The sequence below is a fragment of the Catellatospora chokoriensis genome (genome assembly GCF_011297315.1).
Taxonomy (GTDB): Bacteria; Actinomycetota; Actinomycetes; order Mycobacteriales; family Micromonosporaceae; genus Catellatospora; species Catellatospora citrea.
The window spans coordinates 115344-170652 of sequence record NZ_JAAOTI010000021.1 but is presented as its reverse complement, the minus strand read 5'-3'; the positions used below and the strand labels follow the sequence as shown (position 1 = coordinate 170652).

53 protein-coding genes and 1 tRNA gene (1 of these 54 running past the window's edge) are annotated in these 55309 nt (G+C 71.5%); 19 read left to right on the top strand and 35 right to left on the bottom strand.

The window, feature by feature from the left end:
• Window positions 1-394: 394 nt before the first annotated feature.
• The 10 genes from HAV39_RS28395 to HAV39_RS28350 all read right to left on the bottom strand — a co-directional run bounded on the left by HAV39_RS28395 (window position 395) and on the right by HAV39_RS28350 (window position 10268).
• A complete protein-coding gene (locus HAV39_RS28395; protein WP_308440842.1) occupies window positions 395-1207 on the bottom strand; it encodes an amino acid ABC transporter ATP-binding protein in 813 nt (270 codons plus the stop codon).
• A gap of 93 nt (window positions 1208-1300) precedes the next feature.
• Entirely contained in the window at window positions 1301-2278 is a 978-nt protein-coding gene (locus tag HAV39_RS28390) for an amino acid ABC transporter permease (RefSeq protein WP_191842238.1), read from the bottom strand.
• Between the two features lie 3 nt (window positions 2279-2281).
• Window positions 2282-3166 carry an ABC transporter substrate-binding protein gene (locus HAV39_RS28385; RefSeq protein ID WP_191842237.1) on the bottom strand — a complete coding sequence of 295 codons (885 nt, stop codon included), beginning with the start codon at window positions 3164-3166 and terminating at the stop codon, window positions 2282-2284.
• 166 nt (window positions 3167-3332) lie between these two features.
• The gene (locus HAV39_RS28380) at window positions 3333-4043 is read right to left on the bottom strand and encodes an ABC transporter ATP-binding protein (RefSeq protein WP_191842236.1); all 711 of its coding nucleotides are present in this window, start codon (window positions 4041-4043) and stop codon (window positions 3333-3335) included.
• Window positions 4033-4812 (bottom strand): ABC transporter ATP-binding protein, encoded by a 780-nt coding sequence (locus HAV39_RS28375; protein ID WP_203736067.1) that lies wholly within the window; start codon window positions 4810-4812, stop codon window positions 4033-4035. The genes HAV39_RS28380 and HAV39_RS28375 overlap by 11 nt, the downstream gene beginning before the upstream one ends.
• The gene (locus tag HAV39_RS28370; protein ID WP_191842234.1) at window positions 4805-6007 is read right to left on the bottom strand and encodes a branched-chain amino acid ABC transporter permease; all 1203 of its coding nucleotides are present in this window, start codon (window positions 6005-6007) and stop codon (window positions 4805-4807) included. The genes HAV39_RS28375 and HAV39_RS28370 overlap by 8 nt, the downstream gene beginning before the upstream one ends.
• Entirely contained in the window at window positions 6004-6954 is a 951-nt protein-coding gene (locus HAV39_RS28365; protein ID WP_191842233.1) for a branched-chain amino acid ABC transporter permease, read from the bottom strand. The genes HAV39_RS28370 and HAV39_RS28365 overlap by 4 nt, the downstream gene beginning before the upstream one ends.
• A 102-nt stretch (window positions 6955-7056) precedes the next feature.
• The gene (locus HAV39_RS28360; RefSeq protein ID WP_191842232.1) at window positions 7057-8220 is read right to left on the bottom strand and encodes a branched-chain amino acid ABC transporter substrate-binding protein; all 1164 of its coding nucleotides are present in this window, start codon (window positions 8218-8220) and stop codon (window positions 7057-7059) included.
• A 200-nt stretch (window positions 8221-8420) separates the two neighbouring features.
• Window positions 8421-9590 carry a hypothetical protein gene (locus HAV39_RS28355; protein WP_191842231.1) on the bottom strand — a complete coding sequence of 390 codons (1170 nt, stop codon included), beginning with the start codon at window positions 9588-9590 and terminating at the stop codon, window positions 8421-8423.
• A 66-nt stretch (window positions 9591-9656) separates the two neighbouring features.
• Window positions 9657-10268 carry an ANTAR domain-containing response regulator gene (locus HAV39_RS28350; RefSeq protein WP_120316038.1) on the bottom strand — a complete coding sequence of 204 codons (612 nt, stop codon included), beginning with the start codon at window positions 10266-10268 and terminating at the stop codon, window positions 9657-9659.
• 74 nt (window positions 10269-10342) lie between these two features.
• On the opposite strand from HAV39_RS28350, the gene HAV39_RS28345 reads away from it, so the two are divergent.
• The 3 genes from HAV39_RS28345 to HAV39_RS42900 all read left to right on the top strand — a co-directional run bounded on the left by HAV39_RS28345 (window position 10343) and on the right by HAV39_RS42900 (window position 11203).
• A tRNA-Leu gene (locus HAV39_RS28345) sits at window positions 10343-10429 on the top strand.
• Window positions 10430-10460: 31 nt separating this feature from the next.
• Window positions 10461-10835, top strand: coding sequence for a helix-turn-helix domain containing protein (locus HAV39_RS42905; protein WP_239120126.1), 375 nt, complete (start codon window positions 10461-10463; stop codon window positions 10833-10835).
• Window positions 10832-11203: a hypothetical protein gene (locus tag HAV39_RS42900; RefSeq protein ID WP_239120128.1), complete on the top strand. Its 372-nt coding sequence runs from the start codon at window positions 10832-10834 to the stop codon at window positions 11201-11203. The genes HAV39_RS42905 and HAV39_RS42900 overlap by 4 nt, the downstream gene beginning before the upstream one ends.
• Window positions 11204-11329: 126 nt before the next feature.
• Here the strand turns inward: HAV39_RS42900 and HAV39_RS28335 are convergent, their stop codons facing one another.
• The 6 genes from HAV39_RS28335 to HAV39_RS28310 all read right to left on the bottom strand — a co-directional run bounded on the left by HAV39_RS28335 (window position 11330) and on the right by HAV39_RS28310 (window position 16832).
• Complete coding sequence (locus HAV39_RS28335; protein WP_191842230.1) at window positions 11330-12232, bottom strand: sulfite exporter TauE/SafE family protein; 903 nt, start codon at window positions 12230-12232, stop codon at window positions 11330-11332.
• Between the two features lie 119 nt (window positions 12233-12351).
• Window positions 12352-12789: an RrF2 family transcriptional regulator gene (locus tag HAV39_RS28330; RefSeq protein ID WP_191842229.1), complete on the bottom strand. Its 438-nt coding sequence runs from the start codon at window positions 12787-12789 to the stop codon at window positions 12352-12354.
• A gap of 179 nt (window positions 12790-12968) precedes the next feature.
• Complete coding sequence (locus HAV39_RS28325; RefSeq protein WP_191842228.1) at window positions 12969-13847, bottom strand: acyl-CoA thioesterase; 879 nt, start codon at window positions 13845-13847, stop codon at window positions 12969-12971.
• Between the two features lie 48 nt (window positions 13848-13895).
• Window positions 13896-15362 (bottom strand): pyruvate kinase, encoded by a 1467-nt coding sequence (gene pyk, locus HAV39_RS28320; RefSeq protein ID WP_191842227.1) that lies wholly within the window; start codon window positions 15360-15362, stop codon window positions 13896-13898.
• 130 nt (window positions 15363-15492) lie between these two features.
• Complete coding sequence (locus tag HAV39_RS28315) at window positions 15493-16383, bottom strand: LLM class flavin-dependent oxidoreductase (protein ID WP_191842226.1); 891 nt, start codon at window positions 16381-16383, stop codon at window positions 15493-15495.
• A gap of 26 nt (window positions 16384-16409) precedes the next feature.
• The gene (locus HAV39_RS28310) at window positions 16410-16832 is read right to left on the bottom strand and encodes a helix-turn-helix domain-containing protein (protein ID WP_191842225.1); all 423 of its coding nucleotides are present in this window, start codon (window positions 16830-16832) and stop codon (window positions 16410-16412) included.
• Window positions 16833-17300: 468 nt separating this feature from the next.
• On the opposite strand from HAV39_RS28310, the gene HAV39_RS28305 reads away from it, so the two are divergent.
• The 6 genes from HAV39_RS28305 to HAV39_RS28280 all read left to right on the top strand — a co-directional run bounded on the left by HAV39_RS28305 (window position 17301) and on the right by HAV39_RS28280 (window position 20117).
• Entirely contained in the window at window positions 17301-17930 is a 630-nt protein-coding gene (locus tag HAV39_RS28305; RefSeq protein WP_120316045.1) for a sigma-70 family RNA polymerase sigma factor, read from the top strand.
• Entirely contained in the window at window positions 17927-18388 is a 462-nt protein-coding gene (locus tag HAV39_RS28300; RefSeq protein ID WP_191842224.1) for a hypothetical protein, read from the top strand. The genes HAV39_RS28305 and HAV39_RS28300 overlap by 4 nt, the downstream gene beginning before the upstream one ends.
• Window positions 18388-18693 (top strand): hypothetical protein, encoded by a 306-nt coding sequence (locus HAV39_RS28295; RefSeq protein WP_191842223.1) that lies wholly within the window; start codon window positions 18388-18390, stop codon window positions 18691-18693. The genes HAV39_RS28300 and HAV39_RS28295 overlap by 1 nt, the downstream gene beginning before the upstream one ends.
• Window positions 18686-19024 carry a helix-turn-helix domain-containing protein gene (locus HAV39_RS43365; protein WP_275413893.1) on the top strand — a complete coding sequence of 113 codons (339 nt, stop codon included), beginning with the start codon at window positions 18686-18688 and terminating at the stop codon, window positions 19022-19024. The genes HAV39_RS28295 and HAV39_RS43365 overlap by 8 nt, the downstream gene beginning before the upstream one ends.
• A 12-nt stretch (window positions 19025-19036) precedes the next feature.
• Window positions 19037-19180 (top strand): hypothetical protein, encoded by a 144-nt coding sequence (locus HAV39_RS28285; protein ID WP_170212968.1) that lies wholly within the window; start codon window positions 19037-19039, stop codon window positions 19178-19180.
• Window positions 19181-19574: 394 nt separating this feature from the next.
• Window positions 19575-20117 (top strand): hypothetical protein, encoded by a 543-nt coding sequence (locus HAV39_RS28280; protein WP_191842222.1) that lies wholly within the window; start codon window positions 19575-19577, stop codon window positions 20115-20117.
• A gap of 74 nt (window positions 20118-20191) precedes the next feature.
• Here the strand turns inward: HAV39_RS28280 and HAV39_RS28275 are convergent, their stop codons facing one another.
• Together HAV39_RS28275 and gltB are read right to left on the bottom strand one after the other, a co-directional pair.
• Window positions 20192-21685, bottom strand: a complete 1494-nt coding sequence (locus tag HAV39_RS28275) for a glutamate synthase subunit beta (protein WP_191842221.1) — start codon at window positions 21683-21685, stop codon at window positions 20192-20194.
• On the bottom strand, window positions 21678-26267 hold the full coding sequence (gene gltB / locus HAV39_RS28270; protein ID WP_191842256.1) for a glutamate synthase large subunit: 4590 nt from the start codon (window positions 26265-26267) through the stop codon (window positions 21678-21680). The genes HAV39_RS28275 and gltB overlap by 8 nt, the downstream gene beginning before the upstream one ends.
• Window positions 26268-26983: 716 nt before the next feature.
• Here gltB and HAV39_RS28265 point away from each other — a divergent pair.
• Entirely contained in the window at window positions 26984-27838 is an 855-nt protein-coding gene (locus HAV39_RS28265) for a mechanosensitive ion channel family protein (protein ID WP_239120130.1), read from the top strand.
• A gap of 33 nt (window positions 27839-27871) precedes the next feature.
• Here the strand turns inward: HAV39_RS28265 and HAV39_RS28260 are convergent, their stop codons facing one another.
• The 9 genes from HAV39_RS28260 to hisI form a co-directional block, all read right to left on the bottom strand.
• Complete coding sequence (locus tag HAV39_RS28260) at window positions 27872-29074, bottom strand: FAD-dependent oxidoreductase (protein WP_191842220.1); 1203 nt, start codon at window positions 29072-29074, stop codon at window positions 27872-27874.
• A gap of 4 nt (window positions 29075-29078) precedes the next feature.
• Complete coding sequence (gene lgt / locus HAV39_RS28255) at window positions 29079-30140, bottom strand: prolipoprotein diacylglyceryl transferase (protein ID WP_239120133.1); 1062 nt, start codon at window positions 30138-30140, stop codon at window positions 29079-29081.
• A 267-nt stretch (window positions 30141-30407) separates the two neighbouring features.
• Window positions 30408-31187 carry a tryptophan synthase subunit alpha gene (trpA, locus tag HAV39_RS28250; RefSeq protein WP_191842219.1) on the bottom strand — a complete coding sequence of 260 codons (780 nt, stop codon included), beginning with the start codon at window positions 31185-31187 and terminating at the stop codon, window positions 30408-30410.
• A gap of 79 nt (window positions 31188-31266) precedes the next feature.
• On the bottom strand, window positions 31267-32484 hold the full coding sequence (gene trpB / locus HAV39_RS28245; protein ID WP_191842218.1) for a tryptophan synthase subunit beta: 1218 nt from the start codon (window positions 32482-32484) through the stop codon (window positions 31267-31269).
• A gap of 59 nt (window positions 32485-32543) precedes the next feature.
• Complete coding sequence (trpC, locus tag HAV39_RS28240) at window positions 32544-33401, bottom strand: indole-3-glycerol phosphate synthase TrpC (protein ID WP_120316055.1); 858 nt, start codon at window positions 33399-33401, stop codon at window positions 32544-32546.
• A gap of 269 nt (window positions 33402-33670) precedes the next feature.
• Window positions 33671-34468 carry a spermidine synthase gene (locus tag HAV39_RS28235; protein WP_191842217.1) on the bottom strand — a complete coding sequence of 266 codons (798 nt, stop codon included), beginning with the start codon at window positions 34466-34468 and terminating at the stop codon, window positions 33671-33673.
• Window positions 34452-34694 (bottom strand): hypothetical protein, encoded by a 243-nt coding sequence (locus tag HAV39_RS28230; protein WP_191842216.1) that lies wholly within the window; start codon window positions 34692-34694, stop codon window positions 34452-34454. The genes HAV39_RS28235 and HAV39_RS28230 overlap by 17 nt, the downstream gene beginning before the upstream one ends.
• 20 nt (window positions 34695-34714) lie before the next feature.
• Window positions 34715-36268 (bottom strand): anthranilate synthase component I, encoded by a 1554-nt coding sequence (locus HAV39_RS28225; protein WP_191842215.1) that lies wholly within the window; start codon window positions 36266-36268, stop codon window positions 34715-34717.
• Window positions 36265-36636: a phosphoribosyl-AMP cyclohydrolase gene (hisI, locus tag HAV39_RS28220; protein WP_308440844.1), complete on the bottom strand. Its 372-nt coding sequence runs from the start codon at window positions 36634-36636 to the stop codon at window positions 36265-36267. The genes HAV39_RS28225 and hisI overlap by 4 nt, the downstream gene beginning before the upstream one ends.
• A gap of 276 nt (window positions 36637-36912) precedes the next feature.
• Here hisI and HAV39_RS28215 point away from each other — a divergent pair, with 276 nt between their 5' ends.
• The 4 genes from HAV39_RS28215 (at window position 36913) to HAV39_RS28200 (ending at window position 40777) form a co-directional block, all read left to right on the top strand.
• Entirely contained in the window at window positions 36913-38397 is a 1485-nt protein-coding gene (locus HAV39_RS28215; RefSeq protein WP_191842213.1) for a hypothetical protein, read from the top strand.
• A gap of 123 nt (window positions 38398-38520) precedes the next feature.
• Window positions 38521-39276, top strand: a complete 756-nt coding sequence (locus tag HAV39_RS28210; RefSeq protein WP_191842212.1) for an ABC transporter ATP-binding protein — start codon at window positions 38521-38523, stop codon at window positions 39274-39276.
• Window positions 39273-40001 carry an ABC transporter permease gene (locus tag HAV39_RS28205; RefSeq protein WP_191842211.1) on the top strand — a complete coding sequence of 243 codons (729 nt, stop codon included), beginning with the start codon at window positions 39273-39275 and terminating at the stop codon, window positions 39999-40001. Before HAV39_RS28210 ends, HAV39_RS28205 begins: the two co-directional genes overlap by 4 nt.
• Window positions 40002-40111: 110 nt before the next feature.
• A complete protein-coding gene (locus HAV39_RS28200; protein ID WP_191842210.1) occupies window positions 40112-40777 on the top strand; it encodes a TetR/AcrR family transcriptional regulator in 666 nt (221 codons plus the stop codon).
• Here HAV39_RS28200 and HAV39_RS28195 read toward each other — a convergent pair.
• Window positions 40741-41202, bottom strand: coding sequence for a hypothetical protein (locus HAV39_RS28195; RefSeq protein WP_191842209.1), 462 nt, complete (start codon window positions 41200-41202; stop codon window positions 40741-40743). The two genes, HAV39_RS28200 and HAV39_RS28195, sit on opposite strands and share 37 nt — an antisense overlap.
• Before the next feature lie 79 nt (window positions 41203-41281).
• Between HAV39_RS28195 and rpsD the strand changes: the two genes are divergently transcribed.
• Window positions 41282-41890, top strand: a complete 609-nt coding sequence (rpsD, locus tag HAV39_RS28190) for a 30S ribosomal protein S4 (RefSeq protein WP_191842208.1) — start codon at window positions 41282-41284, stop codon at window positions 41888-41890.
• A gap of 107 nt (window positions 41891-41997) precedes the next feature.
• Here rpsD and HAV39_RS28185 read toward each other — a convergent pair whose 3' ends face one another.
• Window positions 41998-43800: an ABC transporter ATP-binding protein gene (locus HAV39_RS28185; protein WP_191842207.1), complete on the bottom strand. Its 1803-nt coding sequence runs from the start codon at window positions 43798-43800 to the stop codon at window positions 41998-42000.
• 58 nt (window positions 43801-43858) lie between these two features.
• On the bottom strand, window positions 43859-45646 hold the full coding sequence (locus HAV39_RS28180) for an ABC transporter ATP-binding protein (protein ID WP_191842253.1): 1788 nt from the start codon (window positions 45644-45646) through the stop codon (window positions 43859-43861).
• Between the two features lie 213 nt (window positions 45647-45859).
• Between HAV39_RS28180 and HAV39_RS28175 the strand changes: the two genes are divergently transcribed.
• Window positions 45860-46492, top strand: a complete 633-nt coding sequence (locus tag HAV39_RS28175) for a TIGR03085 family metal-binding protein (protein ID WP_191842206.1) — start codon at window positions 45860-45862, stop codon at window positions 46490-46492.
• A gap of 138 nt (window positions 46493-46630) precedes the next feature.
• Window positions 46631-48454: an AMP-dependent synthetase/ligase gene (locus HAV39_RS28170; protein ID WP_191842205.1), complete on the top strand. Its 1824-nt coding sequence runs from the start codon at window positions 46631-46633 to the stop codon at window positions 48452-48454.
• A 76-nt stretch (window positions 48455-48530) separates the two neighbouring features.
• Here the strand turns inward: HAV39_RS28170 and HAV39_RS28165 are convergent, their stop codons facing one another.
• Both HAV39_RS28165 and yczR read right to left on the bottom strand, forming a co-directional pair.
• Complete coding sequence (locus HAV39_RS28165) at window positions 48531-49133, bottom strand: DUF1349 domain-containing protein (RefSeq protein ID WP_191842204.1); 603 nt, start codon at window positions 49131-49133, stop codon at window positions 48531-48533.
• 19 nt (window positions 49134-49152) lie between these two features.
• On the bottom strand, window positions 49153-50604 hold the full coding sequence (gene yczR, locus HAV39_RS28160; protein ID WP_120316069.1) for a MocR-like transcription factor YczR: 1452 nt from the start codon (window positions 50602-50604) through the stop codon (window positions 49153-49155).
• Window positions 50605-50777: 173 nt separating this feature from the next.
• Between yczR and yczE the strand changes: the two genes are divergently transcribed.
• Together yczE and HAV39_RS28150 are read left to right on the top strand one after the other, a co-directional pair.
• Complete coding sequence (yczE, locus tag HAV39_RS28155) at window positions 50778-51455, top strand: membrane protein YczE (protein ID WP_191842252.1); 678 nt, start codon at window positions 50778-50780, stop codon at window positions 51453-51455.
• A 179-nt stretch (window positions 51456-51634) separates the two neighbouring features.
• Complete coding sequence (locus tag HAV39_RS28150; protein WP_191842203.1) at window positions 51635-52771, top strand: ScyD/ScyE family protein; 1137 nt, start codon at window positions 51635-51637, stop codon at window positions 52769-52771.
• Window positions 52772-52873: 102 nt separating this feature from the next.
• On the opposite strand, the gene HAV39_RS28145 is transcribed toward HAV39_RS28150, so the two are convergent.
• From HAV39_RS28145 to HAV39_RS28135, 3 genes are all read right to left on the bottom strand, one after another.
• Window positions 52874-53338, bottom strand: a complete 465-nt coding sequence (locus tag HAV39_RS28145; RefSeq protein WP_239120135.1) for a nuclear transport factor 2 family protein — start codon at window positions 53336-53338, stop codon at window positions 52874-52876.
• A 61-nt stretch (window positions 53339-53399) separates the two neighbouring features.
• Window positions 53400-54167 (bottom strand): cyclase family protein, encoded by a 768-nt coding sequence (locus HAV39_RS28140; RefSeq protein ID WP_191842202.1) that lies wholly within the window; start codon window positions 54165-54167, stop codon window positions 53400-53402.
• Window positions 54168-54225: 58 nt separating this feature from the next.
• On the bottom strand, window positions 54226-55309 hold the 3' portion of the coding sequence (locus HAV39_RS28135) for an FAD-dependent oxidoreductase (protein ID WP_191842201.1). The gene runs 179 nt beyond the window's last position; only the last 1084 of its 1263 coding nucleotides appear in the window; the start codon falls outside the window, past its right edge; its stop codon occupies window positions 54226-54228.

Below are 55309 nucleotides of genomic sequence, written 5' to 3'. Positions count from 1 at the left end.
CCGCCGGCTGCACCGGCGCCGCGCCCTGCCCCGCCCCGCCCCGCCCCGCCCCGCCGATCATGAACCTATGGACGTGTTCGACGGCGTGTCGCCACCTTGGCACCGTGATCACGGCCCGGGCAGCGTGATCAGCGCACGGGTGGGACGGCCGGTTCGGTGATGCGGACGCCGACGGTGCCGTTCGCGCCGCGGTGGATCCGGCGCCCGTGAGGGTGGTGCGGCCGAGGACGCCGTACTTGCGCACCAGCGGGTGACGCACCTACTCGGTCTCCGCCGCCGCGAGAACCGCCCACCGTGGTGCGCCACCGAGGCCACGCCGATCACGGTGCCGGGGTACGGACACGCCGCCGAACACGTCCATAAGTTCATGATCAACCCGGGGGCGGGTGGCCGGTCAGAGGACTTTGCTGAGGAAGTCGCGGGTGCGGGGGTGTCGGGGGTTGGTGAGGACTTCGCGGGGGGCGCCGGATTCGACGACCACGCCCTCGTCCATGAAGATGAGCTGGTCGCCGACCTCGCGGGCGAAGCCGATCTCGTGGGTGACCACGACCATGGTCATGCCGGAGCGGGCCAGGTCCTTCATGGCGTCCAGGACGTCGCCGACCAGTTCGGGGTCCAGGGCGCTGGTGGGCTCGTCGAACAGCATCAGCTTGGGGTCCATCGCCAGGGCGCGGGCGATGGCCACCCGCTGCTGCTGGCCGCCGGACAGCTGCGACGGGTAGTTGCGCGCCTTGTCGGCCAGGCCGACCCGGTCCAGCAGCTCGATCCCGCGCCGCCGCGCCTCCGCCTTGCTCTGCCCCTTGACCATCGTCGGGGCCTCCATCACGTTCTCCAGCGCGCACATGTGCGGGAACAGGTTGAACCGCTGGAACACCATGCCGATCTCGCGCCGCTGCGCGGCGACCGCCTTGTCGTGCAGCTCGTAGAGCTTGTCGCCCTTCTGCTGGTAGCCGACGAGCTTGCCGTCCACCCAGATGCGACCGGCGTCGATCTTCTCCAGGTGGTTGATGCAGCGCAGGAACGTCGACTTGCCCGAGCCGGACGGGCCCAGCACCACGCACACGTTGCCGCGCGGCACCGTGACGTCGATGCCGCGCAGCACCTTGACGTGCCCGAACGCCTTGTGCACGTTCTCGGCCCGGACCATGGGCTCGGCGCCCGCGGACGGCGCATCGTCCGGCGCACGGTGACGCGCGGGTGTGCTCATGCCTCCTCCTCGCCGCGCTCGCTCATGGCGTCACCACGCTGCGCGAGGCGCCGCCACGGGCGTGAATCCCCCTGATGAACTCGCTGCGCTCGCTCATGGCAGCTCCGGGTTCGCACCGTGCTCGGCGGCCAGGCCTTCGAGCTTCATCTTCGCCTGGGCGGCGCGGCCGTAGCCACGGGAGAAGCGCTTCTCCAGGAAATACTGGCCCACCAGCAGGATGCTGACCAGGAACAGGTACCACAGGATCGCCGCGACCAGCATCGGGAACACCTGGAAGGTGCGGTTGCCGATGGCCGACAGCTGGAAGAACAGCTCCGCGGTGACCGGCACCGCGATGAGCAGCGAGGTGTCCTTGAGCATCGCGATGGTCTCGTTGCCGGTGGGCGGGATGATCACCCGCATGGCCTGCGGCAGCACCACGCGCCGCAGGGCCTGGCCGCGGCTCATGCCCAGCGCGGTGGCGGCCTCGTCCTGGCCCGGGTCGACCGACAGCATGCCGGCCCGCACGATCTCGGCCATGTACGCGGCCTCCGACAGCGCCAGACCCAGCACCCCCACCCAGAAGCCGACCAGCAGCTCGCGGGTCTCGATGCCGAACACCCGCCAGTGCGCGTTCTCCAGCCCGAACAGCTTGCCGAGGTACGTGTCGAACGGGACCCCGATCTCCAGGCGCGGCCACAGGATGCCCAGGTTGCCCATGACGATCAGCAGCACGTACCGGGGCACGGCCCGGAAGAACCAGGTGTACACCCACGAGGTGCCGCGCAGGATCGGGTTGTTCGACAGCCGCGCGACCGCGACCACGATGCCCAGCAGCACCCCGATGATCATCGCCAGGACAGTGATGGTGACGGTGCCGACCAGGCCTCGGATCACCGGCGGCCGGAACATGTTCTCGAACATGAACGGCCAGTTGAAGGCCTTGTTCGTGACCAGCAGGTGCACGAACATCGCCGCCAGCACCGCGATCACGGCGATCGCGACCCACCGCCCCGGGTGCCGGACCGGGATGGCCTTGATCGGTTCGGCCTCCCGCGGCACCGGGCTCGCCGACGTGTCCGGGACGGTCATGGCCTACGGGTTGATCTGCGCGCTGGGCACGGCGCCCGCCTGCACGCCCCAGTTGGCGAGGATCTGCTCGTACGACCCGTTCTTGATCAGCTCGTCGACCGCGGCCTGCAGCGCCTTGGCCATCTCGACCTGGTCCTTGGCGACCACGTAGCCGTAGGGAGCCGAGTCGTAGATGTTGCCGAGCAGCTCCAGCTGGCCGTTGGACTGCTTGACCGCGTACGCCGCGACCGGCGAGTCGGCGAGCATGGCGTCGTCCTTGCCGGACACCACGGAGCTGGCGACCTGGTCCTGGCCCGCGTAGGGCTGGATGGTCACGGCGGGCTTGCCCGCGGCGACGCACGCCTCGGAGCGCTTGGTGATGTCCTCGAACTGCACCGTGTCCTTCTGCACCGCGATGCGCTTGCCGCACGGGTCGTCGGGGTTGATGCCGGCCGGGTTGCCCGTCTTGGTCGCCCACTGGGTGCCGGCGCTGAAGTAGGTCACCATCTGCGCCTGCTTCTTGCGCTCGTCGTTGACGGTGAACGAGGAGACGCCGACCTCGTACTTGCCGGACCCCACGCCCGGGATGATGTCGCCGAAGGTGGCCGGCTGGAACTCGGCGGTCAGCCCGAGGGTCTGCGCGACGGCCTTGAACAGGTCGACGTCGAAGCCGACCACGGTGGAGCCGTCGGGGGCGAGGAACTCGTTCGGGGCGTACGTCGCGTCGACGCCCACCAGGATCTTGCCGTCCGACTTGATGGCGTCGGGCACCATCGCCGCCAGTGTCGGGTTGGCCGACACGCTGGGTCCGGCGCTCGGGGACCCGGACGGCTCGCCACCGCCGCAACCGCCCGCGGCCAGCGCGAGCGCGAACGCCCCGACCGGAATCAGTCTCTTGAGCACATCCATCCCCTTTGCGTACCGTGTGATGCTTCACGGTAACGCAAAGTGAGCCACATCCTGGTCTGAACCCGGCCATATCGCCCTGCCGACAGCACCCGGCGCAAAGGCGGGCGGCCCGCCGCGCACGTCCCGGGGGACGCGTGCGACGGGCCGCCCGTCAGCCGATCGGCGATCAGGCCACGCCGAGGTAGGCCGCCTTCACCGCCGGGTCGTGCAGCAGGTCGGCGCCCGTGCCCTCCTTGACGATGTTGCCGGTCTCCAGCACGTACGCCCGGTGCGCCCGGGACAGGGCCTGCTGGGCGTTCTGCTCCACCAGCAGCACCGTGGTGCCCTGCTGGTTGATCTCCGTGATGATCGTGAAGATCTGCTGGATGATCATCGGAGCGAGACCCATCGACGGCTCGTCGAGCAGCAGCAGCTTCGGCCGCGCCATCAGCGCCCGGCCCACCGCGAGCATCTGCTGCTCACCGCCGGACAGCGTGCCGCCGGCCTGCTTGCGCCGCTCGAGCAGGCGCGGGAACAGGCCGAAGACCCGCTCCATGTCCTGCGCGATCGCGGCGCTGTCGCGCCGGATGTACGCGCCCATCTCCAGGTTCTCCTGCACCGTCATGCCCGGGAACACGCCCCGGCCCTCCGGCGCCTGGCAGATGCCGCGGGCCACCCGCAGGTCCGCCCGGACCTTGCTGATGTCCTCACCGTTGAAGCGGATCGCCCCGGAGGACACCGCCCGCAGGCCCGAGATGGCCCGCATGATCGTCGACTTGCCGGCGCCGTTGGCGCCGATCAGCGCGACGACCTCACCCTCGTTGACGTGCAGGCTGATGCCGTGCAGTGCCTGGATCCGCCCGTAGTGCAGCGTGATGTCATCGATCTCAAGCAGCATCGGGAACTCCCAGGTACGCCGCGACCACCTTCGGGTTGTCCCGCACTTCCTCGGGAGTCCCCTCAGCGATCTTCCTGCCGAACTCGAGCACGACGATCCGGTCCGTCACACCCATGACCAGTCGCATGTCGTGCTCGATGAGCAGCACGGTCACGCCCGAGTCGCGGATCTTCTTGATCAGCTCGAGCAGCGCCACCTTCTCGGCCGGGTTGAAGCCGGCAGCCGGCTCGTCCAGGCACAGCAGCGCGGGGTTGGTGGCCAGCGCGCGGGCGATCTCCAGCCGCCGCTGGTCACCGTAGGACAGGTTGCGGGCCAGGTCGTCGCTGCGACCCGTGATGCCCACGAAGGACAGCAGCTCCAGCGCCCGCGCCTTGCTCTGGCGCTCCTCGCGCCAGTGCTTGGGCAGCCGCAGCAGCGCCGTCGGCACGCTGGTGGTGTTGTGCGCGTCCGCGCCGACCAGGACGTTCTCCAGCGCCGTCATCTCCGGGAAGAGACGGATGTTCTGGAACGTCCGGGCCATGCCCATCTTCGTGATCTGGTTGCGCTTCTTGCCGCTGACCTGCTCGCCCCTGAACCGGATCTGGCCCTCGGTCGGCAGGTACACGCCCGTCATCGCGTTGAAGCAGGTGGTCTTGCCGGCGCCGTTCGGGCCGATCAGACCGAGGATCTCGCCCTCGTAGAGGGTGAAGTCGACCTGGTTCAGCGCGACCACGCCGCCGAAGCGCAGCGTGACGTTGTCGACCTCCAGCAGAGCTTTACGCTCACTCAACGGGGGCCACCTCCTTCTGCCGGTCCTTGAGCTCCGCCGCACGGCGACGGTTGGGCCACAGGCCCTGAGGGCGGTAGATCATCACGACGATGAGCAGCGCACCGAAGATCACGAACCGCAGCGACGTCGGGCTGACGTCGATGTGGATGCCGCCCACCGTGACCTGCGTCGGCCAGCCGAACACGTCACCGACCGAGCGCAGCCACTCCGGCAGGTAGATCACGATGAAGCCGCCCAGGATCGCGCCGCCGATGCTGCCCGCGCCGCCCAGCAGCACCGCCGCCAGCACCAGGATCGAGTTCTCCAGGCTGAACGTCGCCGAGTTGACGAAGTTCGCCTGGCCCGCCCACAGCGACCCGGACAGGCCGCCGATCGCCGCGCCGATCGCGAACGCCCACAGCTTGAACTTGAACGTGGGCACGCCCATCAGCTCGGCCGCGTCCTCGTCCTCGCGGATCGCCACCCACGCCCGGCCCACCCGGCTGTTGGCCAGGTTCCGGATCAGGAAGATGACCACGATGATCACCGTCAGCACGAGCCAGTAGTACGGCTTGAACTCCAGCTCGAAGATCGGCTCACCGTCGGCGTAGGTGCCCGGCGGGTGCCCGACGCTCGGGATGCCCCGGTCGCCGTTGAGGATCCAGTCCTGGTTCTTCGCCACGATCCGGATGATCTCGGCGAAGCCCAGCGTCACGATCGCCAGGTAGTCACCCCGGAGCCGCAGCGTCGGCCAGCCCAGCAGCACACCCGACAGCATTGCCAGGGCGATCGCGATCGGCACCGTCACCAGCCACGGCCACGGGCTCTCCAGCCAGTTGTACTCGGTGATCAGCTTGCTCTCCGGCGACGTCAGCAGCGCCACGGTGTACGCGCCGACCGCGAAGAAGCCGAAGAAGCCGAGGTCGAGCAGACCGGCGTAACCGAGCACCACGTTCAGGCCCAGCGCCAGCAGGATGTAGTACCCGCACTGGAACAGCACACCGGCCATGTCCGAACCGGTCGTGTAGAACGGCAGGTAGCCGCTGCCCATCGGGATCGGGAAGCCCAGGTTCTCGTAGAACGCCTTCGTCGGCAGCAGGTACAGCAGCACCACGAAGACCACCATGGCGGCGATCCGGGCCGGCTTGGGCAGGTCCTGGAAGCGGTCCCGCAGGTTCAGCTTCCAGCGCTGCTTCTTGACAGTCTCGGTCGTCATGCGCGGGCCCTCCCCAGCGATTCTCCCAGCAGACCGGTGGGGCGGAACATCAGCAGGACGAGCAGCACCACGAAGGCGATGACGTTGGTCCAGTTCGAGCCGAACAGCGCCGCGCCGTAGGACTCGACGAGACCCAGCAGCAGGCCGCCGAGCAGCGCGCCGCGCAGGTTGCCGATACCGCCGAGCACCGCGGCCGAGAACGCCTTGAGGCCGATCAGGAAGCCCACGTTGAACCGCGTGTTGCCCTGCTTCATGCTGTAGAAGACCGCGGCGACGCCGGCCAGCAGGCCACCGAGCAGGAACACGAGCGCGATCACCCGGCCCTTGTTCACACCCATCAGGGCGGCGGTGTCGGCGTCCTGCGCGACGGCGCGGATACCCCGGCCGAACCGGGTCTTGGACACGAACCAGTCGAGGCCGAACATGACGGCCAGCGCGACCACGAAGGTCATCAGCTGCAGCGGGTAGACGGTCCAGCCGCCGGCCGAGAACAGCGGCTCACCCGGCAGCAGACCGGGAATGCCCTGCTGGCGGCGCTCGGTGAAGGCGCCCATCAGCTCGGCCAGCACGAACGACGCGCCGATGGCGCTGATCAGGAAGACGAGGGGTGGAGCGTTGCGTTTGCGCAGCGGCCGATAGGCCACCGCCTCGACCACCATCGCCACACCACCGGAGAACAGTGAGGCGACCACCAGCGAGACGAGGACCAGCAACAGTGCCGTGCCCAGGTCCGGGCGGGTCGAGTTGCTGTCGTAGCCCATCAGTCCCCAGGTCCACAGCGCGGCGAAGGTGCCGAACATGAAGACCTCGGAGTGGGCGAAGTTGATCAAACGCAAGACGCCGTAGACCAGGGTGTACCCGAGCGCCACCAGCGCGTAGATCGACCCTTGGGCCAATCCGGTGGTGGTCAGATCAGGGAAACCCTGGATCAGGTCATCGAAATTCACGGGGGCTCCCGAAAGGGTTTCTGAAAAGCCGGGTGCGGCCGGAAGGGGGAACCTCCGGCCGCACCGGGTATCAACTGCGAATCACGTGCCGATCGGGAAAGATCAGCTCTTCGGGAGCTGGGTCGGGTTCGCCCAGGCGCCGTCCTTGGCGACGAACGCCCAGATCGAGACCTGCGCCGGGTCGAGCTCGCCGTTGGACTCCCACTTGTAGGTCACACCGGTGGCGGAGCCGACCCCGTTGTAGGTGCCCAGGAACGCCTGCATGTCGGCGCGGGTGGTCTTGCCGGCCTTGAAGCCCTCCAGGAACACCTTGGTCAGGTCGTACGCCACGTCGGCGTACACGCCCGGGTCGGTGCCGAACTTGGCCTTGAAGTCGGCCACGAAGTTGCCCTTGGCCGCGGTGGCCGGGCCACACGGGCAGGTCACGACCGCGCCCTCGACGTCAGCCTTGCCGGTCACGCTCAGCATGTTGGCGTCGTAGAGGCCGTCGCCACCGATGAAGGTGCCCTTGAAGCCGCCGGCACGCAGCTGCTTCAGGAACGGGGCCGCCTCCGGGGTGTAACCGCCGTAGAACACCGCCGTCGCGCCGCTGTTCTTGACAGCCGTCACGACCGGGCCGAACTCGACCTGCTTCTCGGTGACCTTGTTCTTGCCGACGACAGCGGCGCCGAGGATCTTCTCGACCTCGTCACGCAGGCCGGTGCCGTACGCGGACTGGTCGTCGACGAGGTAGACCTTCTCCGCCTTGGCGACGTCCTTCAGGTAGCGGCCGATGGCCGGGCCCTGCGACAGGTCGTTGCCGACGCCACGGTGGAAGATCTTCCAGCCCTTGCTGTTCAGGCTCGGGCGGGTGGCGGACTGCGTGATGATCGGCAGGCCGGCCTTCTCGAAGATCGGGTTGGCGACCTCGGACTCACCCGAGAACGCCGGGCCGACCACACCGATGATCTTCTCGTCGGCGACGGCGGCGGTCGCCAGCGGGGCGGCCTTGTCGCCGGAGCCCTGCGAGTCGAAGGGCACCAGGGTGACGTTGGCGCCGGGGTTGGCCGCGTTGTACTCGGCGATCGCCAGCTCGGCGCCGTTCTTGCCCGGCGTCACGAGACCGGCGGCGTCACCGGTGAGGGCGCCGAAGAAACCGATCTTCAGACCCGAAACGGTGCTGCCACCATTGGTCGCCGGCTCTTCCTTCTTGCATGCAGCGGCGCCACCGGCGACGAGCGCCAGAATGGCGACGCCTCCGAGCACCCGCGCGAGTCGTTGCCTCAAGGCTAGAACCCTCCTCCATCCGAGATCCGGACCCGCCGCCGCCACTGTGCGCGCAGCAAGACCGGAACAGATCGTGAACCACGATCTGGCCTGGGACGTTATCCCACTCACACCCGGATCGGTAAGACCTCGCCTAAGGGTTGACCCAACCGTTACGTGAGCAGCGCCATTCGGGCGTACCCCCCGGTGACCTGCGAGTATCATCCATGCTTCGCCGACAGGTCCGTGATCCACAGGTGCGCCCCGGACCCATCGTCGGCGATCACCAGAACCCGCCCGCCCGCCCCGGCGACCCCCGCGGCGGACACCCCGGCCGCGCGCAGCGGAGCAGGCGTTGCCACCGACACCCAGCCCTGATCGGGTGACATGAGCCACAACCGGTACATCTCGCCATCCGAGACGGCAGCCAGCAGGCCCGCGTCCGCGACCGCCACACCGGCCACCCACGCCACCGGCCCCGGCCGGGTCGACCCGAACGCACCCGCGTCCGCCCACCCGCCGTCCGCCAGCCGCCACGCCCCGAACCGGTCCCCGCGCAACCCCACCGCATGAGGCGTCCCGGCCACCACGGCCACCCGGTCGAACTGCTCGTACGCCGGCGACGCCGGGGCGGGCAGGCGGGTCCAGCGCTCGCCGTCCGGCGAGGTCCACGCCATCGCGTCGCGGTCGATGCGATCCGCGGGGCTCAGCGCCCCGACCATCAGCCAGCCGCCGGACACCGGCAGCACGTCGTACGCCATCGTCTCGCCACGGGCGTCGCCCGCCAGCTCCGGCAGACCCTCGCGGATGCCGAACCCGGTCGCATCCGGCGACAGCCACACCGCCGCCCCCGCCAGCCGGTTACCCGCGATCGCCCAGCCCAGCGGGCCGCCGGCCAGCCGGGCCGTGTTCACCGCGTCCGGACCCCCGTACAGCTGGAACCCGGCGATCACCTCGTGCAGCGGGCCGTCCGGCCCGCCGTACCACTGGGTCACCCGCGGGTTGCCGTGCGCGCCGCCGCTACGCGCCCCCAGCATCGCGATCCGGTCGCCGCGGCAGCCCAGCGCGTAGATCACGGCCCGCTCGCCGTAGTAACTCGTGCCCAGGAACTCCAGCGACCGCCAGGTCTGCCCGTCCGCGCTGGTCCAGACCGCGGGCCGGGTGACTCCGGCCGGATCGGCGAGCGCCCCCGACACGTACCACCGGCCGTCGCAGACCGTCGCGTCCCGCAGCACCAGCCGGCCCGCCGGACCGGCCGGCGCCGGCAGCGTCAGCTCGCGCCACGACGGGCGCAGCTCGGGTGCGGGCATCGGGGACGGCGCGGCGGCGGTGCACCCGCCCGCCAGAGCGACCAGGAGCAGCAGCGCGACCGTGCGACGACCGGACAGCATGGCCCGATCGTAGGCGCGCCGCCGCGACCGCGCTGACCCCAGCCGCGGCGCACGCCCCTGAGCTGCTTACTCGGCCGACTCCGCGGCCGCCGCCTCGACGATGATCCGCTCGGCGACCTCGCGCATCGTCAGGCGGTGATCCATCGCGGTGCGCTGGATCCACTTGAACGCCTGCGGCTCGTTCATGCCGTACTGCGTCATCAGCGCGCCCTTGGCCCGCTCCACGGCCTTGCGGGTCTCCAGCCGGTCGTTCAACCCGGCGACCTCGGCCTCCAGAGCCGCCACCTCGGCGAACCGGGACAGCGCGATCTCGATGGCCGGCACCAGGTCACTCTGCTGGAACGGCTTGACCAGGTATGCCATCGCGCCCGCGGCACGGGCCCGCTCGACCAGGTCGCGCTGGCTGAACGCGGTCAGGATGATCACCGGGGCGATGCGCGCGCCGGCGATCCGCTCCGCGGCGGCCAGGCCATCCATGATCGGCATCTTGATGTCCAGGATGCACAGGTCGGGGTGCAACTCCTCGGCCAGCTTCACCGCGGTCTCGCCGTCACCGGCCTCGCCGACCACGTCGTAGCCCTCCTCGCCGAGCATCTCGGCCAGGTCCAGCCTGATCAGCGCCTCGTCCTCCGCGATCAGCACGCGCTTGCGCACGACACCAGCCTGCTTCTCGGTCACCGGAACCACAACCCCCACACCACGAATGCCGTTTGCCTACCCGGCAGCCTAGTCGGGTACCATGACCCAAGCTCGCCGGGATGGCGCAACAGGCTGACGCGATCGTCTCAAACACGATTGCCCGAAAGGGCATGCGGGTTCGAATCCCGTTCCCGGCACCAATGTCGTACAGTTGTTCGATAATCGACCATTGTGCACCCCCTCGCCATTCGCCGTCAGGCTCGGCTCGAGCACCGTGACGGGTCGTCGATCAGCTCGATCGCCGCCCGCCTCGGCCTCCCCTATCAGACGGTGCGCACGTGGTGCCGCGACGATGGAGCTCCAGACAGCCAGTTCACCGAGGACCGGTGCTTTCGATGCCGCGACTCCGCGCCGGCAGACCATGAGCAGTACTCCTACCTGCTTGGCCTCTATCTCGGCAACGGCCACCTCGTCACCTCCGCGAAGGTTCCGGTGCTGCGGATCTACTGCACGGCGACCTACACCGCCCTCCTGGACCAGGCAGAATGGCGATGCTCGCCACACTGGCGAATCGCGTCCAACGCATCCGGCAGAAGGGATGCGTGAGCCTGCAGAGCTACTCGAAACACTGGCCGTGCCTCTTCCCGCAGGCTGGCGCGGGCAAGAAGCACAAGCGGAAGATCGAACTCGAACCCTGGCAGCGCGCCGTCGTCGGCGGCGCCCCCGGGATGTTCCTTCGCGGACTGTTCCACTCGGACGGATGCCGCGTGCTCAACCGGATCACCAAGGCCGGCCGGACCTACGAGTATCCCCGCTACCTGTTCGCCAACGAGTCCGCGGACATCCTCGCCCTGTGCGGCTGGGCGCTGGACCTGCTCGGCGTGGCCTGGCGGCTGAACCGCCGCAACTCGCTGTCGGTGGCCCGCCGCGACGCCGTCGCCCTGCTCGACGAGCACGTCGGCCCGAAGTCCTGACCGCTGCCGGTCCGCCCTGCAGGCCCGCCCTGTCTCCCGTGGTCACCGGCACGCCGCGTACATCATCCTAGGAATCCAGCCCGCGACCGACCGCCGGAATGGTCGGCGCGGGCCGGCTGGCGCTGCTCAGGCCGCCGGCACGAGCTCCGGCTCGGCGGTGACGGCGGGCTGCGCTGCGCGGGCGCGCCGCCAGGCGCTCACCGAGAAGCCGATGGCGACGGCCCAGAGCACCGCCGCGAGCGGGTAGGCGTACGGCCCGAGCTCGGGTTCGACCTTGAACACCCGCAGCAGGCTGCGCGTGTTGACGAGCACGATGAGCCCGCCCACGAACGCGCCGAGCAGCTGGGCGGGCACGTGGCGGACCAGCCAGGCGGCGATCGGCGCGGCGATGACGCCGCCGGCGAGCAGCGCGGCGACGGTCGGCAGCACGAAGCCTTCGGAGCCGAGGCCGAGCAGGAAGCCGACGCTGGCGGCGCCGGCGACGACGAACTCGGAGGTGCCGACGGAGCCGATGACTTTGCGGGGCTCCATGCTGCCGGAGGCGAGCAGCGTCGGCGTGGCGACGGGGCCCCACCCTCCCCCGCCGGTGGCGTCGATGAAGCCGGCGAACAGCCCGAGGGGGGCAAGGAAGCGGCGGGGCAGGTTGCGGGGCCGGGTGGGCCGCAGCGGGCGGGCGAAGCGGAACAGCAGGTATGCGCCGAGCGCGAGCAGGATGCCGGCCGTCCACGGGATGGCGGATTCGGTGGAGATGCTGCTCAGGACGGTGGCTCCGGCGAAGGCTCCGACGGCGCCGGGCAGGGCGATGTTGCGTACGACGCGCCAGTCGACGTTGCCGAAGCGCCAGTGGGAGATGCCCGAGGCGAGGGTGGTGCCGACTTCGGCGAGGTGTACGGAGGCGGAGGCGGCGGCCGGGGAGATGCCGGCGATGAGGAGCAGGGTGCTGGAGGTGACGCCGTATGCCATGCCCAGGGAGCCGTCGACGAGCTGGGCGGCGAGCCCCACCAACGCCATGACCAGCAGTTTCCGCACGGCGGTCGCCCCCTACCTGATCCCGAGCTTCTTGGTATTTCCGATCAGTTTAATAGGAAAGGTAGGGAAGGCAAGACGCGTCGTCGAAAAAACTGGTGGGGCGGGGCTGTCCGGAATCGTCAGGAGGCGGCCAGCGGCAGCCGGACGGCGACGGGCTCCGGCAGCACACCGGCGATGACGTGCGCGATGGTGACCTGGGTCAGGATCGCCCGCTCCGACTCCTCCACCGCCGTCCACACCTGCTGCAGCGCCTGCGCCGCACCCAGCGGGACGTCGGCCTGCGCGGCCCGGGGCGAGCCGAGCGGCCCGTCGATGACCTCGACGACCTCGACCAGGGAGATCTGTTCCGCGGGCCGGGCCAGCCAGTAGCCGCCCTCCGGCCCGCGCTGGGCGAACACGATGCCGCCGCGGCGCAGCTGCAGCAGGATGCTCTCGCAGAACTTCGGCGGGATCTCCTGCGCGCGGGCAATCCGCTCCGAGGTGACCGGGCCGTCGCCCCCGGAGGCGAGCTCGATCACGGCGCGCAGGGCGTAATCGACACGGGCGGACAGTCGCATGCCCCGATTATCGCCCGAACTGATCACTCCCCCACCCGAACCGACCCCACCCCGTGACCCACCCCACCCGTGATCACGACGATCTTGCGCGAGCCATTGACCTTTTGCCCGTTTTGGGCGTGTCGTACCCGCAGTTCACGCAAGATCGCCGCCGGAAGGTGGGGAGGGGAGGGCGGGGGTCAGGCGCCGACGGGGCGGAGGAGGCCTTCTTGGGAGGCGGTGGCTATGTGGCGGCCGTCGCGGGTGAACATGCGGCCGGTGGCGAGGCCGCGGGAGCCCGAGGCGGAGGGGCTGGAGCAGTCGTAGAGGAACCACTCGTCGGCGCGGAAGGGGCGGTGGAACCAGAGGGCGTGGTCGAGGCTGGCGCCGATGACGCCACCGGGGCCCCAGACCTCGCCGTGCACCGACAGGACCGCGTCGAGCAGGGTCAGGTCGGAGAGGTAGGTCAGGGCGCAGGCGTGCAGGAGCGGGTCGTCGGGCAGCTTGCCGTCCAGGCGCATCCACACCCGCTGCAGGTCGTTGGCGACCCGCTTGCCGGGGCGCACCCAGCCGGGCTCGTTGACGTAGCGCACGTCCATGGGGCGGGGCAGGATCTTCCAGATGCCCAGGCGCTCCGGGTACGGCGTCAGCCGGGCGGTCATGGTCGGCAGCTCGTCGGGGCCGGGCACGTCCACCGGGGCCGGATCGTGGTGGTCCAGCCCCTCCTCGCGCACCTGGAACGAGGCGGACATCAGGAAGATCGGCTTGCCCCGCTGCATCGCCACCGAGCGGCGCACCGAGAACGAGCGCCCGTCGCGGATCTTCTCCACGTGGTAGTCGATCGGCTCGGCCATGTTGCCGGCGCGGACGAAGTAGCCGTGCAGCGAGTGCACGTGGCGCGACGTTTCGACGGTGCGCCCGGCGGCGACCAGGGCCTGCGCGGCGACCTGGCCGCCGTAGACGCGGGGCGGCCCGATCGGCGGGTTCTGGCCCCGGAAGACGAGATCGTCGACCGGGGCCAGGTCCAGCAGCTCGACCAGGCTGTCCACGGCGGCCTGGCCGGTGATGGGCTCGCTCATGTCACTTCCGTTCGCGCGGGCCGAGCGTCGCTCGGCGTCGCGCTCACCCTAGCTCTGGGCCGGCTGGGCCGCCTGGGCCGCCTGGGCCAGGGTCTGCGGCATGGCCAGCGAGCCGAGCTGGTGCACGCGCAGGGTGTTGGTGGAGCCGGGGGTGCCGGGCGGGCTGCCCGCGACGACCACCACGTAGTCGCCGACGTTGGCCCGGCCGAGGCTGAGCAGGCGCTCGTCGACCTGGCGGAACATGTCGTCGGTGTGGTGCACGAACGGCATCAGGAAGGTCTCCACGCCCCAGGCGAGCGCGAGCTGGTCGCGCACCGCGGGTTCGGGGGTGAAGGCCAGCAGCGGCAGTTCGCAGTGCAGGCGGGCGAGCCGGTGCACGGTGTCGCCGGTGACGGTGAACGCGACCAGCGCCTTCGCGCCGACGGCGCGGGCGATCTGCGAGGCCGCCACGGTGAGCGCGCCGCCGCGGGTCCGCGGGTCGTGCTGCAGCCGCGGCACGGCGATCTGCCCGGCCTCGGTGGTCGTGATGATCTTCGCCATGGTGCTGACGGTCAGCACCGGGTACTTGCCGACGCTGGTCTCACCCGACAGCATCACCGCGTCCGCGCCGTCGAGCACGGCGTTGGCGACGTCGGAGGCCTCGGCGCGGGTGGGCCGCGAGTTCTCGATCATGGAGTCGAGCATCTGCGTGGCCACGATGACCGGCTTGGCGTACTCGCGTCCGAGCTGGACGGCCCGCTTCTGCACCAGGGGGACCTGGTCGAGCGGGAGCTCGACGCCGAGGTCGCCGCGGGCGACCATGAGGCCGTCGAAGGCGTCCACGATGGCCTCGAGGTTGTCGACCGCCTCGGGCTTCTCGATCTTCGCGATGACCGGGCGGACGATGCCCATCTCGTGCATGATCGCGTGGACCAGCTTGATGTCCTCGGGCGAGCGCACGAACGACAGCGCGATGAGGTCGACCCCCAGCGCCAGCGCGAAGCGCAGGTCCTCGGCGTCCTTCTCGGACATGGCGGGCACCGACACGGCCACGTTCGGCAGTGAGACGCCCTTGTTGTTGGAGACCGGCCCGCCCTCGATGACGAGGCAGCGGATGTCCGGTCCGGTCACGGCCGTCACCTCGACGGCGACCTTGCCGTCGTCGATGAGCAGGCGGTCGCCGGCCTTGACCTCGGCCGGCAGCTTCCGATAGGTGCAGGAGACCCGGTCGGCCGTGCCAAGGATGTCGTCGCTGGTGATGACAACACTGTCACCGGTACGCCACTCGTGGGGGCCGTCCGCGAACTTACCAAGTCTGATCTTCGGACCCTGCAGGTCGGCCAGCGTCGCCACAGCCTTGCCGGTGGCGGCCGACACCTCACGGACCCGCAGGTAGGCCTGCTCGTGGTCGGCGTGGGAGCCGTGGCTGAAGTTCATGCGGGCGACGTCCATCCCGGCCTCGACGAGCCCGCGGAGGCGCTCGGGGGACCAGGTGGCAGGTCCGAGAGTACAGACGATCTTTGCGCGGCGTGTCACGACGGGCAAGCCTAGTCCTCTGATGTGACCTAGGTTGCAACGGGGCGTCACCGTCTCGACAAATCCCGGATACACGGGAGAGACTGACCGATCGTTCAGTCGGCGGAAACGGGACGTTCGCTACGTCCGTTCAGCCGCCGAACGCCGCCGCCACCGCGGCCGGCAGCTGCTCGTAAACGCCCTGGCCGGGGTCGAAACAGGTGCCCGGGACGGGGCGGTGCACGACGATCTCGTCGATGCCGAGCGCGGCGTAGCGGGCCGCGAAGTCGACGAACGCCTGCACCGAAGCCAGCGGCTGCTCCCGGGTGAAGCCGGTGAGCAGGATATGCGACAGTTCCGCCGGGTCCCGGCCCTCCGCCGCGCACGCCCGCGCCAGCCCGTCGAGCTGGCCGGCGATGATGCCGGGCAGCAGCTCAGGGTCGGTCTCGTCGCCCTTGCGGGCCGGACCGGTGGTGATCCAGGCCTGCCCGTGCCGGGCCGCCAGCGCGAGCCCGCGCGGGCCGGTGGCCGCGACCGCGAGCGGCACCCGCGGCCGCTGGACGCAGCCGGGCAGCATGCGGGCCTCGTACGCCGAGTAGTGCTTGCCGTGGTGGGTGGTGTCGCCGTCGGTGAGCAGCCGGTCGAGCAGCGGCACGAACTCCTCGAAGCGCTCGGTGCGCTCGGCGGTGGACCACGGCGCCTGGCCCAGCACCGACGCGTCGAACCCGATCCCGCCCGCGCCGATGCCGATCGTGACGCGCCCGTCGGACACGTCGTCGAGGGTCATCACGTCCTTGGCGAGGGTGACCGGGTGCCGGAAGTTCGGCGAGGTGACCATGGTGCCCAGCCGCAGCCGCTCGGTGACCCCGGCCGCGGCGGTGAGCGTCGGCACCGCACCGAACCAGGGGCCGTCGCGGAACGTACGCCAGGACAGGTGGTCGTAGGTGTAGGCGGCGTGGAACCCGAGGTCCTCGGCCTCCCGCCAGATGTGGCGGCCTTCGCGCCAGGGGTACACAGGCAGGATCAACGCGGAGACTCGCATTGCTCCGAGGCTAGCAGTGAGGCCGGTTACGCAGCCGCTCGGCGCGGGCGGTTGAGCATGGCGGTGATCTCGGTGCGGCGGGCGTGGCGCTGGGCCTCGCGCAGGCCGGTGACGTATTCGACGAGCTCCGCCTTGGCCTGCGGGTCGAGGTCGGACTGCAGGATCGGCGTCATCTCCTCGTCGGCCTCGCGGTGTGCCACGTTGGCCGCCGCCGTGAGGGCATTGACCACGTCGTCGCCGAGCGCCTCGGCGACCCGGCGCACCGAGCCGACGGTCACCGATTCGCCGCCGTCGCGGATCCAGTCGAAGATCGTCTGCCGGGCGATGCCCGAGTCGCGGGCGAGCTTCGCGACGGACCAGCCGGGGCGGCGCGTCATGCGACGCAGATACCGGCCCCACTCGGTGTCCGGCTGCGCCCTGTCACCCGCTGCCGCTGATACGTCGCCCATACCTAACAGGCTACCGGGCACATCCGATGCGTTTCCATCACCCACACGTCGTTAACAAGCGACGCCCCTTTCGGTAATGGCCTCGACGTCGGAAGGGTGATGAGCCGGTCGGCGGTCACCCGTTAGAGGGTAATAGTCGTTTCCATACGTCGTTGCTTGCGTCGTGTATGGACGACGGTTATGGTGACGTCCAGCGCCAGACCGACAGATCCAGATGACGGTGCGTCGCCCGCAAACAACGTGGTCCGCGCCCGGACCGCGTCATCGTCTCGGGATCGGCCGGCCGGCGCCGCAGCGGTACGCCGCTGCTCCCCCCTCGCGGTGTGGCCGCCCAAGGCACTGGGCGGCCACACCTCGGGCCCGCCGGATCGTGAACCCCGGTCCGGCGGGCCCTCTTAACGAGGATCCCCCCGCCAGAAGAGGAGCTACCTACGTGCACATGACACGCAAGGGCCGGGTGTCGCGCGGATGAGCCCGACCGCAGTCACGCCGGAAGCCCGCACCAGCCTCGCCGGTTCGGTGCCCGAGGAGCAGTCGTACGTATGGAACCTGGTCGAACGAGCGCAGCAGGGCGACACCGAGGCGTTCGGGAAGATCTACGCGCAGTACGCCCCCGCGGTCTTCCGCTTCATCTACTTCCGGGTCCGGCACAGCCCCACCGCCGAGGACCTGACGTCCGACACCTTCCTGCGCGCCCTCAAGCGCATCGGCAGCGTGCGCTGGCAGGGCCGCGACTTCGCGGCCTGGCTGATCACCATCGCGCGCCACATCGTGGCCGACTACTACAAGTCGGGCCGCTACCGCTTCGAGATCAGCGGCGAGGTCCTCGACTTCGACCAGGAGGAGTTCAGCCTCGACGGCGCTCCGGACCGGGTCGCCATGGACCACGTGAACAACCTCGCGCTGCTCGCGGCGGTCAAGAAGCTCAACCCGTCGCAGCAGCGCTGCATCGCGCTGCGCTTCCTGGTGGGACTGTCCACCGCGGAGACGGCGCAGTCGATGGGCAAGAGCGAGGGCGCGGTCAAGGCGCTGCAGTGCCGCGCGGTCCGCATGCTCGGCCGGCTGCTGCCGGACGGATTCGAGGAGGGCAGGTCATGACCCTGTCCACCACCTTCATCTCGCTCTACACGGCAGCGGTGGCCGCGGTGAGCTTCTCGGCGACGCTGTTCCTGATGCGCGACCGGCTGTCGCTGGTCGAGGAGGCGAAGCTGATCCTGGACCGGGTCGACGACGCCGACGAGCAGTGGTGGGGCGTCGAGGACGGCCCGCAGCCCGCACGCCGGCGCGCGGTGGTGGCGTTCTGGCGGCGCGCCCTGGACCGGCGCCGGTCGGATGGATCCCGGCGGCGACCCGCCGGACCGACCGGCGGCCCCGCCGCCGCGACCCGGCCGACCGCGGTCGGACCGGCCCCGGCGGTGCGCCGACCGGAGGCCGATCCGGAGGTCACCGCGTACATCGACGTGGTGCCGCCGTACCCGGCGGTGGACTACCACGGCCGGCACACCGCGACCGGGGCCTACCCGCAGGTCCCGTCGACCCGGCAGGCATACCCGTGATGCGACGTGCGTGGCAACGGTGGCTGGCCCGGCTGTGCGACCGGGAGGCCATGCGGGCCGGGGTGGAGGTCAGCGCGCTGCGTACGGCGCTGGTCGCCGAGACCGTGCTCGCCCGGCGGGCCGAGGAGCTGGCCCGCCGGGCCTGCCGGGAGCGCGACCGCTACCGGGGTGAGGCGGTGGCGCTGCACGCCGAGCTCGCCGCGGTGCGCGACCTCCTCGAAGGCGACGCGTCCGGGTGGCCGTTCTGGACGAGCGACCAGCGCGGACTGCCCACTCCGGACACGAGGGAGCACGCCGGTGTCTGACACCCCCGCCCCTGTCCCTCGGCTGCCCGCGCACGTACGTGAAGTGGCCGTGCGCGCCTGCGACGGCGACGAGCTGACCCCGCGGCTGGTGACGGCGCTGGCCGCCGTCTACGCCGCGGGGCTGCGCGACGGGGCCGGCGTGCGTGCCGGCCGCCGCGACATGATGACCCCGGCCGAGGTGCTGGCACTGCTGCCGGTGGACCGCAAGACCGTCAAACGCTGGGCCGACCGCGGCCTGCTGCGCGTCACCCGCACCGCCGGCGGGCACCGCCGGTATCTGCGCGAGGACGTCGCCGCCCTGCTGGTCAAGCACGGCTGGGTGCCACGCTGAAGGAGTGGGTCGATGGCTTCGGAGCTCTATCGCCGCAGGCACGGCAGCCCCCGGCTGCGCGGGATGCTGCTGCTGTTCACCGAGGGTGTGATCTTCGGGCTGGGGGTGTTCGTCTCCTTCGGAGTGTTCACCACCATGCTCACCCTGGTTCATTGATCACCACAGAGTGATCGAGTACTACTCTGCGTAGCCTGCCTTTGAAGGCAACTGCCCGATTCGATGTAACAGCCCGTTAATGTACATCGATGTCCACTCATGCAGTCACTCACGGTGACGTTCTTATCATCCGTTCATACGTTGCGATATCGGCATTTTTAGACGTACCGTGCACGTGCGAATTGCAACATGCGTCTTCTTTGAATCGGTGATGTCCTCAGCGCCCGGAGTCAGTACGACCGGATGATGGCGTGCTGACCTGCAGTCCACAATTCGGTGTCGTAAGTGAATTCGCTCTGTGTTACTAGCGCATCGGCGTCACTGGAGGCACGCTGAGTGTTCGTTCATTCGGCGTGTGCGCCCGGACGCCCAGCGGTCCCGGAAGGGAAGACAGGTGATCGTCAAAGTCAAAAGCGGGGCGTTCTGGCTCTCCATCGTAGGCCTCGCCCTGGTCCTGGTACTGGCGGCATATCTCGTCATCTGGCCGTCCGGCCAGGGCGTGAACAGGGATACGAGTGTGCTGGCCAGAGTCATCGCCGCGACCGCGATCGGGGTGGTGCTCATGCTCGCCGGCGCCGTGGCGCTGTCCAACGAGCACCTCGTCAACCGGCTGCACGAGGCGGAGACCCGCCAGCTGGCCCGCGACCACCAGCGCGGCGAGCACATGCGCATCGTGATCACCGCGTTGAGCGACATCGTCCAGCAGCTCGCCCAGTACAGCAAGACGCTGGAGGAGGCGGCCGGACGGACCGTCGGGGTGGAGACCCCGCAGCTGCACGTGCGCGAGGACCTCGGCAAGCTCAGCGCGATGGTGGAGCTGCTGCGCGAGGACCAGGAGGAGCTGTTCGAAGTGGTCACCCGCATGCAGGCCGACAACGTCACCGTCCTGCCGGTGCGGCGCGGCGACCCGAAGAGCCGCGGGCCCGCCAGCCGCTGAGGCCGACCGGCCTGAAGCGACGAGAAGGGCACCTCCTGCCACGCATGGCGTGGCAGGAGGTGCCCTTCTTTTCGTCAGGCGGGGATGAGGGGCCGGGAGGAGGGTTCGACGGGAGCGGGGAGGCTGCCCGCGCCGCCGAGGTAGCGGTGGATCGCGGCGGCGGCGCTGCGGCCCTCGGCGATCGCCCAGACGATCAGGGACGCGCCCTTGTGGGCGTCGCCCGCGACGAAGACGCCGTCGGTCGGGGTCTGCCAGTCGGGTCCGCACTCGACGGTGCCCCGCGGGCTGCGGGACAGGCCCAACTGCGCCAGTGCCTCGGCGGCGTCGGTGCCCTCGAAGCCGATGGCCAGCAGCACCAGGTCAGCCGGGATCTCCCGCTCGGTGCCGGCCACCTCGGTGACCACGCCGCGGCCGTCGACCCGCTCGACGATCACGTCGACCAGCACGATCGCGCGGACGCGGCCCTGCTCGTCGCCGACGAAGCGCTGCACGGCCACCGAGAAGACCCGGTCGCCGCCCTCCTCGTGCGCGGCGTAGTTGCGCAGGATCCACGGCCAGGTCGGCCACGGGTCCCGGCCCTCGTCGCGGGCGTCCGGCGGCTGCGGGTAGCGGTCCAGCTGGGTCACCGAGGCCGCGCCCTGCCGGTGGGCGACGCCCAGGCAGTCCGCGCCGGTGTCGCCGCCGCCGATGATGATCACGTGCTTGCCCGCGGCGGTGATCTGCGGCTGCGGTCCCCCGGCGACGGCCACGTTGGCCTGGGTCAGGTGGGCCATCGCCTGGTGGATGCCGGCCAGCTCGCGGCCGGGCGTGTCGGTCTGGCGTCCGGCGAGCGCGCCGGTGGCCAGCAGCACCGCGTCGTGCTCGGCCCGCAGCTGGGCCGCGGACACGTCCACGCCGACGTTCACGCCGGTGCGGAAGGCCACGCCCTCGGCCAGCAGCTGCTCGACGCGGGCGTCGATGTGCTGCTTCTCCAGCTTGAAGTCGGGGATCCCGTAGCGCAGCAGGCCGCCGATCGCGTCGTCGCGCTCGTACACGGTGACCGCGTGACCGGCGCGAGCCAGCTGCTGCGCGGCGGCCAGCCCGGCCGGGCCGGAGCCGACCACGGCCACCGTCTTGCCCGACGGGGCGACGGCCGGCTGCGGGCGGACCCGGCCGTTCTCGTACGCCCGGTTGATGATCTCGACCTCGACCTGCTTGATGGTGACCGCGCCGCCGGAGGCGGCCGATGTCGCAGTGTCGCCGATGGCCAGCACGCAGGACGCCTCGCACGGCGCCGGGCACAGCCGCCCGGTGAACTCCGGGAAGTTGTTCGTGCTGTGCAGCGACTGGATCGCCGCGTTCCAGTTCCCGGTGCGGACCAGGTCGTTCCAGTCCGGGATCCGGTTGCCGAGCGGGCAGCCCTCGTGGCAGAACGGGATGCCGCAGTCCATGCAGCGGCCCGCCTGCTCGCGGATCAGCTCGTCGTCGGCGGAGGGGTACACCTCGCGCCAGTCCATGATGCGCACCGGCACCGGCCGGCGGGCCGGCATCCGCCGGCCGAAACGCAGGAAACCATTGGGGTCAGGCACGTGCCACCTCCATGACCGCGGCGTCGATGTCGCGGCCGGCAGCCTCGGCGGCCCGCATGGCTTCGATCACGCGCTTGTAGTCGCGCGGGATCACGGCGGTGAAGCGTTCCACGCTGCCCGCCCAGTCGGCCAGCAGCTTCTCCGCCACCGCCGAACCCGTCTCCTGGAAGTGCCGCTCGACGATCTCCAGCAGCCCCTCCGCCTCGACCTCGCCGACCGGGCCGAGATCCACCAGCTCCCGGTTGACCAGCAGCGGGTCCAGGTCGAGCACGAACGCCGCGCCGCCGGACATGCCCGCGGCGAAGTTGCGCCCGGTCGGGCCGAGCACCACCACGGTGCCGCCGGTCATGTACTCGCAGCCGTGGTCGCCCACACCCTCGACCACCGCGGTCGCGCCGGAGTTGCGCACCGCGAACCGCTGGCCGACCCGCCCGCGCAGGTACACCTCACCGGAGGTCGCGCCGTACAGCAGCGTGTTGCCGGCGATGATCTGGTCCTCGGCGGCGAACTGGCTGCGCGCGTCCGGGCGCACGATCAGCCGCCCGCCGGACAGGCCCTTGCCCGCGTAGTCGTTGGCGTCGCCCAGCAGCCGCAGCGTCACGCCGCGCGGCACGAACGCGCCGAACGACTGACCGGCCGTGCCGTGCAGGGTCACGTCGATGGTGCCGTCGGGCAGGCCCGCCCCTCCCGCGCGCCGCACGACCTCACCACCCAGCATCGCGCCCACGCTGCGGTGCTCGTTGCGCACCGACACGTCGAAGCGCACCGGCGCGCCGTTCAGCAGCGCCGGCTCGGCGTGCCGCAGCAGCGTGTTGTCCAGCGACTTCTCCAGCCCGTGGTCCTGGTCACGCACCTTGCGGGGCGCGTCGCCGTACGGCGACGCGGGCACGGTCAGCACGGGCGACAGGTCCAGCCCGTGCGCCTTCCAGTGCTCGGTGGCCGGGGCCAGGTCGAGCAGGTCGGCGCGGCCCACGGCCTCGTCGATGCTGCGCAGGCCCAGCGCCGCCAGCTGCTCGCGCACCTGCTCGGCGAGGAACCAGAAGAAGTTCTCCACGAACTCCGGCTTGCCGGTGAAGCGCTCGCGCAGCACCGGGTTCTGGGTGGCGATGCCGACCGGACAGGTGTCCAGGTGGCAGACCCGCATCATGATGCAGCCCTCGACGATCAGCGGCGCGGTCGCGAAGCCGAACTCCTCCGCGCCCAGCAGCGCCGCCACGATCACGTCGCGGCCGGTCTTGAGCTGGCCGTCGACCTGCACCGTGACCCGGTCGCGCAGCCCGTTGAGCAGCAGCGTCTGCTGCGTCTCGGCCAGGCCCAGCTCCCACGGGGTGCCCGCGTGCTTGAGCGAGTTGAGCGGGGACGCGCCGGTGCCGCCGTCGTGGCCGGAGATCAGGATGACGTCGGCCTTGAGCTTCGCGACGCCCGCGGCGACCGTGCCGACGCCGACCTCGCTGACCAGCTTGACGTGCACCCGCGCGCCCGGGTTGACGCACTTGACGTCGAACACCAGCTGCGCCAGGTCCTCGATCGAGTAGATGTCGTGGTGCGGCGGCGGCGAGATCAGGCCGACACCCGGCGTGGCGTGCCGGGTCTTGGCGATCCACGGCCACACCTTGTTGCCGGGCAGCTGCCCGCCCTCGCCCGGCTTCGCGCCCTGCGCCATCTTGATCTGGATGTCGTCGGCGTGCACCAGGTACTCGGTGGTCACGCCGAAGCGGCCGGAGGCCACCTGCTTGACCGCCGAGCGGCGGGCCGGGTCGTAGAGCCGGTCGACGTCCTCGCCGCCCTCGCCGGTGTTCGACTTGCCGCCGATCCGGTTCATCGCGATGGCCAGGGTCTCGTGCGCCTCGGCCGAGATGGAGCCGTACGACATCGCGCCGGTGGCGAACCGCTTGACGATCTCCGCCGCGGGCTCGACCTCCTCGATCGGGATCGGCGTCGTCTCGGCGAACCGGAACAGCCCGCGCAGCGAGCCGGCCGCGGCCGCCAGGCCGTCGACCTTCTCGGTGTAGCGGCGGAACACGTCGTACTGGCCGGAGCGGGTGGCGTGCTGCAGCAGGAACACCGTCTCCGGGTTGAACAGGTGCACCTCGCCCTCGCGGCGCCACTGGTACTCGCCGCCGACCTCCAGCCGCCGGTGCGACTGCTCCGCCGGGTTCGTCGGGTACGCCACCGCGTGCCGCGCCGCGACCTCGGCGTGGATCTCGGCCAGGCCGATGCCCTGGATGCGGCTCGGCGTGCCGGTGAAGTAGCGCTCCACCAGGACCGACGACAGGCCGACCGCCTCGAACACCTGCGCGCCGCAGTACGACGACACCGTCGAGATGCCCATCTTGGACATGATCTTCTGGATGCCCTTGCCCAGCGCCTTGACGACGTTGCGCACGGCCTTCTCGGGCGCGATGTTCGGCAGGATGCCGGTGGTGATCAGGTCCTCGACGCTCTCGAAGGCCAGGTACGGGTTGATCGCGGCCGCGCCGTAGCCGACCAGCACGGCGGCGTGGTGCACCTCGCGGCAGTCGCCGGACTCGACGATCAGCGCGACCTGGGTGCGCGTCTGCTCCCGCACCAGGTGCTGGTGCACCGCCGCGGTGAGCAGCAGCGACGGGATCGGGGCCAGGTCGGCCGTGGAGTCGCGGTCCGACAGCACCAGGATGCGCACGCCGTCCTCGATCGCCTCGGACACGTGCCGGCAGATCTCGGTCAGCCGGGCCCGCAGGCCGGTCGCGCCGTCGCGCAGCGGGTACAGGCCGGAGACCCGCACCGCCTTGAAGCCGGGCAGGTTGCCGTCCTCGTCGATGGAGAGGATCTTGGCCAGCTCGTCGTTGTCGATGATCGGATGCGGTAGCACGATCTGCCGGCAGCTGGTCGGACCCGGGTCCAGCAGGTTGCCCTCCGGGCCGATGGTCGACGCGAGGCTGGTGACCATCTCCTCCCGGATCGCGTCCAGCGGCGGGTTGGTGACCTGCGCGAAGATCTGGTGGAAGTAGTCGTAGAGCAGCCGCGGCCGGCTCGACAGCGGCGAGATCGGGGTGTCGGTGCCCATCGAGCCCAGCGGTTCCCCGCCGACCCGCGCCATCGGCGCGAGCAGGATCTTCAGCTCCTCCTCGGAGTAGCCGAAGGTCTGCTGGCGGCGCTGCACCGAGTCGTGGGTGTAGACGATGTGCTCGCGCTCGGGCAGGCCCTCCAGGTGCATCAGCCCACCGTGCAGCCACTCCGTGTACGGCTCCGCCGCGGCGAGGTCGTTCTTGAGCTCCTCGTCGGAGATGACCCGGCCCTGCTCGGTGTCGACCAGGAACATCCGGCCCGGCTCCAGGCGGCCCTTGGCCACCACGGTCGCCGGGTCGAGGTCGATCATGCCCGCCTCGCTGCCCAGCACGACCAGGCCGTCCTCGGTGCGCCACCAGCGTCCCGGGCGTAGGCCGTTGCGGTCGAGCACCGCGCCGACGACCGTGCCGTCGGTGAAGGCCACCGCCGCCGGGCCGTCCCAGGGCTCCATCAGGCTCGCGTGGAACTGGTAGAACGCCCGCTTCGCGGGGTCCATCACCGGGTCGTTCTCCCACGCCTCGGGGATCATCATCAGCACCGCGTGCGGCAGGCTGCGCCCGGTCAGGTGCAGCAGCTCCAGCACCTCGTCGAAGTTCGCCGAGTCGGACGCCTCCGGCGTGCAGATCGGGAACAGCCGCCGCAGGTTGCCCGGCAGCAGCGGGCTGGACAGCAGCGCCTCGCGGGCCTGCATCCAGTTCTTGTTGCCGCGGATCGTGTTGATCTCGCCGTTGTGCGCGATGAAGCGGTACGGGTGGGCCAGCGGCCAGCTCGGGAAGGTGTTCGTGGAGAACCGCGAGTGCACCAGCGCGATCGCGCTGACCACGCGCTCGTCGGACAGGTCCGGGAAGAAGCTCGCCAGCTGGTCGGGCGTGAGCATGCCCTTGTAGGTGATGGTCCGCCCGGACAGCGACGGGAAGTACAGCGGGACGCCGCGCTCGCGGGTCTCCCGCTCGGTCTGCTTGCGCACGCAGTAGGCCACGCGCTCCAGCTCCAGGCCGGTCAGGGCCTCGCCGTAGCGGTGCGCGCTGATGCTGTGCGCGCTGAGGAACACCTGCCGGATGCGCGGGCGCGCGGCGTCGGCGGTCGCGCCGAGGCCTTCGGCGTCCACCGGCACGTCCCGCCAGCCGAGGATCTGCGCGCCCTCCACCAGGGCGTACTTCTCCAGCACGGTCAGCGCGCGGGCCTCGTCGGCGCCGTTGACCGGCAGGAAGACCAGGCCGGTGGCGTACTGGCCGGCGGGCGGCAGCGGGAAGTCGACCACCTCACGCAGGAACGCGTCGGGCACCTGCAGCAGGATGCCCGCGCCGTCACCGGTGGTGGTCTCGGCGCCACGCGCGCCGCGATGATCCAGGCGGCACAGCGCGGACAGGCCGCGGGCCACCACGTCATGGCTGCGGCGGCCGTGCACGTCGGCCACGAAGGCGACGCCGCAGGAGTCGTGCTCGAAGGCCGGGTCGTAGAGACCGACCGCGGCCGGGGCGGCCGAGGTGCCAGTGCGGGTCGCGGCCGGAGCGGCCGCCTTACCAGGCTGCATCGCGGCCGGAGCGGCCGAATCACCAGGCTGCAGGGGGTGCGGGTACGGCGATGCCACCGGGCCTCCTGTCGTCACGGGGAATGAACATCGGTATCGGCCACGAACTCGGACGGGATGCCTGGATGCCGCGACAGCGATGGCGCGGGGGCTGAGCCGAGTTCGTTAGCGGTGCCTATCCGAGCGGGACGACGTCGGCCCTGAGTGAACCCGCAGGTTCATCGGTACACGGACTCCCTCGCGCGGTCGCACGAGTATGGGGACGAGTCTGTGAGTGTTGAGTCTACGTTAAACGCCCTGGGTGTCCACCAGACACAGATTGATCACACGTCCATATACTGGGAAGCTACTTCCCAGTTAGTAAGTACGCGAGAATACGGCAGGAGTCCTGCCCGGCCTGTCTTCATGCCCGTGGCGAGCATGTTTCCCGCGCATGTCGGGCGCGTCGCCGACGTTAACGCGACGCCGCCGGATCGGCCCGGCGCCACGGCCCGCCGCGCCGAGACATCGACGCCGACCACGCAGCACATCGATGCCTCCCGCTCCGTCGGCTCGCACAGGCAGAGCGATTCGACATTTCGGCCTATCATTGCACTTATCGGGCTTAGTCTGCGGCTGGGTCCGCTTCAGCGGGCCGCTCACGCGGGGCATGGCACTCGTCCGACGAGCGGAACGGGGCGAGCACGACCGGCTCCGCAACAGGCGGAAGGTGGACGACGGTGAATCCGACCCTGCAGGTCCTGTTCAGCGCGCTGGCGTACATCGGTCTCAAGGTGCTCGCCTGTGCCGCCATCCTGATCATCGGCTGGATCATCGCCAAGGCGATCGGCAGCCTGGTCGACAAGGGCCTGGCCAAGGCCAGGTTCAACCACCTGGCCCAGCGCACCGGCATGGACCGGTGGACCGGCCGCTACACACCCAGCGGGCTGGTGGGCAAGCTGGTCTACTACGCGCTGCTGCTGTTCACGTTCCAGCTCGCGTTCAGCGTGTTCGGGCCCAACCCCATCAGCAACCTGATCGACACCGTGATCAGCTGGCTGCCGCGGCTCATCGTGGCCTGCGTGATCCTGGTGGTCGCGGTCGCCATCGCCAACGCCGTGTTCGACGTCATCACCAACGCGCTGTCGCACTTCTCGTACGGCCGCGCCGTCGGGCGCATCGCCCAAGTCGTGATCATCGCGTTCGGCGCGATCGCCGCGCTCAACCAGATCGGCGTGGCCACCACCATCACCATGCCGGTGCTGGTCGCCATCCTCGCCACGATCGCGGGCATCCTCATCGTCGGCGTCGGCGGCGGTCTCATCGCCCCGATGCGGCAGCGGTGGGAACGCGCGCTGAACAAGGTCGAGGAGGAGAGCACGCGGGTGACCGAGCACCTCAAGACCCGCGCCGCCGAGCAGCGCGCCGCCGAGGCCGCCGGCCTGACCAAGGACCGCGGCGACACCATGGTCCAGCCCAAGTACCCCGGCGAGACCCCCTCGGACGTCAAGCCGTCCGCCAAGGAGACCGCCGACAAACTCGCCGAGAAGGCCACCGCCCTCCGCGACGACATGAAGTCCCGCCCCGAGCTCTGACCTGCGGTGCGGTGGCGGCCGGCACCGGGTCGGTCAGGCGGCGGGGGGCTGCCAGTCGGCGGCGACGGTGGCGGCGCGGTCCAGGACGCGGGGGGCCAGGGCGCCGAAGGCGCGGTCCCGGGCCCGGGTGACCAGGTTGCCGCGGGGGGCCAGCACCGCGCCGACACGCTGGGTCTGGCGGACCACCTGGGCCGCGCGGGCACGCCGAGCAGCCGAGTATGCGGCGAGCGCGGCGTTGCACGCCGGTCCCGGGATCGCGGGCAGCAGCAGGGAGCGCAGCGTCGCCGCGTCCTCCAGCGCCAGCCCGGCGCCCTGGGCGAGGTGGTGCGGCATCGCGTGGGCGGCGTCGCCGACCAGCGCGAACCCGCCCGTGCCGACCGGGAAGGCCAGCTCGTTCGGCAGCGGGCGCAGCTGGCGGCCGTCCTGCTGCACCAGGTCGTCGGGCTCGGTCGCGGCCAGCAGGTCGCCGATCGGCGCGTGCCAGCCCGCGAACCAGCGCTTGAGCAGCGTCAGCTGGGTCGCCTTCGACTCCGGCCGGGCCGCGCCCGCGACGGTGGCGGTCCAGTAGATGCCGCCGCGGCTGGACGCGCCGGAGCTGCCCCGGTCGCCGAGCGAGGCGGCCAGGAAGCGGTAGCCGCCGCCGAGCGTCTCCCCGGCCAGCACCAGGTCGTCGGGCAGCTTCGGGGCGCGATACCAGGGGATGACCGCGCGCCAGGCGGCATAGCCGGAGCTGACCGCGATCGACTGCGGCGCGAGCCGGGCCCGCAGCGTGCTGTCGGCGCCGTCGGCGGCGATGATGACGTCGGCTTCCCAGGTGTGCCGGCCGTCGCCGACCGCGGGCCGGTCACCGGGCCGCGCGTGCATGCTGCGCACGGTGATGCCGGTGCGGATCTCGATCTGGTCGCCGAGCCCGGCGATGAACGTGTCGTGCAGGTCCTCGGCGTGCACCACGACGGGCGCGGCCAGGGCCGCGGTCGGCGAGGGCTGGGCCAGCCACTGGCCGTCGGCACGGCGCAGGCCGCCCATCGGCACCCTGGTCCCGATGGCGGTCAGCCCCGCGCCGAGGCCGAGGGAGCGCAGCGCGGCGACGGCGTTGGGCCACAGCAGCAGCGCGGCGGGGTCGGCACGCAGCCGGTCCGCCCGCTCCAGCAGGGTGACCCGCCAGCCGGTGCGCGCGAGCGCGCCCGCCGTGGCGAGGCCGCCGACGCCCGCACCGACCACCACCGCGCTGCGCATCGCCTCAGTCCTTCGTCGAGGTGGTCTTCTGCGCGGACAGGTCCGAACCCTCGTCGGAGGGGTCGTCGAACTCGTCCGTCACGGCCTTCGGCGTGCCGTCGCCTGCCTCGCCGCCGTCGCCGGCAGCGGCGGCGTCCGGGCGGGTGCCGTCGGCCAGGAAGGCCTGGTACTGCGCCTCGGTGACGGTGATGAAGCCCTTCGCGGGCTCGCCGTCGGCGTCGATGTTCGGGATCAGGAACTCCTGCGGGCCCTTGCGGAGGAAGAAGAACGCCGCCGCGCCCAGGAACACGATGATCGAGGTCCAGACGTTGAGGCGCATACCGCCGATCATGGTGGCGGTGTCGGTGCGCATCGCCTCGATCCAGCCGCGGCCCAGCGTGTACAGCATCACGTAGAGCGCGAAGGCGCGGCCGCGGCCGAACTTGAAGCGCTTGTCCAGCGCGTACACCACACCCGCGACGCCGAGGTTCCACAGCAGCTCGTAGAGGAACGTCGGGTGGTAGAGGCCCTCGCGCAGCTCCGGCTCGCCGTCCGGGCCGAGCATGGCCTGGCCGGGCTGGGTGTCGGACATGACGTGCACCTGCAGGCCCCACGGCAGGTCGGTCTTGCCGCCGAACAGCTCGTTGTTGAACCAGTTGCCGAGCCGGCCCACGGCCTGCGCCAGCGGCAGGCCGACGGCGATGCAGTCGGCCACGAAGCTGAACGACATGCCGAGCTGGCGGCAGGCCAGCCAGGCGCCGACCGCGCCACCCGCGACGCCGCCCCAGATGCCGAGGCCGCCCTCCCAGATGTAGAGCGCCTTGACCAGGTCACCACCCTGCCCGAAGTACGCGTCGGGCGAGGTGAGCACGTGGTAGATCCGGGCGCCGACGATGCCGAACGGCACCGCCCACACGGCGATGTCGAGCACGGCCCACGGCGGGGCTCCCCGGCTGCGCATCCGCCGGTCGGTGACGATGCAGGCGAGCACGATGCCCGCGATGATGCACAGCGCGTACGCCCGCAGCGGCACGGGTCCGAGTTGCCAGACCGCCGTGGACGGGGACGGGATGGAGGCGAGGTTCACGGGCCAGAACACTACCGCCCCCACCCCCCAACACCACACCCCTGCCCGCCTCGGATTTCCTGTTGATCACGAACTTGTCGACCCGGTGGGCGGGGTGTCCCACCCTGACGACATGATCACCCACGGAAACCGGGTCGGAACTACCCGTGGCCACCCTGCCACCGTGATCCCCCGGCCCGACGCACAGCAGGGAAGGTGATCACGGCGCGAGGGTACGGACACGCCGGTGAACACGTCCATAAGTTCATGATCAACGCGGAGAGGGGGTCAGGGGGTGAGGCCGGAGCGGAGGTCTTGGGTGAGGGTGCGCAGGGCGGGGAGGCCGCCGTCGGCGAGGGCGGAGACGAGGGCACTGCCGACGATGACGCCGTCGGCGTAGGCGCCGACCTCGGCGGCCTGGGCGCCGCTGCGGACGCCGAGGCCGACGCCGACGGGCAGGTGGCCCGCGGCGGCCTTGACCCGGGCGACCAGGGTCGGGGCCGCGCTGGAGGTGCTGTCGCGGGCACCGGTGACGCCCATGACCGCGGTGGCGTACACGAAGCCGCGGCAGTGCGCCACGGTCATCGCGATGCGCTCGTCCGTCGACGACGGGGAGACCAGGAAGATCCGGTCCAGCTTGTGCGCGTCGGAGGCGGCCAGCCACTCCTCCGCCTCGTCCGGGATCAGGTCCGGGGTGATCAGACCGGCGCCGCCGGCCGCGGCCAGGTCCCGGGCGAACGCGTCGACGCCGTACTTCTCGACCGGGTTCCAGTAACTCATGATCAGCACCGGGACGCCCGCGCCGGAGACGGCCTCGACGGTGTGCAGCACGTCACGGGTGCGCACACCCCCGGCGAGCGCCTGCTCGGTGGCCCGCTGGATGACCGGGCCGTCCATGACCGGGTCGGAGTACGGCAGGCCGATCTCCACCAGGTCGACCCCGGACTCGATCATGGCCTTGACCGCGGCGATGCCCTCGGCCACCGACGGGAACCCGGCAGGCAGGTAGCCGACCAGGGCGGCCCGCCCCTCGGCCCGCGCCTTCTCGAAAGCGACGCTGACGCTCACTGTGCCACCTTCCGTTCGCGACTGCGGGGCTCGCTGCGGTCACCTCGGCCGGAGGCCGAGCCGGAAACGCCGTTCGCGCTCACCCGATCACTTCCCCGCTGTCGAACAGGCCGAAGTACTCGCCCGCGGTGTGCATGTCCTTGTCGCCGCGGCCGGACAGGTTCACGATGACCGTCGGCTCGTGGCCCAGCTCCTCACGCAGCGCCGGGATCACCCGCAGCGCCCCGGCCAGCGCGTGCGCGCTCTCGATCGCCGGGATGATGCCCTCGGTGCGGCACAGCAGCGCGAACGCGTCCATCGCCTCGGCGTCGGTGACCGGCTGGTAGCGGGCCCGGCCCTGGTCGTGCAGCCAGGCGTGCTCGGGGCCGACCGACGGGTAGTCCAGGCCGGCCGAGATCGAGTGCGACTCGATGGTCTGGCCGTCCTCGTCCTGCAGCAGGTACGACCGTGAGCCGTGCAGCACGCCGTGGCTGCCGCCGGTGATGCTGGCCGCGTGCCGGCCGGTCTCGATCCCGTCGCCCCCGGCCTCGAAGCCGTACAGCCGCACGGACTCGTCGGGCACGAAGGCGTGGAACATGCCGATCGCGTTGGATCCGCCGCCCACGCAGGCCGCGACCGCGTCTGGCAGCGCGCCGGTCAGCGCCAGGCACTGGGCCCGCGCCTCCACGCCGATGCCGCGCACGAAGTCGCGCACCATCGCCGGGAACGGGTGCGGCCCGGCCGCGGTGCCGAGCAGGTAGTGCGTGTCGTCGACGTTGGTGACCCAGTCGCGCAGCGCCTCGTTGATGGCGTCCTTGAGGGTGCGCGAGCCGGTCGTCACCGGGATGACGGTGGCCCCGAGCATCTTCATCCGGGCCACGTTGAGGGCCTGCCGCTTGGTGTCGACCTCGCCCATGTAGACCACGCACTCGAGGTCGAGGTATGCCGCGGCGGTCGCGCTGGCCACGCCGTGCTGGCCCGCGCCGGTCTCGGCGATGACCCGGCCCTTGCCCATGCGCTTGGTCAGCAGGGCCTGGCCGAGCACGTTGCGCACCTTGTGCGCGCCGGTGTGGTTGAGGTCCTCGCGCTTGAGCAGGATGCGCGCGCCGCCGACGTGGGCCGACAGGTGGGTGGCGTCGTACAGCAGGGACGGGGTGCCCGCGTAGTCGCGCAGCATCCGCTCGAATTCGCCGGTGAACTCGGGATCCGCCATCGCCTTGCGGTAGTGCGCGTCCAGCTCGTCCAGGGCCGCGATCAGCGCCTCCGGGACGAAGCGGCCGCCGTACGGGCCGAAGTGGCCCCTGTCGTCGGGCAACATGTGCCCCTCCTTCGGCGTAAGCCGCCCTCAGGCGAGGGCGGTCCAGCGCGGGGGAAGCGTCAGCGGGTCGGCCGCGGCGTCGCGGGGTGGTTGCCGGCGTTGACGAGCTCGGCGACGGCGTCGCGCGGGCTCTTCTGGGTCACCAGGCCCTCGCCGACCAGCACCGCGTCGGCGCCCGCCGAGGCGTACTTGATCAGGTCGAGCGGCCCCCGCACGCCCGACTCGGCGATCTTGAGGACGCTGTTGGGCAGGCCGGGCGCGATCCGCTCGAACACCGACCGGTCCACCTCAAGTGTGCGCAGGTTGCGGGCGTTCACGCCGATGACGCGGGCGCCGGCCTCCAGGGCACGGTCGGCCTCCTCCTCGGTGTGCACCTCGACCAGCGGGGTCATGCCCAGCGACTCGATGCGGTCGAGCAGGCCGGTCAGCACCTTCTGCTCCAGCGCCGCGACGATCAGCAGCACCAGGTCGGCGCCGTACGCCCGCGCCTCGTGCACCTGGTAGGCCGAGCACACGAAGTCCTTGCGCAGCACCGGGATCGTCAGGCGGGCACGGACCGCGGCCAGGTCGTCCAGCGAACCGCCGAACCAGCGGCCCTCGGTCAGCACGCTGACCGCGCGGGCGCCGCCGGCCTCGTACTCCGCGGCCAGCTCGGCCGGGTCCGGGATCTCCGCCAGCGCGCCCTTGGAGGGCGACGAGCGCTTGACCTCGGCGATCACACCGACGCCGGAGCGGCGCAGTGCCGCGTACGCGTCCAGGGGTGGCGCAGCGGCCGCCGCGCGCTTCTTGATCTCGTCCATGGAGACCTGGTTCTGGCGCGCCTCGACGTCCTCACGGACCCCCGCGATGATCTCGTCGAGCACGCTGCCGCCGCTGTCTCGCATCGATGCGCTCGGGGCCGGTTCGCCAGGCTCCATGCTGCTCAGCTCGTCGGATGCCATGGCCAGACTCTAGGCACTGCCCCACCGCGCAAGGTAAACGGGGTATGGCGTGCCTCACCAAGTGGGCTAGTGCATAATGCTCCACCGCCGGCGCCCGCGGAGCGGTCGCGGGTCGGTGGCTGGGGTCACTTTCCGCCAGGCCGCGTCGTGCCTCCGCGACATGCGCGACTTGCGGTCTGCAGTTTCGGGGGAACTGCGGGAGTTTTGTACGGAATTCGCGCAGTTTCCCCGAAACTGCAGACCCCCTACTCGTCTCGCCTGGGTTGGGCGGTGCGGATGAAGTCGGCCAGCCGTGGGCCGTGTTCGACGCGGGCGCGGGTGGGGTCGGCGGCGATGCGGCGGGTGAGTTTGCGGATGCCTTCGGGGTCGTCGCCGGCCACCATGAGCAGGTTGCCGGTGCCGCGGCCGCGCAGGAGGGCGGCGTCGGCGACCACGGCGACCTGGCTGAAGGCCTCACGCAGGGTGGCGGCCTGGCGGCGGGCGACGGTCAGCGGGGCGACGTCCATGATGTTGGCCAGATACCAGCCGCCGGGGCGCAGCGCGCGGTGCGCGGCCTGGGCGAACTCGACCGTGCTGACGTGCGGGGGGACCTTGTTGCCGGTGAAGATGTCGGCGACGATCACGTCCGTGGAGGCGGGATCGGTGGCTTCCAGGGCGGCGCGGGCGTCGGCGATGATCACCTCGGTGTCCGGGTCGTCGAGGGGCAGCCGGGTGGTGACCAGGTCGGCCAGGGCCCGGTCGAGTTCGACGACACGCTGGCCGCTGCCGGGGCGCATCGCCGACAGGCAGCGGGGCAGGGTCATCGCTCCCCCGCCCAGGTGCAGCACGTCCAGCGCGCCGGGTGGGCAGACCGCGTCGATGACGTCGGCGAAGCGGCGGATGTAGTCGAACGCGATCAGCGTCGGGTCGTTGAGGTTGACGTGCGACTGGGCGGTGCCGTTGAGCCGCAGCAGCCAGGCGTCGGGCAGGTCCGGGTCCGGGATCAGCTCGGCGGTGCCGGTGTCGACGCGGACGATCAGCGCCCGGTCAGACACGCGTTTCATCGGTGAGGTCCTCGCCCCGGTCGAGCGCGTCCCAGACGTCGCGGGTGTCCTCGGCGCGCGGCGCGGCCGGCGCGGTGCGGCGCGCGTGGCTGCCGGAGCGCCGCCAGTACCAGACCGCGACCACGCCCGCGGCGAGCGCGAGCAGCGCGGGACGCACCCACGACACCGCGCCGCCGGGCACGAACCACAGCACCGCCAGCGCCGCGAGCACCCCGATCACGATCATCCTGGTACGCCCCGGGCGGCTCATCGGGCGGCCTGCAGGGTCTGCGCGGTGGCGATGGCGGCGAGCACGGCCATCGCCTTGTTCTGCGTCTCCAGCTCCTCCAGGGCCGGGTCGGAGTCGGCCACCACCCCGGCCCCGGCCTGCACGTACGCGACGCCGTCGCGCAGCAGCGCGGTGCGGATCGCGATCGCCATGTCCAGGTCGCCGCCGAAGCCGAAGTAGCCGACCGTGCCGCCGTACAGGCCGCGCCGGGTCGGCTCCAGCTCCTCGATGATCTCCATGGCGCGCACCTTCGGCGCCCCGGACAGCGTGCCCGCCGGGAACGTGGCGGCCAGCGCGTCCAGCGGCGAGGTGTCCTCGCGCAGCTCGCCGACGACGGTCGAGACGATGTGCATGACGTGGCTGTAGCGCTCGACCGTGGCGAACTCCGGCACCTCCACGGTGCCCGCCCGCGAGAACCGGCCCAGGTCGTTGCGGCCCAGGTCGACGAGCATGACGTGCTCGGAGCGCTCCTTCGGGTCCGCGATCAGCTCCGCGGCCAGCGCGGCGTCGGCCTCCGGGGTCTCGCCCCGCGGCCGGGTGCCCGCGATCGGGTGGAGCAGCGCGCGGCGTACGCCGTCGTCGCCCTTGGTGATCTTCACGTGGGCCTCGGGGGACGAGCCGACGATGTCGAAGTCGTCGAAGCGCAGCAGGTACATGTACGGGCTGGGGTTGGTGGCCCGCAGCACCCGGTAGATGTCGAGCGGGTCGGCCTCGGTGCGCGTCTCGAAGCGCTGCGACACCACGATCTGGAAGCAGTCGCCCGCCCGGATCGCCTCCTTGGCGACCTCCACCGCCTTGCCGAACTCCCCGGACGGCGTGCGCGACACCAGCTCCGCCGGGCGCACCGCGGTCACCGTCGAGATCATCGGCGGGGTGGGCCGGGACAGCGCCGTGGTCATCGCGTCCAGGCGGCCGATCGCGTGGTGGTAGGCCGCCGCGACCTGGTCGTCGTCGGCCTTCTCGGGCAGCACCGCGTTGGCGACCACGACGGCCTGGCCCAGGTAGTGGTCCAGCACCACCAGGTCGGTGGCGAGGAACAGGCCCAGCTCCGGCACGTGCAGGTCGTCGTCGGCCAGCTGCGGCAGCCGCTCGAAGCGGCGCACCAGGTCGTACGCCAGGAAGCCGACCAGGCCGCCGGTCAGCGGCGGCAGGCCCTCATCCGCGTCGTCCGGGCCGGTCAGCGCGGCGACCGTGGCCCGCAGCACGGCGACCGGATCACCCTTGACCGGCACCCCGTCGGGCGGGCTGCCCAGCCAGTGCGCCTGCCCGCCGCGCTCGGTCAGCGTCGCCAGGCTGCGCACCCCGATGAAGGAGTAGCGCGACCAGGCCGTGCCCGCCGCGCCCGCACCCTGCTCGGCCGACTCCAGCAGGAAGGTCCCCGGGCCGCCGGCCACCTTGCGGTACACCCCGACCGGCGTCTCCGCGTCGGCCAGCAGCCGGCGGGTCACCGGCACCACCCGGCGGCGCGCCGCCCGGGCCCGGAACCCGGCCAGGTCGGGGCTGACCGCGCCGCTGCTCGTCGTGCTGCTCATGCCGTCACCTCGCCCACGACGGCCACCGGCAGCTCGTCGGCGAAGCAGGTGCGGGTGCCGGTGTGGCACGCCGGGCCGACCTGCTCCACGCTGACCAGCAACGCGTCGCCGTCGCAGTCCAGTGCCACGGAGGTGACGTACTGGTGGTGGCCGGAGGTCTCGCCCTTCACCCAGTACTGCCCGCGGCTGCGCGACCAGTAGGTGGCCCGGCCCGTGGACAGCGTGCGGCGCAGCGCCTCGTCGTCCATCCAGGCCAGCATCAGCACCTCACCGGTGTCGTGCTGGCGCACCACGGCCGCGACGAGCCCGTCGCGGTCACGCTTCAAACGGGCGGCGATCGCCGGATCCAGCTGCTCGGTCCCTGACACACCGAAATTCTCCCTCACCGCCGATCAACCCGCCGCGCAGGTGCGGCCCACGTCTCACCGCCGCCACCCGCCAAGGCCGTCCGGCTTGCCTGGCGCCGGTACGCATCTTGGCGGCGTGCACCCACGCCTGCCAGGCAAGTCGGATGACCGAGGTGGCCCGGGTCACAGGTATGGACGCTGGTATGACGCGAAATCGGGCAGCCCGGCGGTACCTTGACGGGCATCTGCGCGCAGCGCCCGCGGGCGCTCTCCCCCACCGCGAGAGCCGAGGATCGCATGACCAACCCCCACTTCGCGCCGCTCCCGGCGCACATCCCCACCTTCATCCCCCCGGCCCAGCCGCCGGCCCCCGCGGCCGAGGCCGCCGACGAGCTCGAGCCCACCCTGCAGCTGAGCCCGCACGAGCAGGCCGCACTGCTGGAACACACCAGTGAACTGACGATCGTGGCCCCGCAGGCCGACGAGACCCCGGACGCCCTGGCCGACGCGGACGAGGCAGCCGAAGCCGACGAGGAGGACACGCCCGAGGCCTCGACCGACAGCGAGTCGCCCGAAGCGGAAGCCGAGGCGGACGAGTCGCCCGAGGCCGACGACATCGACTCGGCAGCGGACACCGACAGCGAGCCCGAGGCCCAGGCCGACGAGGCCGATGCCGAGGCAGCGACCGATGGCACGGTCGATGCCGAAGCCGACGATGACGACGTCGTCGCGGAGACGGTCGACGACTCGGTGGAGGCGGCCGGCGACTCGCCGGAAGCCCAGGCCGACGCCGACGAGTCGCCGGTAGCCGGCGGCGAAGAGGCGATCGACGCGCAGGCCGACGACGGCGAGGCCGGTGAGCTGGAGGCCGATGAGCTGGTGGGCGCGGAGGCCGGGGCGGACACGGAAGTGGACGCGCAGCTTGACGGCGACGCGCAGGCCGAAGGCGGTCTGGAGGCCGACGCCGAAGCCGACGAGGCTCCCGAGGCCGCGGTCGACGTCGAAGCCGAGGCGGGGGAAGCCGCGGTCGACGAGACGACGGATGCGGAAGCCGACACGGAGGTGTACGCCGAGGCTGCGGCCGACGAGACCGACGAGGCGGCCGACGCCCTTGAGGCCGAGGCCGACGAGCAGATCGAGGCCGAGGTCGCCGACACCCCTGAGGCCGAGGCCGACGAGCAGGCCGAGGCTGAGGCCGTCTACGCCCCTGAGGCCGAGGCCGACGACCAGATCGAGGCTGAGGCCGACGTCGTCGAGGCCGAGATGGAGGCCGTCGACGAGCAGGCCCCGGAGCTGGCGGAGGTGGACGTCGAGGGGGTGCCCGCCGACGACACCGTGGAAGCCCCCGTGGCGGAGATCATCGACGCGGCCGAGGACGCCGACGAGGCGCAGGAGGTGGCGCCGGTCGGTGGGATCGACGCCGCGACCGACGAAGCCGACGACGAGGACGAGGAGCTGGACGTGGCACTGGTGGCGCCGACCGCGACCGCGCTGCGGCCGGGTGACGTGACCGAGACGCCGATCGCGGTGTGGGAGGCGGAGCAGGCGCAGCGCTTCCGCGACGCGTGGCGCGAGGTGCAGACCCGGTTCGTCGACGAGCCGGAGTCGGCGCTGAACGACGCGCAGGCGCTGGTCAACGAGGCGGTGTCGGCGCTGGCCGCGCAGCTGCTGGCCGAGCAGGGCGACCTGGACCCGCGCCAGGGCGCCGCGCCGGACACCGAGGCGATGCGCATCGCCATGCGTGGCTACAAGAACTTCCTCGACCGCGTGCTGGCTCTCTGATCCGCATCCCGGTCCCGGAGGCGCGATCCTCCGGGACCGGGATCCACATAGGCGGATTGCCAGGCGCGCATAATTCACCTACCGTTGAGTTCAACAAGCGTTGAATTACTACGGAGGACTCCCATGACATCCGCGATCGAGGTCGCCGACCTCGTCGTACACCGGGGAGCCAGGCCTGTGCTGCACGGCCTGAGCTGCACCATCCCGGAGGGCAGCGTGACCGGCCTGCTCGGCCCGTCCGGCAGTGGCAAGACCACGCTGATGCGCGCGATCGTGGGCGTCCAGGTGGTGCGCTCGGGCACGGTCACCGTGCTGGGCCGCCCGGCGGGCGACGCGAAGCTGCGCAGCCAGATCGGTTATCTCACGCAGGCCCCCAGCGTGTACGCCGACCTGACGGTGCGCGAGAACGCGCGCTACTTCGCCGCGCTCTACGGGCTCGGCCAGGCCGAGGCCGACGCGGCGGTGCGCGACGTGGGTCTGGCCGAGGCCGCGTCGCAGCTGGTCGGCAACCTGTCCGGCGGGCAGCGCAGCCGGGCCTCGCTGGCCTGCGCGATCGTCAGCAAGCCGAAGGTGCTGATCCTCGACGAGCCCACCGTCGGGCAGGACCCGGTGCTGCGCGACGAGCTGTGGGCGCAGTTCCGCGAGCTCGCCGAGCGCGGCTCGACGCTGGTCGTGTCCAGCCACGTGATGGACGAGGCCAACCGCTGCGACCGGCTGCTGCTGATCCGCGAGGGTCTGCTGATCGCCGACGACACCCCCGCCGCGGTCAAGGCGTCCGCCGGCACGGAGGACCTGGACCAGGCCTTCCTCACCCTGATCCGGCGCCAGGGCGTGCCCGCCCCGCGCGCCGCCGGCGAGACGAGCGAGGTCGCGTCATGATCCTGCTGCACACCACCGGCCGCATCCTGCGCCAGCTGCGCCACGACCGCCGCACCGTGGCGATGCTGGTGGCCGTGCCGACGCTGCTGCTGACGCTGCTCTACTTCATGTACGACAGCCAGCCCGGCGTCTTCGACCACATCGCACTGATCATGCTGGGCATCTTCCCGTTCATCATCATGTTCCTGATCACCAGCATCGCCATGCTCCGCGAGCGCACCACCGGCACGCTGGAGCGCCTGCTCACCACCCCGCTGCGCAAGACCGACCTGCTGTTCGGGTACGGCCTCGCGTTCGGGGTGGCCGCGGCGGTGCAGGCGGGTTTCGCCACCGCCCTGGCCTACCTGCTGCTCGACCTGGACACCCAGGGCGCGGCCGGCTACGTCGTCATGATCGCCGTGGCGAACGCCGTGCTGGGCATGGCACTTGGCCTGCTGGCCAGCGCGTTCGCCAAGACGGAGTTCCAGGCGGTGCAGTTCATGCCGGTGCTGGCGGTGCCGCAGCTGCTGCTGTGCGGGCTGTTCGTGCCGCGCGCGCTGATGGCGGGCTGGCTGCAGGCGATCAGCGACGCGCTGCCGCTGACGTACGCCGTCGAGGCTTTGCAGGAGGTCGGCGCGCACGCCGAGCCGACCGGAACCATGTGGCGCGACTTCGGCATCGTCGCGGGCGCGGTGGTGGTGGCACTGGTCGCCGCGGCGGGCACGCTGCGCCGCCGCACCCCCTGACCGCTCGCGCCCGGTCCGTCCGGGAGAATCGTCACCGACGAGCACGGACGTCCCCGGCCGGCCGCCTTCGCGGCGGGCCGGGGACGCACCGCGTACCGAGGAAGGGCCAGATGAAGCGCAGCCGCACCGGGCGCCGGCCGGGCAACCCCGACACCCGCGAGGCCATCCTGGCCGCGGCCCGCGAGCTCTTCGCGGAAAAGGGCTTCGACGCCGCGACCATGCGCGCCATCGCCGCCGCGGCCGAGGTCGACCCCGCCCTGGTGCACCACTACTTCGGCACCAAGGAGCAGCTGTTCGTCGCGACGATGCAGTTCCCGATGGATCCCCGGGAGCTGATCGACAAGGTCGTGGCGGGCGGCGCGGATGAGGCGGGCGTGCGCCTCGCCCGGCTGTTCGTGACGGTCTGGGACTCCCCGGTCGGCATCGTCGGCGTGTCGGTGATCCGCTCCGCGATGACCAACGAGTGGACCATGCGGCTGTTCCGCGAGTTCGTGACCACGCAGATCCTGCGCCGGGTCCAGGCCGAGCTGAAGCTGGACCCGGCCGAGGCTCCGCTGCGCGCGTCGCTGGTGGCCAGCCAGATCGGCGGCCTGGTGCTGATGCGGTACATCATGAAGCTCGAACCGCTGGCCTCGCTGCCCGCCGACCAGGTGGTCGCCGCGGTCGCGCCGAACCTGCAGCACTACATCACCGGCGACCTCGGCCCGACGGAGGTCACCGGTTCCGGCGATCGGGCCGCTCAGGCCACGGACGCCGCGGGCTCGGCGGCCGCGTAGTCCTCGACGTCGATCTCGGTCAGGTGCCCGGTCGGGCACTCCAGCCGCACCTCGGCGACGTCCAGCCGGTACAGCCGGAAGCCGCGGTCCACGTCGAGCAGGTCACTGACCGGGTTCACGGCGGCGAACTCGAGCGCGGCGGCGCGGGCCTCGATGCCCTCCAGCGCGCCGGCCCAGCCCGACACCCACACCCGCGGCCCGCGGGACTCGCCCACCGCGAGCACGACGGCCGTGTCGTCACCTTCCCCGTCCCGCGGGCGCAGCGCGCTGTCGAGCTGCCCGCCCTCGCGGCACAGCAGCAGCGGGCGTCCTTCGTGGTCGGTGGCGTGGCGCACCCGGTACGGGCTGGCGTGGAACGGGACCTGCGCCACGCCGGGCAGGCGGCCGGCGGTCAGGGAGCGGGCGATCTCGGCGGGGTGCGGCACGGCGGTCCTCCAACATCGGTTAGGCTTACCTACGTTAGGCGAGCCTAACCTATGACACCCGGAAGTTGGAGGCACCCTCGTGAACCAAGCGCGGCCCAAGGCGAAGCTGTCCCGGGCTCTCGGCATTCCGCTGACCCGCAAGTGCGTCAAGTACTTCGAGCGGCGGCCGTTCCCGCCGGGCGTGCACGGGCGGGCCCGCAAGAAGCCCTCCGACTACCAGGTCCGGCTGCTGGAGAAGCAGCGCCTGCGCCACCAGTACTTCATCAGCGAGACGCAGCTGCGCAACCAGTTCGACAAGGCCGCCCGCAGCGCGGGCAAGACCGGCGAGACCCTGCTGGTCGCCCTGGAGTGCCGCCTGGACGCCCTGGTCCTGCGCGCCGGCTTCGCCCGCACCATCTACCAGGCCCGCCAGGCCGTCGGCCACGGCCACATCGCCGTCGACGGCCAGAAGGTCGACCGCCCGTCCTACCGGGTCAAGCCCTGGCAGACCATCACCGTCCGGGAGCGCAGCCGCACCAAGCCCCCGTTCCAGATCGCCGCCGCCGGCGCCCACCTCGACGGCCCCACCACCCCCTACCTCGAGGTCAGCCTCACCGACCTGCGCGCCACCCTGACCCGCGAACCGCTCCGCACCGAGATCCCCGTGATCTGCGACGAGCAGCTCGTCGTCGAGTTCTACTCACGCTGACCCGTACCCGATCCAAGATCACGACGATCTTGCGCGAACTGTTGGGGATACGCCCTATATGGGCGTGTCGCACCCACAGTCCACGCAAGATCGTCGTGATCTTCGGGTTAGCGGGTCTGTTCGAGCCAGGAGGCGTAGAGCTTGGCGTAGACGGAGTCGGTGACGGTGAGGAGTTCGTCGTGGGGGCCTCGCTGGATCACCACGCCCCTGTCGACGACGATCACCTCGTCGGCGGACTGGGCCGTGGAGAGGCGGTGGGCGATGGCCACCGTGGTGCGGCCGCGGGTCACCGCGTCGAGGGTGCGTTGCAGGCGGACCTCGGTGGCGGGGTCGACGGCGCTGGTGGCTTCGTCGAGGACCAGCAGGTCGGGGTCGGCGACGTAGGCGCGGGCCAGGGCGACCAGTTGGCGCTCGCCGACGCTGAGGGCCTCGCCGCGTTCGCCCACTGGGGTGTCGAGGCCGTGGGCGAGGCCCTGGACCCAGTCGAGCAGACCGAGGTCGGTGAAGGCCTGCTCCAGCTCCGCGTCGGTGAGGTCCGGGCGGGCGAAGCGCACGTTCTCCGCGACCGTCGCGTCGAACAGGAAGCCGTCCTGGGGGACCATCACGACGCGGCTGCGCAGCGACGCGAAGCGCACGTCGGTCAGCGGCGTGCCGGACAGCAGCACCCGGCCCTCGCTCGGGTCCATCAGGCGGGTGAGCAGCTTGGCGAACGTGGTCTTGCCGCTGCCGGTCTCGCCGACGACGGCGACCCGGGTCTTCGCGGCGATGTCCAGGTGCACCTCGTGCAGCACCCGCGGGCCGGGCTCACCGTCGACCGGGTAGCTGAAGCTCACCCGCTCGAAACTGATGTCCAGCGGGCCGTCCGGCAGGTGCACGCCCTGCTCGCCGGGGTCGGCCACATCGGGCTCCAGGTCGACGATGTCGAGCAGCCGCCGCCAGCCAGCGACCGCGTTCTGCGCCTCGTTGAGCACCTCGGTGGCGATCTGGACGGGCTGGATGAACAGCGTGACCAGGAACAGGAACGCGGTCATCTCGCCGAACGTGATCTCGCCCGCGAGCCCCATCCGCACCCCGACCAGCACGACCGACGCCAGCGCCAGCGCGGCCGCGATCTCGCCGACGGAGAAGCTGGTCACGCTGATGCGCATGGCCCGGCGCTGCGCCCGCTGGTAGTCGTCGATGGTCCCGGACAGCTTCGCGCCGCTGCGCTCGGAGACGCCGTACGCCCGGATCACCGACGCGCCGACCACGGACTCCGAGATCGCGCCGAGCATGACGCCGATCCGGCGGCGGTTCTCGGCGTACGCCCCGGACAGGCGCTTCTGGAACGCCTTGATGACCACCACCGCGGGCAGGAACGCGGCGAGCACCACCAGGGTGAGCTGCCACGAGTAGAACGCCATGACGATCGTGGTGACCACCAGCTGGCCGCCGTTGACCATCAGGATCACGCCGCCCCACTGGATGAACTGGGTGATCGAGTCGACGTCGCTGGTCACCCGGGACACCATGGTGCCCCGGCGCTCGGACTGCTGGTGCAGCATCGACAGGTCGTGGATGTGCCGGAACGTGCGCACCCGGATGTTGGCCAGCGCGGTCTCACTGACCGTGAACAGCCGCCGCATCATGAAGTAGCCGCAGGCCGTGGTGACCACCAGGATCAGCGCGGTGACGGCGACGACGGTGGCGATCACGCCCAGGTCCAGGTGGCCGGTCTCCACCCCGAGCCCGCGGTCGATGCCCTGCTGCACCGCGACCGGCACCGCCGCGCGGCCGATCATCGCGATCAGGGCCAGCCCCAGCGTGCCCGCCAGACCCGCCTTGAGCTCGGGCGACAGCGACACGCCCCGGCGGAAGGTGGCCCAGGCCGACTCGGCACGGGGAGTATCGGTGACAGCGGACGCGCTCACGCTTTCTCCTCGCTGCGCTCGTCGGTGGCGTGAGATGTCTGCATCATGGTTCGCTCGCTCACGCGGCGACCTCCTCTTCCTGCTCGACAGCGGAGGCGTCGTCGTAGAGCCGCTCGCGTTCGCGCTCCTCCTCGGCCTTCTCGTACGCGGTGACCAGGTCGGCGTACCCGCTGACCGTGGCCAGCAGCTGCTCGTGGGTGCCGGTGGCGACCACGCGGCCGGACTCGATGTAGACGACCTCGTCGGCCAGCGCGATGGTGGCCCGGCGGTACGCGACGACCAGGATCGTCGTGTTCTGCCCGGACCCGCGCAGCGAGGCGAGGATGCGGGCCTCCACCCGCGGGTCGACGGCGCTGGTCGCGTCGTCGAGGATGAGCAGCCGCGGCTGCCCGGCCAGCGCGCGGGCCAGGGTGACCCGCTGGCGCTGGCCGCCCGACAGCGAGGTGCCCCGCTCGCCGAGCTGGGTGTCCAGGTGCTCCGGCAGCCGCGCGATGAACGTGTCGGCCTGCGCGGTGGCCAGCGCCTCGTGCACCCGGTCGTCGTCGACGCCGGGCCGGTCCAGCGCGACGTTGCCGCGCACGGTGTCGTCGAACACGAACGCGATCTGCGGCACCAGCGCCACGGTGTGCGCCAGCGAGGCGGAGCTCAGCCCGCGCGCGTCGGTCCCGTCGAGGGCGACCTGCCCCTGCTCGGGGTCGAGCAGGCGGGCGGCCAGGGTGGCGATGGTCGACTTGCCGGACCCGGTCGGGCCGACCAGGGCGACGGTGCGCCCGGCGGGCACCGTGAAGGTGACGTCGCGCAGCACCGGCTGCTCGGGCTCGTACGCGAAGTCGACGTTGCGGAAGCTCAGCTCGGCCGCGCCGGTGCCCGGCAGGTCCTGCGCGCCGTACGGCATCTGCCCGGTCGACTGGAGCACGTGCTCCACCCGGTCCCAGCCCGCGACCGAGCGCGGCAGGTCGCCGAGCACCCAGCCGATGGCCCGCACCGGGAACGCCAGCACGGTGAACAGGAAGGTCACCTGCACCACCTCGTTGAGCCCGATCGCGCCCTGGTCCATCCGCCACGCGCCGACCAGCAGCGCCAGCAGCGTGCCGAGGAACGGCAGCGACTCCATCAGCGGATCGAACAGGCCGCGCAGCCGCCCGACGCTGATCAGCGCGTCGCGCAGCTCGCCGGCCCGCGCGGCGAAGCGGCGGGTCTCCAGGTCCTCGCGGCCCATGGTCTTGACGACCAGCGCGCCGTCGAAGCTCTCGTGCGCGATCGCGGCGACCTCGGCGCGCAGGTGCTGGGCGCGGGCCTGGCGCGGGGCCATCCGCCGGGAGAAGACCACGTTCATCACGAACAGCACCGGGAAGACCACCAGGCCGACCAGGGCCAGCGCCCAGTCCACCGCGAACAGCACGGCCACCGCGACGACCAGCATGAACATGGTGCCGACCGCGAACGGCAGCGGCGCGACCGGGAACCAGGCGGCCTCGACGTCGGAGTTGGCGTTGGACAGCAGCGTGCCGGTGGCGTGGCGCTGGTGCCAGGAGACGGGCAGTTGCAGGTAGCGGCGCGTCACCTCGTGGCGGTACTTCGCCTGCAGGGCGAACTGCATGAAGCCCGCGCCGAGCCGGCGGCCGAAGATGCCGGCGACCCGGCCCAGCCCCATCGCGATCAGCACCGTCGCGCCCAGCGCCATCGCGCCCGCGGTGACGTCACCTCCGGTGGTGGCGGGCTGGATGAGCTCGTCGACCAGCCAGCCGACGACCATCGCCTGCCCGATGACCAGCGCGCCGAACAGGCAGCTGCCCAGCACGGCGGTCGTGAACCGGCGCGGCTCGTCCCGGATTCCCCGCCACATCACCCGCGCCCCGCGGGCGAGCACATCACGCCCGGTGATGTCCGGTCTTCTCGGCTCGGCGCCGGCTGTCTGCCCTGCCACTGGTATCCCCGTCGTCAAGGTCGGTAAGTAATTAGCTTGGCTTCCTATCCTTACCGACGCCGCTGCTCCAGGCGAGCGGGTATGGCCTGTGCGGGGCGTCACACCGCCTCCAGGGTACGTAGGATCGCCGACATGACCCGGTACGCCTTCGCTGAAAGGCTAGCCCTGGCCGACCTGATGGCCGAGGTCGGACCAGACGCCCCCACCCTCTGCGGGGACTGGACCGTGCGCGATCTCCTGGCGCACCTGCTGCTGCGGGAACGGCGTCCCGACGCGGCCGCGGGCATCCTGATCAAGCGCTTCGCCGGGCGCACCGCGACGGTGCAGCAGCGTCTCGCCGCCCGCGACTTCGACACCCTGCTGACCGAGCTGCGGCACCCGCCGCGGTGGAGCCCCGCCGGGCTCGGGCCCCTGGACGAGCTGGTCAACCTGGCCGAGATGTTCATCCATCACGAGGACATCCGCCGGGCGGTCGCCGACTGGACGCCGCGCAAGCTGGAGCCCGGGCTGTCCGAGGCGCTGTGGGCGCAGGCCCGGCGGCGCGCGTCGCTGGCGCTGCGCCGCTACCCGGTGCAGGTGCGGGTGATCTCTCCGGGCCACGGCACGGTGACCACCGGGCGGCCCGGCACCCAGCCGCTCAACCTCACCGGCACCCCCAGCGAGCTGCTGATGTTCCTGTCCGGCCGGCAGGGGCACGCGCGGGCCAGTCTGGACGGCCCGCCCGAGCAGACGAGCCGGCTGCGCGGGGTGCGGCTGGGCATCTGAGTGCGGCCGGCGCCCCCGGCCGACCAGAGAAAAGATCTTCCCGAGGGGTTCCCCGAATCCCTGCTCAGCATTACCCTTCGGTAACACCAAGTTAACGTGTCCCCCGTCACTCTTGCCTACCAGAGGCGGCCCCGACTCATGACCATTGATGTGCCTTACCGGTCTATTCCGGACATGTTCCTGCAGCGAGTGGCGGCGTCCCCCGACGCCCGCGCCTTCGGTGGCCCGGACGCGGACAACGCGCCGGTCTGGTACACCTGGGCCCAGATCGCGGAACGCGCCAAGGCGATCGCCGCCGGTCTGACCACGCTCGGCATCGGCAAGGAGGATCGCGTCGCGATCCTGGCCAACACCCGGCTCGACTGGATCGTCGCCGACCTCGGCATCATGTGCTCCAGCGCCGCGACGACCACGGTCTACCCGACCACCGAGCCGGAGGAGGCCTGCTTCATCGTCGCCGACTCCGGATCCAAGGTGCTGATCGCGGAGAACCCGGCCCAGGCCGCGAAGATGAGCCGGGACGCGGTGCCCGCGCTCGCCCACATCGTGCTGATCGACGGCGCGGCCGACCCGGCCGCCGCGTTCCCCCAGCTCACGCTGGCCGACCTGGAGCGCCGCGGGGCCGAGGCACTGGCCGCCAACCCGAGCCTGATCGACGACCTGGTCGCCGGCATCGGCCCGGACGACCTGGCCACCCTGATCTACACCTCCGGCACCACCGGCCGCCCGAAGGGCGTCGAGCTGCTGCACCGGGGCTGGACCTGGGAGGGCGTGGCCCAGTCGGACGTCGGCGTGCTGCTCCCCACCGACGTGCAGTTCCTCTGGCTGCCGCTGTCGCACTCGTTCGGCAAGACCCTGATCTGCGGCATCATCCACGTCGGCGTGCCGACGTACGTGGACGGCCGGGTCGACAAGATTGTCGACAACCTGGGTCTGGTCCAGCCGACGCTGATGTGCGGCGCGCCGCGCATCTTCGAGAAGGTGTACAACAAGGTCGTCACGGGGGCCACCGCGAACGGCGGCCTCAAGGCGAAGATCTTCGCCTGGGCGGTCAAGGTGGGCCGCGAGCGCGTCGCGCTGGAGCAGGCCGGCAAGCCGGTCCCCAGCGGCCTGATGCGCAAGTACGGCATCGCGCACAAGTTGGTCTTCAGCAAGCTGCACGCGCGCCTGGGCGGCAACATCCGCTACATGGTGTCCGGCTCGGCGGCGCTGTCGGTGCCGATCGCCGAGTTCTTCGCGGCGGCGGGCCTGCCCATCAGCGAGGGCTACGGCCTCACCGAGAACTGCGCGGGCGCGTTCGTCAACCGGCCCGGCGCGCTGAAGATCGGCACGGTGGGCCAGCCGCTCGGCGACCTGGAGTGCCGGATCGACGCCGACGGCGAGATCCTGCTGCGCGGCGCGCCGATCATGCGGGGCTACTACAACCTGCCCGCGGAGACCGCGGCCGTGTTCACCGAGGACGGCTTCTTCCGCACCGGCGACATCGGCGAGCTGGACGACGACGGCTTCCTGAAGATCACGGACCGCAAGAAGGACCTGGTCAAGACGTCAGGCGGCAAGTACATCGCGCCGAGCCACATCGAGGGCCTGTTCAAGGCGCTGTGCACGTACACCTCGCAGGTGCTCGTGATCGGCAACTCGCGCAACTACTGCTCGATGCTGGTCACCCTCGACCCCGAGGCGATCACCGGCTGGGCCGCGGGCACGCCGCTCGAAGGGAAGTCCTACGCGGAGATCGTGACCTCCGACGAGGCGAAGGCCATGGTCAGCGGGCACATCGACGAGCTGAACGCGAAGCTCAACCGCTGGGAGACCATCAAGAAGTTCACCATTCTGCCGCGCGACCTGACCATTGAGCACGGGGAGATCACCCCCTCGATGAAGCTGAAGCGACGCACGGTGGAGACCAATTTCGCGTCGGATATCGAGAAGATGTACGAGGGTTCCCTCGTCGAAATCTGATCCGGCGGGGACTAGCTTTCCCACGCAGTGAGGTACGTAGGGGCGGCCACAAGCCGCCCCTACGTTTTTGTGCCGGTCAGCTGCCGTCGCGGAGGTCGGACAGGCGGGTCGGGGTCAGGCGGGCGTGGTCGAAGACGACCGTGCAGCCGGCGCCGACCGGCGACTGCGCCTCGACGCCGATCAGGGGCGGACCCGCGTCGGGGCCGAGGCTGAAGTAGCGGACCAGCTGCCAGGCCTGCCCGTCGGGGCTGCTGTGGAAGGCCCAGGCCGGGCCGAGGCGGCTGGCCCGCAGCCAGACCGTGTCCCCGGCGACCGGCCAGGCGTTGGCGTCGTCGGAGTCGCCGCGGGTGATGACGGTGACGATGGTGTTCTCGCCCGCCGGGGAGCGCTCGAAGCACAGCTTGGCCCAGTGCCGCTCACCGGCCCAGACCAGGATCACCCCGGCGTCGTACTTCTCGCCGAAGTCCACCCGGGCCCGTAGCGCGAACTGGAAGTCGCCCTCGGGCACGGGGGCGAGCGCGCGGGGCGCGTTGAGCACCGGGGCCGCGGCCGGGTCGCCCGGGTCGACGAACATGTCGGTCTGCGGCCCGGCCGCGACGGACAGCACGCCGCCCGCCAGGTGCCAGGAGGCGGGTTCCGGTTGCCAGCGCAGGGTCAGCCCGCCGAGCTTGGGGTCCATCGGCGCATTCTGCCACGGGTCACGCGATCAGGGCGGGCTCGCTCCACTGTGGACGGCCGGTGCGGTCGAGGTCGTAGCGGGCCGCGGCGATCCGGCGCACGCCGTCGACCAGTTCGGGGACGGGCTGGGTGAAGGGCAGCCGGATGAAGCGCTCCAGGGTGCCGTCCACGCCGAACCGGGGGCCGGGCGCGAGGCGTACGCCCAGGGGTTCCACCGCGCGCGCCAGCGCGCTGGAGACCGGGCCGTCCAGCTCGGCCCACAGGGTGACCCCGCCCGACGGCACGGTCACCCGCCAGCTGGGCAGGTGCTCGCGCACCGCGGCGACCAGCGCGTCGCGCTGCGCGGCCAGCAGCGCCCGGCGCTGCGGGATGACCTCGGCCGCGCGGGTCAGCAGGCGCACCGCGACGAGCTGGTCCAGCACCGGCCCGGCGGTGTCCACGCCGACCCGGACCGCGGCCAGGCGCTGCACGATCGGCGCGGAGGCGCGGATCCAGCCGACGCGCAGCCCGCCCCAGAACGGCTTGCTCATGCCGCCGATGGTGAGCACCCGCCCGTGCCGGTCGAAGGAGGCGACCGCGGGCGGCATCGGCTGGCCGTCCAGCGGCAGGTCCACGAAGGACTCGTCGATCACCAGGTCGGTGCCGGTGCGCTGGGCGGTGGCGACGAGCTGCTCGCGCAGCGCGGTGGGCATGACGTGGCCGGTCGGGTTGTGGAACTCCGGGATCAGGTAGGCCAGGCTCGGCCGGGTCTGGCGCAGCGCGCCGAGCAGCAGCTCGGCGTCCCAGCCGCCCTCGTCGAGGCCGTGCGTGCTGATCCGGGCCCGGCGCCCGGCGAACGCGGCCAGCGCGTTCGGGTAGGTCGGCGACTCGACCAGCACGGACGCGCCCACTGGCACCTGCAGCCGCAGGATCAGGTCGAGCGCGTGCAGCACCCCGTTCGTGATCATGATCTGTTCGGGGCTGGTCGGCAGGCCGCGCTCGGTGTAGCGATCGGCCACGGCCTCGCGCAGCTCGGTGATGCCGCTCGGGTGGTAGCCGGCCCCGCCCAGGTAGTGCGGCAGCTCCTCGACGGCCTCGCGGGCCGCGGCCATCAGCGGCTCGGGCGCGGGCAGTGCGGCGCAGCTCAGGTCGATGAGGTCGAGCTCGTCGTCGGGCATCCACAGCCCGCTGCTGGCCACCCGGTGCCCGCTGGGCAGGGTGGTCCAGCTGCCCGCCCCGCGGCGGCTGGTCAGGTGGCCCGAGTCGCGCAGCTCGCGGTAGGCCGCGCTGACCGTGGTGCGGGAGATCTCCAGGGCCTCGGCGAGTTCGCGCTCGGCGGGCAGGCGCACGCCGAGGGCCAACCGGCCGTCGGCGAGCAGGCCGCGCACGGACGAGGCGAGGGCCGCGTAGTCGGGGCTGCGCCGCCGGGCGGGCAGCGCGTGCCAGCGCCCGAGCAGTCGGGCCAGCTGCACACCGCGTACGGAGACGCTCATCGCCATTCCCCCCGGTTGTAAGGCCAGTCCCCCCGGATTGGCCCTTTCTGGCTTTTCGATTGGCCTCCAGACTGGCAGACATGACAGGCGCACGCAAGCCACTGCACATGCCACTTCGAGCGACCCAGCGCCGGGTCTCCACCGCCGCCCCGACCTCCCGCCGCCCCGCGCCCATGCCCCTGCGCGAGCGCCTCCCCCGCCGCCTGTTCCAGCTGCTGATCGGCCTGGTCGGCTATGGCGTCAGCATCAGCCTGATGCTGCGCGCGCACCTGGGCAACCAGCCCTGGGACGTGCTTCACCAGGGCGTCGCCCTGCGCACCGGGCTCAGCGTCGGCACCGTGCTGATCATCGTCGGCGCGGCAGTGCTGCTGTGCTGGATACCGCTGCGCCAGCGTCCCGGCATCGGCACCATCGCCAACATCGTGGTCATCGGCCTGGTCGTGGACGTCGCCAACCAGGTGCTGCCCGAACCGTCGCACATGCTCGTGCGCTGGGCCTTCATGATCGGCGGCATCGTGGTGTGTGGCTTCGCCAGTGGCCTTTACATCGGGGCCAATCTGGGTCCGGGGCCGCGTGACGGGCTGATGACCGGACTGGCCGCCCGCACCTGGTCGCTGCGCGGCTGGCGCACCGTGCTGGAGATCACCGTGGTCGCCGCGGGCTTCCTGCTGGGCGGCAAGGCCGGGCTCGGCACCATCCTGTACGCCCTGGCCATCGGCCCGCTGGCCCAGTTCTTCCTGCCGATGCTCACCGTCCGCAGCCGCGCGGCCGCCACGACCCCGGTCCCCGAGCCGGCGCCGTCCACCCCGGCCCGGTCCACCACCCCGGCCACCGAACCGGCCCCCTGCTGACCCACCGCCCTGCCCCGCCCCGGGCCGTCCCGCTCGCCGCCGGGCCGGCGGGGGCGGGGGTCCCGTGCGAGATGGCACAGCGTGGCTGGCGCGTCACGCAGGGTAAATGGAGCGATATGGGTTTTATTGGTACGGACACCTGACCCTGCCCGCCGGAGGCAAACTTCGTGTTCGTATCCATGAAACGGCTGGCCATCGCGTCGGCCGTGATCCTGTCCGCCGTCGCCCAGGGCGTGCCCGCCACGGCGGCGCCGAACGTGACCGTCCTGGCCACCGGGCTGAGCAACCCGCGCGGCCTCGCCTTCGACCGCGACGGCACCCTGTATGTCACCGAGGCCGGCCGGGGCGCCGACGGCGCCGCCAACCCGGTCTGCCTGCCGCGGCCCCAGGGCATCGGCTGCCTGGGCGCCACCGGCGCGCTGGCCCGCCTCGACCGCGACGGCACCGTGACCCGGGTGCTGACCGGCCTGCCCTCGCTGGCGGGACCCGACGGCACCGAGGCGATCGGGCCCGACGACATCGCGTTCAACCGCTTCGACCGCGCCCTGCTCACCGTCGGTCTGAGCGAGGCCCCGGCGGTCCGCGACGGGCTGCCCGAGCCGGGCGCCCAGATGGGCCGGCTGCTGTCGGTGCGCCGGGACTGGTCGGGCGACTGGTTCTCGCAGCACCTGACCACCCAGCGCATCGCCGACATCGCCGCCCACGAGGCCGCGAACAATCCCGACCGCGGTGAGCTGGACTCCAACGCGCAGTCGGTGGCGTTCGGGCCGGGCGGGGCCGCGGTCGTCGACGCCGGCGCGAACTCACTGGTGTTCGTCACGCCCGCGGGTCAGGTGAGCACCCTGGCGGTGTTCCCCGAGCGGCAGATGCCCGCGCCGCCCGCGTTCAACATGCCGGCGGGCACCATGCTGCCGATGCAGTCGGTGCCGATGGGCGTGGTCTACAAGGACGGCGCGTACTACGTCGCCGAGCTGACCGGACGCCCGTTCACCACCGGCTCGGCCCGGATCTTCAAGGTCGTGCCCGGCCAGGAACCCACGGTGTACGCCGAGGGCCTGACCACGGTCGTCGACATCGCCTTCGGACCCGACGGCTCCCTGTACGCGCTGGAGTTCACGCACACCTCGATGTTCGGCCCCAGCCGCGGCGTCGGCGCCCTGATGCGCATCCGCGGCGAGGGCAAAACCCCCGAGCTGGTCCTCGACAAGGTCGACCACCCCGGCGGCATCGCCATCCGCAACCGCAGTGCCTTCATCACCACCTGCTCCGTCTGCGCCACCACGGGAAGCGTCATGAAACTCCGCCTCCCCGCCTGACACTGCCCCACGCGCCGAGATCGCGACGATCTTGCGCGGACTGTTGCCGATATGCCCGTGAAGGGCGTGTCGTACCCGCAGTCCGCGCAAGATCGTCGCTTTTCAGTGGGCGGGGGGCGGGGCGGCGTCGGGGGTGACGTGGCGGGATTGGACCAGCCAGCCTTCGGGTTCGGCGGGGGCCGGGACGAGGACGTCTTCGCAGATGCAGTGGCGGTGCATACGGGGGGTGCCGTCGGCGGTGATGGCGATGACCATGCCGTAGCAGCGGACGTGGGCGCGGCCGTCGGCGGCGGGGGTGACCCAGACCATGCCGTGCCAGTGGCGGTGGGTCTCGCCGTTGGCGGCCAGGCGGGCGTGGGTCTGCTCGACGGCGGCGGCGAGGGCTGCACGGCCGCGGACCGGGGCGTCGAGCCCGGGGGCGGTGAAGGTGCCGTCGGGGGCGAACGTGTCGGCCCACTCGCGGGCGCGGCCGGAGTCGAGCAGGTGCATGTGGCGGGCGTAGAACTGCTGGACGGACAGGTACGTCGCCGAGGTGTCGGTGACCTCGGGCAGGGCGGTCATCGCCATGGTGTGCTCCTTCGGTGGTGCGGAAACTGCGGGTGGTCGGTGTGCTGAGTGGTCGGTGGGATCAGAGGATGGCCACGGCGCGGGTCCAGCCGGCGCCGGCTCCCTTGATCTTGATGGGGAGGCAGGACACGGTGAAGCCGTAGGGCTGCGGCAGCGCGTCCAGGTTGGCCAGGCGTTCGATCTGGCAGAACTCGCGGTCGCGGCCGGTGAAGTGGGCCGGCCACAGCACGCCGCGGTCGCCGGTCTCCTCGTACCTCTTGAGCATCGCGCCGAACGGGGCGTCCAGGCTGAACGCGTCCGTGCCGATGACCCGGATGCCCTTGTCCAGCAGGAAGTTCGTGGCGCCGGCGTCCAGGCCGGTGAACTCGGTGAAGTAGCGGGGCGTGCCCGCCCAGGCCGACGCGCCGGTGTGCAGCAGCACGATGTCCAGCGGCTGCGGCTGGTAGCCGATGCGGGCCAGCTCCTTGTCGAGGAAGTCCGCGTCGACGGTCGGCCCCGGTGCCGAGCGCAGGTCCAGGCAGAACGCGGGCCGGTGGAACCAGTCCAGCGGCATCTCGTCGATGTGGCGCGGCACGCCGTAGCTGGCCTTGCTGCCGTAGTGCGACGGTGCGTCGATGTGCGTGCCGGTGTGCGTGGTGAGCTTGAGCGTGTCGACCGACAGCAGCTCGCCGTCGGGCAGCACGGACGGGTCGAAGTCGACGCCGAAGTGCAGCGCCATCTCCTCGGCCATGTGCACCGCGCCCTGCGCGGGCGTCATGACGTCGTGGATGACCGGCTCGGGTTCCCAGGCCGCGGCGTCCACGGCCGTGGACAGGTCGATGATGGGCATTGGCGTACTCCTTGTTCGAAGATTCGGCTGGAACTGGGCGGATCGGCGTGGTCGGGCGTCAGTTCGGCGACGCGGGGCCGGTGGCGGTGGCGTACAGGTCGGTGCGCACCCGGCAGCGCGGGTTGCCGAAGGCGACCATCCGGGTGAGCTTGTGGCCGATCGGAGTGCGGTGCACGATCGAGGCCACCGCCTGCCGGCCCATCTCCAGGGCCCGGCTGCGGCTGCCCAGCATCCCCTTGGCCTGCAGGTGCTGGAACTTCAGCACCTTGCCGATGTCGGCGTTGCGCGCGGTGGTGTACTGCGCCAGGGCCGCCGCGTCGACCGGGCCGGTCCTGCGCAGCGCCGCGACGAGCACCGGATGGGCCAGCACCGCGTCCTGCAGGGCCAGGTTGAGGCCCTGCGCGCCGAGCGGGCTGTGCGTGTGTGCCGCGTCGCCGATCAGCAGCAGGCCGTCGCGCGCCCACTCGCGGGCGGTCCCGGCGAACACGTCGAGCAGGCTGAGATCGGCCAGGCCGCGCACCTTCTCGTACACCCGCCCGGCGTACTCCGGCACCGCCCGGCACAGCTCGTCGCGGAACTCCGTGAACGGCCGCGCCGCGAACTGCCGGTAGCCGCCGTGCGGCAGCGCCCAGCCCAGCTGGATGCCCTCCGGGTAGCTGCTGTAGCTCAGCAGCATCCGGCCGCCGCCCCCGCGGATGGTCACGTCGCGCACCGACTCGCCCGCCGCGGGCAGCTTGAACCACAGCAGGTCGAAGGTGAACACGTCGCGGCGGTCGTACGGGATGCCGGACAGCTGCCGCGTCTTGGAGTAGCGCCCGTCCGCGCCGACGACGCAGCGCGACCGGATGGTGCGCTGGCCCCGCGGACCGGCCACGATCGCGCCGCGCACCGCGCCGCCCTCGCGCACCAGGTCGGTGATCCGCGTCCCGGCCAGGTAGCGGAAGGTCGGCTCCCGGCGGCACGCCGCCAGCAGCTCCTCCAGGATGTACTGCTGCGGCACGCTGAGCATGTAGTTGTACGGCCCCGGCAGGTCCCGGTAGTCCACCCCGAGCACCGCCTTGCCCTTGTTGACCAGCTGGAAGCGGTCGTGCACATGGCTGCCGCGGTTGCGGGCCGCGGCCAGCACCCCCAGCTCCGCCAGC

What these genes read in the sequence shown, in the direction of transcription:
- HAV39_RS28395 (WP_308440842.1), bottom strand. Translation starts at nt 1,207, where the DNA reads ATGAGCACACCCGCGCGTCACCGTGCGCCGGACGATGCGCCGTCCGCG.
- HAV39_RS28390 (WP_191842238.1), bottom strand. Translation starts at nt 2,278, where the DNA reads ATGACCGTCCCGGACACGTCGGCGAGCCCGGTGCCGCGGGAGGCCGAA.
- HAV39_RS28385 (WP_191842237.1), bottom strand. Translation starts at nt 3,166, where the DNA reads ATGGATGTGCTCAAGAGACTGATTCCGGTCGGGGCGTTCGCGCTCGCG.
- HAV39_RS28380 (WP_191842236.1), bottom strand. Translation starts at nt 4,043, where the DNA reads ATGCTGCTTGAGATCGATGACATCACGCTGCACTACGGGCGGATCCAG.
- HAV39_RS28370 (WP_191842234.1), bottom strand. Translation starts at nt 6,007, where the DNA reads ATGACGACCGAGACTGTCAAGAAGCAGCGCTGGAAGCTGAACCTGCGG.
- HAV39_RS28355 (WP_191842231.1), bottom strand. Translation starts at nt 9,590, where the DNA reads ATGCTGTCCGGTCGTCGCACGGTCGCGCTGCTGCTCCTGGTCGCTCTG.
- HAV39_RS28330 (WP_191842229.1), bottom strand. Translation starts at nt 12,789, where the DNA reads ATGCGACTGTCCGCCCGTGTCGATTACGCCCTGCGCGCCGTGATCGAG.
- HAV39_RS28325 (WP_191842228.1), bottom strand. Translation starts at nt 13,847, where the DNA reads ATGAGCGAGCCCATCACCGGCCAGGCCGCCGTGGACAGCCTGGTCGAG.
- HAV39_RS28315 (WP_191842226.1), bottom strand. Translation starts at nt 16,383, where the DNA reads ATGCGAGTCTCCGCGTTGATCCTGCCTGTGTACCCCTGGCGCGAAGGC.
- HAV39_RS28310 (WP_191842225.1), bottom strand. Translation starts at nt 16,832, where the DNA reads ATGGGCGACGTATCAGCGGCAGCGGGTGACAGGGCGCAGCCGGACACC.
- HAV39_RS28305 (WP_120316045.1), top strand. Translation starts at nt 17,301, where the DNA reads ATGAGCCCGACCGCAGTCACGCCGGAAGCCCGCACCAGCCTCGCCGGT.
- HAV39_RS28300 (WP_191842224.1), top strand. Translation starts at nt 17,927, where the DNA reads ATGACCCTGTCCACCACCTTCATCTCGCTCTACACGGCAGCGGTGGCC.
- HAV39_RS28295 (WP_191842223.1), top strand. Translation starts at nt 18,388, where the DNA reads ATGCGACGTGCGTGGCAACGGTGGCTGGCCCGGCTGTGCGACCGGGAG.
- HAV39_RS28285 (WP_170212968.1), top strand. Translation starts at nt 19,037, where the DNA reads ATGGCTTCGGAGCTCTATCGCCGCAGGCACGGCAGCCCCCGGCTGCGC.
- gltB (WP_191842256.1), bottom strand. Translation starts at nt 26,267, where the DNA reads ATGCAGCCTGGTAAGGCGGCCGCTCCGGCCGCGACCCGCACTGGCACC.
- HAV39_RS28260 (WP_191842220.1), bottom strand. Translation starts at nt 29,074, where the DNA reads ATGCGCAGCGCGGTGGTGGTCGGTGCGGGCGTCGGCGGCCTCGCCACG.
- trpB (WP_191842218.1), bottom strand. Translation starts at nt 32,484, where the DNA reads ATGTTGCCCGACGACAGGGGCCACTTCGGCCCGTACGGCGGCCGCTTC.
- trpC (WP_120316055.1), bottom strand. Translation starts at nt 33,401, where the DNA reads ATGGAGCCTGGCGAACCGGCCCCGAGCGCATCGATGCGAGACAGCGGC.
- HAV39_RS28235 (WP_191842217.1), bottom strand. Translation starts at nt 34,468, where the DNA reads ATGAAACGCGTGTCTGACCGGGCGCTGATCGTCCGCGTCGACACCGGC.
- HAV39_RS28230 (WP_191842216.1), bottom strand. Translation starts at nt 34,694, where the DNA reads ATGATCGTGATCGGGGTGCTCGCGGCGCTGGCGGTGCTGTGGTTCGTG.
- HAV39_RS28225 (WP_191842215.1), bottom strand. Translation starts at nt 36,268, where the DNA reads ATGAGCAGCACGACGAGCAGCGGCGCGGTCAGCCCCGACCTGGCCGGG.
- HAV39_RS28215 (WP_191842213.1), top strand. Translation starts at nt 36,913, where the DNA reads ATGACCAACCCCCACTTCGCGCCGCTCCCGGCGCACATCCCCACCTTC.
- HAV39_RS28210 (WP_191842212.1), top strand. Translation starts at nt 38,521, where the DNA reads ATGACATCCGCGATCGAGGTCGCCGACCTCGTCGTACACCGGGGAGCC.
- HAV39_RS28205 (WP_191842211.1), top strand. Translation starts at nt 39,273, where the DNA reads ATGATCCTGCTGCACACCACCGGCCGCATCCTGCGCCAGCTGCGCCAC.
- HAV39_RS28200 (WP_191842210.1), top strand. Translation starts at nt 40,112, where the DNA reads ATGAAGCGCAGCCGCACCGGGCGCCGGCCGGGCAACCCCGACACCCGC.
- HAV39_RS28180 (WP_191842253.1), bottom strand. Translation starts at nt 45,646, where the DNA reads ATGTGGCGGGGAATCCGGGACGAGCCGCGCCGGTTCACGACCGCCGTG.
- HAV39_RS28175 (WP_191842206.1), top strand. Translation starts at nt 45,860, where the DNA reads ATGACCCGGTACGCCTTCGCTGAAAGGCTAGCCCTGGCCGACCTGATG.
- HAV39_RS28170 (WP_191842205.1), top strand. Translation starts at nt 46,631, where the DNA reads ATGACCATTGATGTGCCTTACCGGTCTATTCCGGACATGTTCCTGCAG.
- HAV39_RS28165 (WP_191842204.1), bottom strand. Translation starts at nt 49,133, where the DNA reads ATGGACCCCAAGCTCGGCGGGCTGACCCTGCGCTGGCAACCGGAACCC.
- yczR (WP_120316069.1), bottom strand. Translation starts at nt 50,604, where the DNA reads ATGAGCGTCTCCGTACGCGGTGTGCAGCTGGCCCGACTGCTCGGGCGC.
- yczE (WP_191842252.1), top strand. Translation starts at nt 50,778, where the DNA reads ATGCCCCTGCGCGAGCGCCTCCCCCGCCGCCTGTTCCAGCTGCTGATC.
- HAV39_RS28150 (WP_191842203.1), top strand. Translation starts at nt 51,635, where the DNA reads ATGAAACGGCTGGCCATCGCGTCGGCCGTGATCCTGTCCGCCGTCGCC.
- HAV39_RS28145 (WP_239120135.1), bottom strand. Translation starts at nt 53,338, where the DNA reads ATGGCGATGACCGCCCTGCCCGAGGTCACCGACACCTCGGCGACGTAC.
- HAV39_RS28140 (WP_191842202.1), bottom strand. Translation starts at nt 54,167, where the DNA reads ATGCCCATCATCGACCTGTCCACGGCCGTGGACGCCGCGGCCTGGGAA.